General features: G+C 69.5%; 50 protein-coding genes (2 of these 50 running past the window's edge). 26 read left to right on the forward strand and 24 right to left on the reverse strand.

The window, feature by feature from the left end; genetic code table 11:
• Window positions 1-588, forward strand: partial view of an SAM-dependent methyltransferase gene (locus JI739_RS00580; RefSeq protein ID WP_201681908.1) — the 3' portion only. It extends 156 nt beyond the left edge of the window; the window shows 588 of its 744 coding nt (coding positions 157-744); the start codon falls outside the window, past its left edge; it ends in the stop codon at window positions 586-588.
• Between the two features lie 21 nt (window positions 589-609).
• On the opposite strand, the gene purL is transcribed toward JI739_RS00580, so the two are convergent.
• Window positions 610-4614, reverse strand: coding sequence for a phosphoribosylformylglycinamidine synthase (gene purL, locus JI739_RS00585; RefSeq protein WP_201681909.1), 4005 nt, complete (start codon window positions 4612-4614; stop codon window positions 610-612).
• A 135-nt stretch (window positions 4615-4749) separates the two neighbouring features.
• Between purL and map the strand changes: the two genes are divergently transcribed.
• Window positions 4750-5556, forward strand: a complete 807-nt coding sequence (map, locus tag JI739_RS00590) for a type I methionyl aminopeptidase (RefSeq protein ID WP_201681910.1) — start codon at window positions 4750-4752, stop codon at window positions 5554-5556.
• Window positions 5557-5561: 5 nt separating this feature from the next.
• Window positions 5562-8189 carry a [protein-PII] uridylyltransferase gene (locus tag JI739_RS00595; RefSeq protein ID WP_201681911.1) on the forward strand — a complete coding sequence of 876 codons (2628 nt, stop codon included), beginning with the start codon at window positions 5562-5564 and terminating at the stop codon, window positions 8187-8189.
• Window positions 8190-8301: 112 nt separating this feature from the next.
• Here JI739_RS00595 and JI739_RS00600 read toward each other — a convergent pair whose 3' ends face one another.
• From JI739_RS00600 to hrpA, 3 genes are all read right to left on the reverse strand, one after another.
• On the reverse strand, window positions 8302-8556 hold the full coding sequence (locus JI739_RS00600) for a hypothetical protein (protein ID WP_201681912.1): 255 nt from the start codon (window positions 8554-8556) through the stop codon (window positions 8302-8304).
• Window positions 8557-8632: 76 nt separating this feature from the next.
• Entirely contained in the window at window positions 8633-9169 is a 537-nt protein-coding gene (gene def, locus JI739_RS00605) for a peptide deformylase (RefSeq protein ID WP_201681913.1), read from the reverse strand.
• A gap of 230 nt (window positions 9170-9399) precedes the next feature.
• Window positions 9400-13359, reverse strand: coding sequence for an ATP-dependent RNA helicase HrpA (gene hrpA / locus JI739_RS00610; protein WP_201683251.1), 3960 nt, complete (start codon window positions 13357-13359; stop codon window positions 9400-9402).
• Between the two features lie 61 nt (window positions 13360-13420).
• Here hrpA and argA point away from each other — a divergent pair, with 61 nt between their 5' ends.
• On the forward strand, window positions 13421-14770 hold the full coding sequence (gene argA, locus JI739_RS00615; RefSeq protein ID WP_201681914.1) for an amino-acid N-acetyltransferase: 1350 nt from the start codon (window positions 13421-13423) through the stop codon (window positions 14768-14770).
• A 12-nt stretch (window positions 14771-14782) separates the two neighbouring features.
• On the opposite strand, the gene JI739_RS00620 is transcribed toward argA, so the two are convergent.
• Window positions 14783-15001 carry a hypothetical protein gene (locus JI739_RS00620; protein WP_201681915.1) on the reverse strand — a complete coding sequence of 73 codons (219 nt, stop codon included), beginning with the start codon at window positions 14999-15001 and terminating at the stop codon, window positions 14783-14785.
• Between the two features lie 190 nt (window positions 15002-15191).
• On the opposite strand from JI739_RS00620, the gene JI739_RS00625 reads away from it, so the two are divergent.
• The 4 genes from JI739_RS00625 (at window position 15192) to JI739_RS00640 (ending at window position 19091) form a co-directional block, all read left to right on the forward strand.
• Entirely contained in the window at window positions 15192-15872 is a 681-nt protein-coding gene (locus tag JI739_RS00625; protein WP_201681916.1) for a dienelactone hydrolase family protein, read from the forward strand.
• A complete protein-coding gene (locus JI739_RS00630) occupies window positions 15869-16534 on the forward strand; it encodes a phosphoribosyltransferase (RefSeq protein WP_201681917.1) in 666 nt (221 codons plus the stop codon). The genes JI739_RS00625 and JI739_RS00630 overlap by 4 nt, the downstream gene beginning before the upstream one ends.
• 11 nt (window positions 16535-16545) lie before the next feature.
• Window positions 16546-17892, forward strand: a complete 1347-nt coding sequence (locus tag JI739_RS00635) for an erythromycin esterase family protein (RefSeq protein ID WP_201681918.1) — start codon at window positions 16546-16548, stop codon at window positions 17890-17892.
• A gap of 383 nt (window positions 17893-18275) precedes the next feature.
• Window positions 18276-19091 carry a hypothetical protein gene (locus JI739_RS00640; RefSeq protein WP_201681919.1) on the forward strand — a complete coding sequence of 272 codons (816 nt, stop codon included), beginning with the start codon at window positions 18276-18278 and terminating at the stop codon, window positions 19089-19091.
• A gap of 3 nt (window positions 19092-19094) precedes the next feature.
• Here the strand turns inward: JI739_RS00640 and JI739_RS00645 are convergent, their stop codons facing one another.
• From JI739_RS00645 to JI739_RS00665, 5 genes are all read right to left on the reverse strand, one after another.
• Complete coding sequence (locus tag JI739_RS00645; protein WP_435531583.1) at window positions 19095-19592, reverse strand: disulfide bond formation protein B; 498 nt, start codon at window positions 19590-19592, stop codon at window positions 19095-19097.
• 183 nt (window positions 19593-19775) lie between these two features.
• Window positions 19776-20861, reverse strand: coding sequence for a sulfate/molybdate ABC transporter ATP-binding protein (locus JI739_RS00650; protein ID WP_201681921.1), 1086 nt, complete (start codon window positions 20859-20861; stop codon window positions 19776-19778).
• A gap of 3 nt (window positions 20862-20864) precedes the next feature.
• Window positions 20865-21758, reverse strand: coding sequence for a sulfate ABC transporter permease subunit CysW (gene cysW / locus JI739_RS00655; protein WP_201681922.1), 894 nt, complete (start codon window positions 21756-21758; stop codon window positions 20865-20867).
• Window positions 21755-22621 (reverse strand): sulfate ABC transporter permease subunit CysT, encoded by an 867-nt coding sequence (cysT, locus tag JI739_RS00660; protein ID WP_435531593.1) that lies wholly within the window; start codon window positions 22619-22621, stop codon window positions 21755-21757. Before cysT ends, cysW begins: the two co-directional genes overlap by 4 nt.
• A gap of 22 nt (window positions 22622-22643) precedes the next feature.
• Complete coding sequence (locus tag JI739_RS00665) at window positions 22644-23636, reverse strand: sulfate ABC transporter substrate-binding protein (protein ID WP_201681924.1); 993 nt, start codon at window positions 23634-23636, stop codon at window positions 22644-22646.
• A gap of 142 nt (window positions 23637-23778) precedes the next feature.
• Here JI739_RS00665 and JI739_RS00670 point away from each other — a divergent pair, with 142 nt between their 5' ends.
• Window positions 23779-24528, forward strand: coding sequence for a TraX family protein (locus JI739_RS00670; protein ID WP_201681925.1), 750 nt, complete (start codon window positions 23779-23781; stop codon window positions 24526-24528).
• Here the strand turns inward: JI739_RS00670 and JI739_RS00675 are convergent.
• On the reverse strand, window positions 24525-25280 hold the full coding sequence (locus JI739_RS00675; RefSeq protein ID WP_201681926.1) for an IclR family transcriptional regulator domain-containing protein: 756 nt from the start codon (window positions 25278-25280) through the stop codon (window positions 24525-24527). The genes JI739_RS00670 and JI739_RS00675 overlap by 4 nt on opposite strands.
• 152 nt (window positions 25281-25432) lie before the next feature.
• Here JI739_RS00675 and pobA point away from each other — a divergent pair, with 152 nt between their 5' ends.
• Window positions 25433-26605, forward strand: coding sequence for a 4-hydroxybenzoate 3-monooxygenase (pobA, locus tag JI739_RS00680; RefSeq protein ID WP_201681927.1), 1173 nt, complete (start codon window positions 25433-25435; stop codon window positions 26603-26605).
• 68 nt (window positions 26606-26673) lie between these two features.
• Window positions 26674-26859: a hypothetical protein gene (locus tag JI739_RS00685; RefSeq protein ID WP_201681928.1), complete on the forward strand. Its 186-nt coding sequence runs from the start codon at window positions 26674-26676 to the stop codon at window positions 26857-26859.
• Between the two features lies 1 nt (window position 26860).
• Here JI739_RS00685 and JI739_RS00690 read toward each other — a convergent pair whose 3' ends face one another.
• From JI739_RS00690 to JI739_RS00710, 5 genes are all read right to left on the reverse strand, one after another.
• Window positions 26861-29125 (reverse strand): YgiQ family radical SAM protein, encoded by a 2265-nt coding sequence (locus JI739_RS00690; RefSeq protein WP_201681929.1) that lies wholly within the window; start codon window positions 29123-29125, stop codon window positions 26861-26863.
• 85 nt (window positions 29126-29210) lie between these two features.
• Window positions 29211-29420: a hypothetical protein gene (locus JI739_RS00695; protein ID WP_201681930.1), complete on the reverse strand. Its 210-nt coding sequence runs from the start codon at window positions 29418-29420 to the stop codon at window positions 29211-29213.
• An 82-nt stretch (window positions 29421-29502) separates the two neighbouring features.
• Window positions 29503-30537, reverse strand: a complete 1035-nt coding sequence (locus JI739_RS00700; protein WP_201681931.1) for a response regulator — start codon at window positions 30535-30537, stop codon at window positions 29503-29505.
• Between the two features lie 64 nt (window positions 30538-30601).
• Entirely contained in the window at window positions 30602-31402 is an 801-nt protein-coding gene (locus JI739_RS00705; protein WP_201681932.1) for a hypothetical protein, read from the reverse strand.
• Between the two features lie 31 nt (window positions 31403-31433).
• Window positions 31434-31652: a hypothetical protein gene (locus JI739_RS00710; RefSeq protein WP_201681933.1), complete on the reverse strand. Its 219-nt coding sequence runs from the start codon at window positions 31650-31652 to the stop codon at window positions 31434-31436.
• 165 nt (window positions 31653-31817) lie between these two features.
• On the opposite strand from JI739_RS00710, the gene JI739_RS00715 reads away from it, so the two are divergent.
• The 3 genes from JI739_RS00715 (at window position 31818) to JI739_RS00725 (ending at window position 34853) form a co-directional block, all read left to right on the forward strand.
• Window positions 31818-31991 carry a hypothetical protein gene (locus JI739_RS00715; RefSeq protein WP_201681934.1) on the forward strand — a complete coding sequence of 58 codons (174 nt, stop codon included), beginning with the start codon at window positions 31818-31820 and terminating at the stop codon, window positions 31989-31991.
• 48 nt (window positions 31992-32039) lie between these two features.
• Complete coding sequence (locus JI739_RS00720) at window positions 32040-32282, forward strand: DUF6139 family protein (RefSeq protein WP_201681935.1); 243 nt, start codon at window positions 32040-32042, stop codon at window positions 32280-32282.
• Window positions 32283-32579: 297 nt separating this feature from the next.
• Window positions 32580-34853 (forward strand): ATP-dependent DNA helicase, encoded by a 2274-nt coding sequence (locus JI739_RS00725; RefSeq protein WP_201681936.1) that lies wholly within the window; start codon window positions 32580-32582, stop codon window positions 34851-34853.
• 85 nt (window positions 34854-34938) lie between these two features.
• Here JI739_RS00725 and JI739_RS24795 read toward each other — a convergent pair whose 3' ends face one another.
• The 4 genes from JI739_RS24795 to smc all read right to left on the reverse strand — a co-directional run bounded on the left by JI739_RS24795 (window position 34939) and on the right by smc (window position 42072).
• Window positions 34939-35217 carry a KGG domain-containing protein gene (locus tag JI739_RS24795; protein ID WP_236589011.1) on the reverse strand — a complete coding sequence of 93 codons (279 nt, stop codon included), beginning with the start codon at window positions 35215-35217 and terminating at the stop codon, window positions 34939-34941.
• 146 nt (window positions 35218-35363) lie between these two features.
• The gene (gene ligA / locus JI739_RS00735; RefSeq protein ID WP_201681937.1) at window positions 35364-37424 is read right to left on the reverse strand and encodes an NAD-dependent DNA ligase LigA; all 2061 of its coding nucleotides are present in this window, start codon (window positions 37422-37424) and stop codon (window positions 35364-35366) included.
• Window positions 37425-37480: 56 nt separating this feature from the next.
• The gene (locus tag JI739_RS00740) at window positions 37481-38542 is read right to left on the reverse strand and encodes a cell division protein ZipA C-terminal FtsZ-binding domain-containing protein (RefSeq protein ID WP_201681938.1); all 1062 of its coding nucleotides are present in this window, start codon (window positions 38540-38542) and stop codon (window positions 37481-37483) included.
• Window positions 38543-38559: 17 nt separating this feature from the next.
• Window positions 38560-42072 carry a chromosome segregation protein SMC gene (smc, locus tag JI739_RS00745; protein WP_201681939.1) on the reverse strand — a complete coding sequence of 1171 codons (3513 nt, stop codon included), beginning with the start codon at window positions 42070-42072 and terminating at the stop codon, window positions 38560-38562.
• 143 nt (window positions 42073-42215) lie between these two features.
• Between smc and JI739_RS00750 the strand changes: the two genes are divergently transcribed.
• The 8 genes from JI739_RS00750 (at window position 42216) to JI739_RS00785 (ending at window position 51554) form a co-directional block, all read left to right on the forward strand.
• A complete protein-coding gene (locus JI739_RS00750) occupies window positions 42216-43085 on the forward strand; it encodes a hypothetical protein (RefSeq protein ID WP_201681940.1) in 870 nt (289 codons plus the stop codon).
• A 20-nt stretch (window positions 43086-43105) separates the two neighbouring features.
• Window positions 43106-44038: a DUF72 domain-containing protein gene (locus tag JI739_RS00755; protein WP_201681941.1), complete on the forward strand. Its 933-nt coding sequence runs from the start codon at window positions 43106-43108 to the stop codon at window positions 44036-44038.
• An 8-nt stretch (window positions 44039-44046) separates the two neighbouring features.
• Entirely contained in the window at window positions 44047-45243 is a 1197-nt protein-coding gene (gene dapC / locus JI739_RS00760) for a succinyldiaminopimelate transaminase (RefSeq protein ID WP_201681942.1), read from the forward strand.
• A complete protein-coding gene (dapD, locus tag JI739_RS00765; RefSeq protein ID WP_201681943.1) occupies window positions 45240-46064 on the forward strand; it encodes a 2,3,4,5-tetrahydropyridine-2,6-dicarboxylate N-succinyltransferase in 825 nt (274 codons plus the stop codon). The genes dapC and dapD overlap by 4 nt, the downstream gene beginning before the upstream one ends.
• Window positions 46065-46233: 169 nt before the next feature.
• Window positions 46234-47376 (forward strand): PilT/PilU family type 4a pilus ATPase, encoded by a 1143-nt coding sequence (locus tag JI739_RS00770; RefSeq protein ID WP_201681944.1) that lies wholly within the window; start codon window positions 46234-46236, stop codon window positions 47374-47376.
• A 232-nt stretch (window positions 47377-47608) separates the two neighbouring features.
• On the forward strand, window positions 47609-48763 hold the full coding sequence (dapE, locus tag JI739_RS00775; RefSeq protein WP_201681945.1) for a succinyl-diaminopimelate desuccinylase: 1155 nt from the start codon (window positions 47609-47611) through the stop codon (window positions 48761-48763).
• The gene (prmB, locus tag JI739_RS00780) at window positions 48760-49623 is read left to right on the forward strand and encodes a 50S ribosomal protein L3 N(5)-glutamine methyltransferase (protein ID WP_201681946.1); all 864 of its coding nucleotides are present in this window, start codon (window positions 48760-48762) and stop codon (window positions 49621-49623) included. The genes dapE and prmB overlap by 4 nt, the downstream gene beginning before the upstream one ends.
• Window positions 49620-51554, forward strand: coding sequence for an ABC-F family ATP-binding cassette domain-containing protein (locus tag JI739_RS00785; RefSeq protein ID WP_201681947.1), 1935 nt, complete (start codon window positions 49620-49622; stop codon window positions 51552-51554). The genes prmB and JI739_RS00785 overlap by 4 nt, the downstream gene beginning before the upstream one ends.
• Before the next feature lie 22 nt (window positions 51555-51576).
• Here JI739_RS00785 and JI739_RS00790 read toward each other — a convergent pair whose 3' ends face one another.
• On the reverse strand, window positions 51577-52392 hold the full coding sequence (locus JI739_RS00790) for an alpha/beta hydrolase family protein (protein WP_201681948.1): 816 nt from the start codon (window positions 52390-52392) through the stop codon (window positions 51577-51579).
• The gene (locus JI739_RS00795; protein ID WP_201681949.1) at window positions 52389-53498 is read right to left on the reverse strand and encodes a DUF3182 family protein; all 1110 of its coding nucleotides are present in this window, start codon (window positions 53496-53498) and stop codon (window positions 52389-52391) included. The genes JI739_RS00790 and JI739_RS00795 overlap by 4 nt, the downstream gene beginning before the upstream one ends.
• 210 nt (window positions 53499-53708) lie before the next feature.
• On the opposite strand from JI739_RS00795, the gene JI739_RS00800 reads away from it, so the two are divergent.
• From JI739_RS00800 to JI739_RS00815, 4 genes are all read left to right on the forward strand, one after another.
• Window positions 53709-54215 (forward strand): YbhB/YbcL family Raf kinase inhibitor-like protein, encoded by a 507-nt coding sequence (locus tag JI739_RS00800; RefSeq protein ID WP_201681950.1) that lies wholly within the window; start codon window positions 53709-53711, stop codon window positions 54213-54215.
• 72 nt (window positions 54216-54287) lie between these two features.
• Window positions 54288-54608, forward strand: coding sequence for a hypothetical protein (locus tag JI739_RS00805; protein ID WP_201681951.1), 321 nt, complete (start codon window positions 54288-54290; stop codon window positions 54606-54608).
• A gap of 108 nt (window positions 54609-54716) precedes the next feature.
• The gene (locus tag JI739_RS00810; protein ID WP_201681952.1) at window positions 54717-55100 is read left to right on the forward strand and encodes a hypothetical protein; all 384 of its coding nucleotides are present in this window, start codon (window positions 54717-54719) and stop codon (window positions 55098-55100) included.
• A 112-nt stretch (window positions 55101-55212) separates the two neighbouring features.
• A complete protein-coding gene (locus JI739_RS00815; RefSeq protein WP_201681953.1) occupies window positions 55213-55806 on the forward strand; it encodes a hypothetical protein in 594 nt (197 codons plus the stop codon).
• On the opposite strand, the gene JI739_RS00820 is transcribed toward JI739_RS00815, so the two are convergent.
• Window positions 55794-56555: a metal ABC transporter permease gene (locus tag JI739_RS00820; RefSeq protein WP_201681954.1), complete on the reverse strand. Its 762-nt coding sequence runs from the start codon at window positions 56553-56555 to the stop codon at window positions 55794-55796. The two genes, JI739_RS00815 and JI739_RS00820, sit on opposite strands and share 13 nt — an antisense overlap.
• Window positions 56552-56753 carry the 3' end of a metal ABC transporter substrate-binding protein gene (locus JI739_RS00825; protein ID WP_201681955.1) on the reverse strand. The gene runs 725 nt beyond the window's last position, so the window shows 202 of its 927 coding nt (coding positions 726-927); its start codon lies off the right edge, out of view; it ends in the stop codon at window positions 56552-56554. The genes JI739_RS00820 and JI739_RS00825 overlap by 4 nt, the downstream gene beginning before the upstream one ends.

Genomic DNA, 56753 nt, shown 5'->3' on the forward strand with positions numbered 1-56753 from the left:
CTGGGCGTGGAGATCGTTCCCGACCTCGTGGAGCGCAGCCTCGACTCGGCCAGGAAGGCCGGCGTCGCCGACAAGGTGTCGTTCAAGGTGCAGGACCTGTTCGAGACCGACCTGTCCCCGGCCAGCGTCGTCACCATGTACCTGCTGCCCGACGTCAACCTCAAGCTGCGCCCTGCGCTGCTCGCGCTCAAGCCGGGCACCCGCATCGTCTCGCACGACTGGGACATGGGCGACTGGAAGCCCGACCAGACCACGGTGGTCGACGTGCCGGACAAGAAGGTCGGCCGTGAAAAGAGCAGCCGCATCCACCTGTGGGTGGTGCCCGCCCGGGTGCAGGGCCTGTGGTGCGGCACCGGCGCCGCGGCGAAGTGGCAAGTGCAGCTGGCGCAGAACTTCCAGCAGGTGCAGGGCACGCTGTCGCAGGGGCAGCGCAGCCAGCCCATCACGGGCCGGCTGCACGGCACCGAGCTGCAGACCCAGGGCGCGGGGGCGTGGATGGCCGCCGGCGAGGTGTTGCGGGCCGGCGGCGGAAACGGCCTGCCTGCCGGCGCCACGTTCAAGCGCGCGAACGGAACCCGCTGCGCTTGACCGCCGGCGACGCCGAGCGGGTCAACCCACCCACTTGCGCGCGTTGCGCCAGATCCGCATCCACGGGCTGAACGCGCTCGGGTCACCGCCCGTCCAGCTCAATTGGATGTTGCGGAAGCCTCGCTCGGGATGCGGCATCAAGGCGGTGAAGCGACCATCCGCCGTCGTCACCGCCGTGAGGCCGCCGGGGCTGCCGTTGGGGTTGTACGGATAGGCCTCGGTGGGTCGGCCCTGGGCATCGGTGTAGCGCATGGCCGCGATCACGCGGGCAGGGTCGCCGCGCCGCGCGAAGTTGGCATGGCCCTCGCCGTGGGCCACCACGATGGGCAGGCGGCTGCCGGCCATGCCGGCGAAGAACAGGCTGGGCGACTCCAGCACCTCGACCTGCGCCAGCCGCGCCTCGTAGCGCTCGCTGCGGTTGGTGGTGAAACGCGGCCAGTCCTGCGCACCCGGAATGATGTCGGCCAGCTCGGCCATCATCTGGCAACCGTTGCACACGCCCAGCGCGAAGGTGTCGGCGCGGCCGAAGAACTGCTGGAACTGTTGTGACAAGGCCGGGTTGAAGGTGATGCTGCGGGCCCAGCCGATGCCCGCCCCCAGCGTGTCACCGTAGCTGAAGCCACCACAGGCGACCACGCCCTTGAAGTCGTCGAGCCGCACGCGTGCGGCCTGCAGGTCGCTCATGTGCACGTCGACGGCTTCGAAGCCGGCACTGTCGAAGCAGTAGGCCATTTCCACGTGCGAGTTGACGCCCTGCTCACGCAGGATGGCCACGCGCGGGCGCGCCAGGTTGAGGAAGGGCGCGGCGGGGTCCTCCTGCGGGTCGAAGCTGGGCGACCACTGCAGGCCCGGATCGGCGGGATGGCCGGCGGCGGCATGCTCGGCATCGGCCCCGGCCGGGTTGTCGCGCTGCTGGCAGATCTTCCAGCTGACGCTGTCCCAGACCTGGTGCAGGTCCTGCAGCGGGGCGCTGAACACCGCCTTGGTGTCGCGCCAGACCTGCAGCTGGCCCTTGCCGACGTCCAGCGTCGAAGACTCGGGCCGCGTGGTGCCCACGAAATGGCTGTGCCGGGACAAGCCGTGCTCGCGCAGCACCTGCATGACCTCGTTGCGCACGGCGGTGGGCACCTGCAGCAGCACGCCCAGCTCCTCGTTGAACAAGGCCTTGAGCGTGAGCTCCTCGCGCCGCGCGCTCACCTGGGAGGCCCAGTTCTTGGCGTCGCCGTACTCGGCCCGGCTGTCGCCGATGCCGTCGCCTTCGGTGACCAGCAGGTCCACGTTGAGCGCGACGCCCACCCGGCCGGCGAAGGCCATCTCGCAGGCGGCGGCCAGCAGGCCGCCGTCGCTGCGGTCGTGGTAGGCCAGGATGCGGCCCTGGGCGCGCAGGGCATTCACGGCATCGACCAGGCGCACCAGGTCCTGCGCGTCGTCCAGGTCGGGCACCTCGCCGCCGGGCTGCTCCAGCACCTGGGCCAGGATGCTGCCGCCCATGCGCATGCGACCCTTGCCCAGGTCGACCAGCACCAGCGTGGTGTCCTGCTCGCGATCGAGTTGCGGCGTGAGCGTGCCGCGCACGTCGGCCAGGGTGGCGAAGGCCGAGATCACCAGGCTGACCGGCGAGGTCACCTTCTTCGTGGCGTCGCCCTCGCGCCACTGCGTGCGCATGGACAGGCTGTCCTTGCCCACCGGAATGGAGATGCCCAGCTGCGGGCACAGCTCCAGGCCGACGGCGCGCACGGTTTCGTAAAGCGCGGCGTCCTCGCCGGATTCGCCGCAGGCGGCCATCCAGTTGGCCGACAGCTTGACGCGCGGCAGATCGACGGGCGCGGCCAGCAGGTTGGTGATGGCCTCGGCCACGGCCATTCGGCCGGACGCCGGGGCGTCCAGGGCCGCCAGGGGGGTGCGCTCGCCCATGCTCATGGCCTCGCCGGCGAAGCCGCGGTAATCGGCCAGGGTCACCGCGCAATCGGCCACCGGCACCTGCCACGGGCCGACCATCTGGTCGCGGTGCGTCAGGCCGCCGACGGTGCGGTCGCCGATGGTGACCAGGAAGCGCTTGGAGGCCACCGTGGGGTGCGACAGCACCCGGATCACCGCGTCCTGCAGCGTGAGCGCGGACAGCTCGACCGGCGGAGACCGGCGTTCGATCGAACGCACGTCGCGGTGCATCTTGGGCGGCTTGCCGAGCAGCACGTCCATCGGCATGTGCACGGCCAGCTCGCCGTCGGGCGGGTCGGACACTTGATTGCTCTCGGGCAGGACACCCGCGCCCACCACCAGCTCGCGCGGCTCGGTGGCCACGCCCACGACCGCGAACGGGCAGCGCTCACGCTCGCAGAAGGCGCGGAATCGCTCGAGCGATTCGGGCGCGATGGCCAGCACGTAGCGCTCCTGGCTCTCGTTGCACCAGATCTCCTTGGGCGCCAGGCCCGACTCTTCCAGCGGCACGCGCGAAAGGTCGAAGCGGGCGCCGCGGCCGGCGTCGTGGGTCAGCTCGGGAAAGGCGTTGGACAGCCCGCCGGCGCCGACGTCGTGAATGGCCAGGATGGGGTTGCCTTTGCCCAGCGTCCAGCAGTGGTTGATGACTTCCTGGGCCCGGCGCTCGATCTCGGGGTTGCCGCGCTGCACCGAATCGAAGTCGAGCTGCGCGGCATTGGTGCCGGTGGCCATGGAGCTGGCGGCGCCGCCGCCCATGCCGATGCGCATGCCGGGGCCGCCCAGCTGGACCAGCAGCGTGCCGGCGGGGAACGCGATCTTGTGGGTCAGCGCCGCGTCGATGCTGCCCAGGCCGCCGGCGATCATGATGGGCTTGTGGTAGCCGCGCACGACCCCGTCGATGGTCTGCTCGTACTCGCGGAAGTAGCCGGTCAGGTTGGGCCGACCGAACTCGTTGTTGAAGGCAGCGCCGCCCAGCGGCCCCTCGGTCATGATCTGCAGCGCGCTGGCGATGTGCGCCGGCCGCCCGTTGGGGCTGTCCCACAGGCGCGAGACCGAGAAGCCGGTCATGCCCGCCTTGGGACGGGCGCCGCGGCCGGTGGCGCCCTCGTCGCGGATCTCGCCGCCGGCACCGGTGGACGCGCCCGGAAAAGGCGAGATGGCGGTGGGATGGTTGTGCGTCTCCACCTTCATCAGCACGTGCTGCAGCGAGGCGCGGCGCTCGTAGGCCGAGGGCCCCGCCGAGCCGGGCACGAACAGCTCGACGGCCGAGCCTTCCATGACCGCTGCGTTGTCCGAGTAGGCGACCACGGTGTGCTGCGGTGCCTGCTGGTGGGTGTGGCGGATCATGCCGAACAGGCTGTGCGGCTGCTCCTGGCCGTCGATGGTGAAACGGGCGTTGAAGATCTTGTGGCGGCAGTGCTCGCTGTTGGCCTGCGCGAACATCATCAGCTCGACGTCGGTCGGGTTGCGTCCCAGGCCCTTGAACGCATCGACGAGGTAGTCGATCTCGTCGTCGGCCAGTGCCAGTCCGAAGCGGGTGTTGGCCAGCTCCAGGGCGGCCCGGCCACCGCCCAGCAGGTCGACCTGTTCCATGGGCTGGGGCGGCAGCTCGCCGAACAGGGCATGGGCAGCGCCACGCTCGAACACCGCCGACTCGGTCATGCGGTCGTGCAGCAGCTCGGCGACGGCGGCGCGCTGGCCGGCGTCGAGCGCCGCGCCGCGCGAGAGCAGCCCCGCCTTGAGCTGCACGCGGTACTCGACGATTCGCTCGACGCGCCGCAGCGCCAGGCCGCAGTTGTGCGCGATGTCGGTGGCCTTGGAGGCCCAGGGCGAGACGGTGCCCAGGCGCGGCGTGACGACGATGAGTTCGCCCTCGGCGGGCTGGGCCGGGTCCCCGTAGGTCAAGAGCGCTGCGAGCCGCTCCCGGTCAGCCGCGGATGGCGCGTGGTCCCAGGCGGCCAGGTGGACGAAGCGCGCGGACAGAGACTGGATCTTCTCGTGGACGGCCTGCAGGCGGGGCAGCAGTTGCTGGACGCGGAAGTCGCTGAGGGCGCTGCCGCCCTCGAACTCGGTGATGTGCAGGGTCACGTGAAAGGCCTGTATGGGAAGTGGCACGCGGGGCGGCATCGCTGACCTGGAGCCGCTGCGGGAAGCCGGCGATTTTACCGGCCACGCTGCCCCCGCTCGCCGTGCGGGCGAGGGCCTCTGGGATAATCCGCGCCCATGAGCATCACGTACAAGGACGCCGACGGCATCCAGGGCATGCGCACCGCGGGGCGGCTGGCCGCCGAGGTGCTCGACTTCCTCACGCCCCACATCAAGCCCGGCGTCACCACCCGCGAGATCGACCGGCTGGCGGCCGAGCACATGAAAAAGCAGGGGTCCACCTCGGCCACGCTGGGCTACCAGCCGCCCGGGTATCCGCCCTACCCCGCTTCGCTGTGCACCTCGGTCAACAACGTGGTGTGCCATGGCATCCCCAACGACAAGCCGCTCAAGAAGGGCGACATCGTCAACGTCGACGTCACCGTCATCAAGGACGGCTGGTACGGCGACACCAGCCGCATGTTCATCGTGGGCGAAGCCTCCATCGCCGCGCGCCGGCTGGTCAACCTCACCTACGAAGCCATGTGGCACGGCATCGTGCGGGTCAAGCCGGGCACGCGCCTGGGCGACATCGGCCATGCCATCCAGCAGTTCGCCGAAGGCCACGGCTTTTCGGTGGTGCGCGAGTTCTGCGGCCATGGCATCGGCCGGCGCTTCCACGAGGAACCGCAGGTGCTGCACTACGGCAAGCCGGGCACGCTGGACGAACTGCAGCCCGGCATGACCTTCACCATCGAGCCCATGATCAACCTGGGCCGGCGCGAGGTGAAGGAATTCGGCAATGACGGCTGGACCATCGTGACCAAGGACCATTCGCTGTCCGCCCAGTGGGAGCACACGGTGCTGGTCACCGAAACCGGCTACGAGGTCCTCACCCTTTCGGCCGGCAGCCCGCCGCCGCCGGCCTTCGTCACGACGGGCTGAACAGCATGGGCGAGGCGATCGCGGTCGAACTGGCGGCCGTCCGCGACGACTGGCGCACCCGCAAGGCGGCCCTGCTGGAGCCGCTGCGCGCACCCGGCGGATCGAGCCGCGGCATCCATGCCTTGCTGCGCCGCCTGGCCCACGAGGCCGACACCCTGCTGTGTTCGTTATGGACCGCCGCCGGCCTGCCGCCCGACCTGGCACTGGTGGCCGTCGGCGGGTTCGGCCGGGCCGAGTTGTTCCCCTACAGCGACGTCGATGTGCTGGTGCTGATGCCGGACGGCACCTCCATCGAGGGTGACGCCCAGCTCAAGTCGAGCGTCGAACGCTTCATCAGCCAGTGCTGGGACGTGGGCCTGGAGATCGGCTCCAGCGTGCGCACCGTGGACGAATGCGTCGCCCAGGCCCAGGCCGACGTGACGGTGCAGACCTCGCTGCTCGAATCGCGCCTGCTCACCGGCGACCTCGCGCTGTACCGCGGCTTCTGCCGGCGCGTGCGCGGCCTGGTCGACCCGCAGGCCTTCTTCGTGGCCAAGACGCTGGAGCTGAACCAGCGGCACAACAAGTACGAGAACACGCCCTATTCGCTCGAGCCCAACGTCAAGGAGTCACCCGGCGGGCTGCGGGACCTGCAGGTGATCCTGTGGGTCGCCAAGGCCGCGGGATTGGGCAACAGCTGGGACGAACTGGCCCGCAAGGGCCTCGCCACGCCCTTCGAGGCGCAGCAGATCAAGCGCAACGAGGCGGTGCTCAGCCTGATCCGCGCCCGCCTGCACCTGCTGGCCGGCCGCCGCGAAGACCGGCTGGTCTTCGACCTGCAGACGCCGTTGGCCGAGCTGTTCGGCGACCGTCATCGCGTCGCCGAGAACGGCCGGCTCGTCGAACGCGCCAGCGAAGCGCTGATGCGGCGCTTCTACTGGGCGGCCAAGGCGGTCGACCAGCTCAACCAGATCCTGCTGCTGAACATCGAGGAACGGCTGCGGCCCAGCCAGCCCGAGCCGGTGCCGATCAATGAACGCTTCAGCATGCGATCGGGGTTGATCGATCCGGCCTCGGACGACCTGTACCGCGCGCAGCCCGAGGCCATTCTCGAGACCTTCCTGCTGTACCAGACGACGCCAGGCGCCAAGGGACTGTCGGCGCGCACCCTGCGCGCCCTGTACAACGCGCGCGACGTCATGGATGCGAGCTTCCGGCGCAGCCCGGTCAACCGGGCCACCTTCCGCGCCATCCTGATGCAGCCGCAAGGCATCACGCATGCCATGCGGCTGATGAACCAGACGTCGGTGCTGGGGCGGTACCTCTGGGTGTTCCGCCGCATCGTCGGGCAGATGCAGCACGACCTGTTCCACGTCTATACCGTGGACCAGCACATCCTGATGGTCCTGCGCAACGTGCGCCGCTTCTTCATGCCCGAGCATGCGCACGAGTACCCGTTCTGCTCGCAACTGGCGGGTGGCTGGGACAAGCCCTGGATCCTGTACATCGCGGCCCTGTTCCACGACATCGCCAAGGGCCGTGGCGGCGACCACTCGGAACTGGGCTGTCGCGAAGTGCGGGTGTTCTGCCGCCAGCACGGGATCGGCACCGACGATGCGCTGCTGATCGAGTTCCTGGTGCGCGAGCACCTGACGATGAGCCGTGTCGCGCAGAAAGAAGACCTCGGCGACCTGGAGGTGATCCAGGCCTTCGCCCGCCGAGTGGGCAATGAACGCAAGCTCACCGCCCTGTACTTGCTCACCGTGGCCGACATCCGGGGCACCAGCCCCAAGGTCTGGAACGCCTGGAAGGCCAAGCTGCTGGAAGACTTGTACCGAGCCACGGTCCGCGTGCTGGGCGGCCGCGCGCCAGACCCCCAGGCCGAGAGCGAAGCGCGCAAACGAGAGGCCCTGGTACAGCTGGGCCTGCACGCCCTGCCGCACGACGCGCACCGCCGCCTGTGGGACACGCTGGACGTGGGCTATTTCATGCGGCACGACGCCGGCGAGATCGCCTGGCACACGCGGCATGTGTCGCGCCACCTGGCCAAGGCAGCCGCAGGCGGACGGCGTCCCCTGGTGCGCGCCCGCCTCTCGCCCGTGGGCGAGGGCCTGCAGGTGCTGGTCTACACACCCGACCAGCCCGACCTGTTCGCCCGCATCTGCGGCTACTTCGACCAGGCCGGCTTCAGCATCCTGGAAGCCCGCATCCACACCACGAGCGACCAGCACGCACTGGATACCTTCCAGGTCGTGAGTTCCATCATGGCGGACCACAACCGCGAACTGATCCACCTGGTCGAATCCGGCCTGGAGCGGGCCCTGGAGCAGGCGGGCCCGCTGCCCGCCCCGAGTCGCGGGCGGGTGTCGCGACGGGTGCGCAGCTTCCCGGTCACACCGCGCGTGAGCCTCGCGCCGGATGAAAAAGCTCAACGCTGGCTGCTCAGCGTGTCGGCCAGCGACCGCGTGGGCTTGCTGTACTCGATCGCGCGCGTGCTGGCGCGGCACCACCTCAACCTGCAGCTGGCCAAGGTCTCCACCCTGGGCGAGCGGGTGGAAGACACCTTCCTGATCGACGGCGCCGAACTGCAGCAGAACAAGCGGCAGATCGAGATCGAGACGGAGCTGCTGGAAGCCTTGGCCCAACCGGCCTGAACCGCGTCACGCGCGGCACGCACGCCCGTCCGGGAACAGACAGGGTGGACCCGACGCGCCTTCTAGGCTTCGGGCCCTCCATTCACTCAAGCTGCTCGATGACTTTTTCCATTCAGCGCAACGCCTGGTCTGCCACGCCGTCAAGCAGCAGCGCTGCTGCGGCAGCGGCGGGTCCGACCAGCTCGGCGAGTCCGGGTGCACCAGGCTTCGCCGGCACGGCCTCGATCCCGCGCACATCGCTGCCACCACCCGCGGCCACTGCGCTGCGGACCGAGGCCGGCGCCGTCGCCGCAACACCTCTCGGCGAGCGTTGGCCGCGCATCGTCCGGTCATCGGCGACCCATGACTTCAGGGACTTGATGAACAACAACACGCCGCCGGGGGAGGCTCCGGTTCGTCGGCACAGCGTGCCCTAGGAACGTGGGCGGCAGAGGGACGGCGGGTCAGTCGTCGCCACCATCCAGGCCGGGGAACAGCACCGACGTGTAGCCGAACCGGCTGAAGTCCCTGACGCGCATCGGGTACAGCACGCCGTGAAGGTGGTCACACTCGTGCTGCACCACCCGCGCGTGGAAGCCCTCGGCCTCGCGCTCGATGCGCTGCCCTTCCGGGTCGAAACCGCTGTAGCGAATCCGCCGCCAGCGTGGCACCACGCCGCGCAGGCCGGGCACCGACAGGCACCCCTCCCAGCCCTCTTCCTCTTCGTCGCCCTGGGGCGTGATGACCGGATTCACCAACACCGTTTGCGGCACCACGGGCGCATCGGGGTAACGCGGGTTCGGCTCGTCCGAGCCGAAGATCACCACCTGCAAGCCCACGCCGATCTGCGGAGCCGCGAGCCCGGCCCCATTGGCCGCGGCCATGGTGTCGAACAGGTCGCGCACCAGCGCGTGCAGTTCAGGGGTTCCGAAGGCGTCGACCGGGCGAGCAGGCTGCAGCAGCCGCGGGTCGCCCATTTTGAGGATGTCGTGGACGGGCATGGAGCGAAATGATAGGCCGCGCCCAGTCCGCGAAATGGAAGCCGGAACCGCGAAGGCCGCGAGATGGACGCGGCCGACACCGCGCCGGCATTCGCCTTCAGCGAACCTGCCCCGCGGGCGCGACACAGCGGATTCGGCAACCCTTCCACGGGTCTGGACCCCTCGCAGCGATAAGGCCATCTGCCCCCGGCAAGCGGCGACCCGGCTGGCCGCTCGCTGGCGCACCCTGATCAGTGCGTCAGCTGCCCCCACGCCTTGTCCAGCCGCTTGGCGCTGACGGGCTGCGGCGTGCGCAGCTCCTGCGCGAACAGGCTCACCCGCAGCTCCTCCAGCAGCCATCGGAACTCCTGCATGCGGGCATCCGACACGCCCTTGCGTTCGGCGACCAGCCGCCAGTAGCGCTGCTCCTGCGCCCGCACGTCGGCAAGCCGTGCCGAGTCTCGCGCCGGGTCCGCCCTCAGCTTGTCCAGCCGCAGCACGATGGCCTTGAGGTAGCGCGGGATGTGCTGCAACGCCGGCCAGGGCGTGTCCAGCAGGAAGCGCATGGGCACCAGGCGCTGCAGTTGCTGCGACGCGTCCTGGGTGGCCTCTGGCGCAGCTTTGGTGTCCTTGATCTTGCGCAGCGCCGTCGCGTAGTCGGCCAGGATCACGGCGGCCAGGCGGGCCACCTCCTGGGCGATCAGGGTCAGGCGCCCCCTGCCCTCCTCCAGTCGCTGCCTGAAGGCCGACTCATCGGCCGGCAACGGGTCCATGAGAAAGGCGCGGTCCAGCGCCACGTCGATGACCTGCCCTCGGAGTTCCTCCAGGGTGCCCAGGGGCATGTAGGCCACGGCCATTTTCTGCAGGTCCGGTATGTTCTTTTCCAGGTACTTGAGCGCATCACGAATCTGCAGCGCGAACAGTCGCCGCAGGCCTGCGCGGTTTTTCGCCGCGGCGACGGCGGGCTCGTCGAAGACCTCGATGGCCACGGCGTCGCCCTGATCCACCAAAGCCGGAAACCCGATGATGCTGGTCGATCCTTTGCGGATCTCCATCAGCTCGGGCAGCTCGCCAAAGGTCCAGGCGGTGTAGCGCTGCGCCCCGTCGTGCGTTCGGGCCGGGTTTGCGCGGGCGGTGGTCGCCGGCCCGGTGGGTGACGCCGTTGGCTGCACGGGCGCGCTCACGGGTGTCGCCGCAGCCGGCGCAGCCGGCATCAGCGATGCCAAAGCCTGGAAGGCCCCCCTGGCCTTGGCGCCCCACTGCGCCTTCAGCGCACCGAGATTGCGGCCCATGCCGAGCTGGCGGCCGTGCTCGTCCACCACGAGGTAGTTCATGAACAGGTGGGCCGGCACCATGTCCAGCTTGAAGTCGGCTCGCTTGACGTCCAGGCTGGTTTCGTCGCGCACCCGCTTGAGCAACGCGTCCACCAGCGAACCTTGGCCGAAGACCTCGGGCGCCGACATCTCGCCAGCCAGTCGCGCAGCGGATTCCGGCAGCGGCACGAATCGCGAGCGCGGCTTTTGCGGCAGGCTCTTGAGCAAGGCCTGGATCTTGTCCTTGAGCATGCCGGGCACCAGCCACTCGCCGCGTTCTTCGCTGACCTGATTCAGCACGAACAGCGGCACGGACACCGTGAGACCGTCACGGGCATCGCCAGGCTCGTGGAGAAAGGCCGTGGTGCAGTCCACGCCGCCCAGGCGGATGGTGCGTGGAAAGGCCTCGGTGGTGATGCCCGCGGCTTCGTGCCGCATCAGCTCGTCACGCGTGAGCTTGAGCAATTGCGGGTTCTTCCGGCTCTCGGCGCGATACCAGGCCTCGAAGCTGTGGCCGTTGTACACGTCGGGCGGCAGCTGCTGGTCGTAGAACGCGAAGATGAGTTCCTCGTCGACCAGCACGTCCTGCCTGCGCGACTTGTGCTCCAGGTCCTGCACCTGCCGCACCAGCTTGCGGTTGGCCGCCAGGAAGGGAAGCGAGGTCTCCCACTGCCCTTCCACCAACGCCTCGCGGATGAAGATCTCCCGCGCGCCCTGCTGGTCGGCGCGAGCGTAGGGCACGCGCCGGCCGCTGTAGATCACCAGGCCATAGAGGGTGGCGCGCTCCAGGGCCATCACCTCGGCGTGCTTCTTCTCCCAGTGGGGGTCGAGCAGCTGCCTGCGCAGCAGGTGACCCGCCACCTCCTCGACCCATACGGGTTCGATGTTCGCGATGCCCCGGCCGTACAAGCGCGTGGTTTCGACCAGTTCGGCGCAGACGATCCAGCGGCCGGGTCGCTTCCTCAGGTGGGCCCCGGGGTGGCGGTGGAACTTGATGCCGCGCGCACCCAGGTATTCGGACGAGCCCGATCCCGCCGCGGCCGCTTCCTCGGTCTTCCAGCCGATGTTGCCCAGCAGGCCGGCCAGCATGGACTTGTGCAGGGCTTCATAGGAAGCAGGCTGCCGGTTCAGCGGCCACTTGTGCTCGGTCACCACGGTGAGCAACTGGCTGTGGATGTCTCGCCACTCGCGCACCCGGCGCACATTGATGTAGTTCTGGCGCAGCAGCTGCTCGTACTGGCGGTTGGACAGCTTGTGCGTGGGCGCGGCCGCAGCGCCCTTGGCGCCCACGGCCGCGGCCGCGGCCGCCGCCGGGGGCGTGCCTCCCCGCGACTCGTGGATCCAGCGCCACAGGTTCAGGTAACCCGAGAACTCGCTCTTGTCATCGTCGAACTTGGCATGCTGCTGGTCGGCCTGGGCCTGCTTGTCCATGGGCCGGTCGCGCACGTCTTGCACCGACAGCGCGGATGCCACGACCAGGACCTCGTCCAGCGCGCCGCGCTGGCGGCCCTCGATGATCATGCGGCCCACCCGCGGATCGAGCGGGAGCTTGGCCAGCTCCAGGCCCACCGGCGTGAGTTCGTTGGCCTCGTCCATGGCGCCCAGCTCACCCAGCAGTTGATAGCCGTCGGTGATGGCGCGGCGCTGCGGCACCTCGAGGAAGGGGAAGTCCTCCACCGCGCCCAGGTGCAGCGACTTCATGCGCAAGATCACGCCGGCCAGCGAGGACCGCAGGATCTCTGGATCGGTGAAGGGCGGGCGGCCCGCGAAATCCTTCTCGTCATAGAGCCGGATGCAGATGCCGTTGGCCACGCGGCCGCAGCGGCCGGCGCGCTGGTTGGCCGCTGCCTGGCTCACCGGCTCCACCAGCAGCTGCTCGACCTTGCTGCGGTAGCTGTATCGCTTGACGCGGGCCGTCCCGGCATCGATCACATAGCGGATGCCCGGCACGGTGAGCGAGGTTTCGGCCACGTTGGTGGCCAGCACGATCCGGCGACCGGCGTGCGACTCGAAGATGCGGTCCTGTTCGGCCTGCGACAGCCGCGAGAACAGCGGCAGCACCTCGGCCGATCGTGTGAGCGCGCTGTGCGACAGGTGCCCCCGCAGGTGGTCCGCGGCCTCCCGGATCTCGCGCTCGCCCGGCAGGAAGACCAGGATGTCACCGCCCACACCGCCCTGCCAGAGCTCGTCCACGCCTTGGGCAATGGCCTCGTTCAGGCCGAAGTCGCGCGACTCTTCGAATGGCCGCCAGCGCACCTCCACCGGGTAGGTGCGACCCGACACGTAGATGACGGGCGCGGGACCTTGGGCGGAGGCGAAGTGCTCGGCGAAGCGCTGGGCATCGATGGTGGCCGAGGTGACCACGATCTTCAGGTCCGGCCGGCGCGGCAGGATCTGCCGCAGGTATCCCAGCAGGAAGTCGATGTTGAGGCTGCGTTCGTGAGCCTCGTCGATGATCAGCGTGTCGTACGCCTGCAGCAGCGGGTCGGTCTGCGTCTCGGCCAACAGGATGCCGTCGGTCATGAGCTTGACCGAAGCCTCGCGCGAAAGCCGGTCCTGGAAGCGCACCTTGTAGCCCACCACCTCCCCCAGGGGCGTCTGCAGTTCCTCGGCGATGCGCCGGGCCACGCTGGAGGCGGCGATCCGGCGAGGCTGGGTGTGCCCGATCAAGCGGCCGCGCTGGCCGGGCTTGGCATTGAGGCGGCCGCGGCCCATGGCCAACGCGATCTTGGGCAGCTGGGTGGTCTTGCCCGAGCCGGTCTCGCCGCAGACGATGACCACCTGGTGGGCCGCCATCGCGGCCGTGATGTCCTCGCGCCGGGCTGAGACCGGCAGCGTCTCGGGGAAGGTGATGCGTACGTCGGACAAAGGGGGCGCGCGAGTGAAAAAACCCGCCATTATCGGGCGCAGCCCCGGGACCCCGGCCCGTACACTTTGCGGCTCCTCCTGTCGCGCCACGATGTCCACCGTCTTCAATTTCACCTTCGTGCCCTGGTTCCGCTCGGTGGCACCGTACATCCACATGCACCGGGGCAAGACCTTCGTGGTGGGACTGGCCGGCGAGGCCATCGCGGCCGGCAAGCTGCCCCACATCGCGCAGGACCTGGCGCTGATCCAGAGCATGGGCGTGAAGATCGTGCTGGTGCACGGCTTCCGCCCGCAGGTCAACGAACAGTTGCGCCTGAAGAACCATCCCGCGCGCTACTCGCACGGTGTGCGCATCACCGACGAGGTGGCGCTCGACTGCGCGCAGGAAGCCGCCGGCCAGCTGCGCTACGAGATCGAGGCCGCCTTCAGCCAAGGCCTGCCCAACACGCCCATGGCCGGCTCCACGGTGCGGGTGATCTCGGGCAACTTCATCACGGCCCGTCCCGTCGGCATCGTCGACGGCGTGGACTTCCAGCACTCGGGCGTGGTGCGCAAGGTGGACGTGGCGGGCATCCAGCGCACGCTCGACTTCGGCTCCATGGTGCTCATTTCCCCCTTCGGCTTCTCTCCCACGGGTGAAGCCTTCAATCTCACGATGGAGGAAGTCGCCACCAGCGTCGCCGGTGCACTGCAGGCCGACAAGCTGATTTTCCTGAGCGAGGTGCCCGGCATCCGCATGCGGCCCGGCGAGCCCGAGGCGGAGGACAACCCCATCGACACCGAACTGCCGCTGGCCACCGCCGAACAGATCCTGGCGCAATCACCGCCCCCTCAACGCCCCACCGACATCGGCTTCTACCTGCAACACTGCGTGAAGGCCTGCAAGGCCGGCGTGGAGCGCAGCCACATCATCCCGTTCGCGGTGGATGGCTCGCTGCTGCTGGAGATCTACGTGCACGATGGGATCGGCACCATGGTCATCGACGAGAAACTCGAAGAGCTTCGGGAGGCCACGCCTGACGACGTGGGCGGCATCCTGCAGCTGATCGAACCCTTCGAACGCGACGGCACGCTCGTCAAGCGCAGCCGAACCGAGATTGAGCGCGATGTCGCCAACTACACGATCGTCGAACACGACGGCGTCATCTTCGCCTGCGCCGCGCTCTACCCCTACCCCGAGGCGCGCACCGGCGAAATGGCGGCGCTCACGGTATCGCCGCAGAGCCAGGGCCAGGGCGACGGCGAGAAGATCCTCAAGCGCGTGGAGCAGCGCGCGCGAGCCATGGGACTGGACAGCATCTTCGTGCTGACCACCCGAACCAAGCATTGGTTCGTGAAGCGCGGCTTTGTTCAGGTCGATGCGGATTGGCTGCCCGAAGCCCGCAAGCGCAAGTACAACTGGGATCGGCGCAGCCTGGTGCTGGTCAAGCGCCTGGGCTGAAAGGCCAGGCTCCTACAGGGCGTCTCCACGCGTGTGGCGAAAAGCCGGGACGATGCTCCCCGGCTCCACCGGAGCGACTTGCCGGGCGTCCAGGCCCGTGGCCGCCAGGCCCTGCGGTTCGGGTCGCGGCCTGTGCGTCTGCACCAGGGCAGGCGCCACCTGGCCGGGCTCGGGCTGGGGCCGGATCGATGCGATCGCGGCGTACGGGATGCTGCCGTGGATGGTGGACATGGCGATAGCTGCTCGAAGTGAGGGAAGTCGCACGATCCTAGCCACGCTCCGCAGCGGAGCCTGACGCGCGGGTGATGCCGGCACGCCGGGTCGATCCGCGCGGCCGTTGGGCCGTCCTACAGCACAAGAGGCTCGCGCCGACAGCGGGCGTCGCGCCCCTTGCCCAAGATGCTTCGCGAGAGAGGTGACCATGGACTCGACGTCAGTGCAAACGCGGGAAGTGCGCATTCCGATCGAATCGGGCGTGCTTCAAGGTGACTTGTTCCTGCCTTCCGGCTTCGGTGCGGTGGTGGCTTTCGTCAATGGCCGCGGCCAGGGCCGCCATTGCCTGGACGACCGCACGGTCGCGCGGCAACTGCATCGGGCGGGCATGGCCTCGCTCGCCATCGACCTGCTGACCCCCGAGGAACAGCAGGCGCAGGCCCGCTCCGGCAAACACGGCGTGGACACGCCGCTCCTGACGCAGCGCGTGCTGGATGTCGTGAATTGGATCGGCCAGGAACCGCGGCTGAAGGCGTCGGCGCTCGGACTGTGCGGTGTGTCCGCGGGCGGCGTGGTCTGCATGATCGCGGCGGCGCGGCTGGGGAGATTGGTGCAGGCGCTGGTCTCTGTGGGCGGCCGGCCGGACCTGGCGGGCCCGGCGGTGCTCTCCACCGTCAAGGCGCCGACCTTGCTGCTGGTCGGCAGCCGTGACTCGGTCAACCTGGCGCGCCACGACGCGGCCTACCAGCACCTGCGTGGCGAGCGAAGCCTCGCCGTGGTGCCGGGTGGTGGGCCGCTGCTGGAAGAGCCGGGCGTGCTGCAGCACGCCGGCGAGATGGCCGCGGACTGGTTCGAATTCCACCTGGCCGCCGCCGAGGAACACGCATGAGCCTGGCCGGCCGCCTGCCGCTGCGTGACCGGCAGGAAGCCGGCGAACTGCTTGCGCAGGAGCTGGACGAGCTTCGCGGAGAGACCGACCTGCTGGTCCTGGGCCTGCCGCGCGGCGGGGTGCCCGTGGCCGCGGAAATCGCCCGGGTGTTGCACGCACCGCTGGACGTGTTCGTCGTGCGCAAGATCGGACTACCGAGCCACCCCGAATATGCGATCGGTGCGATCGCTTCCGGCGGGATCGAGGTGATGGACGCGGAGGCGAGCGCCCTGGCCCGACCCGACCAGGTGTCGCAGGTCGTGGCTCGTGAGACAGCGGAGCTTCGGCGGCGCGAGCTCGCGTACCGCCCGGGCCTGCCACCGCTGGATCTCCACGGCCGCCGCGTGCTGCTGGTCGACGATGGCCTGGCGACCGGCGCCACCATGGAAGCCGCCGTGCGGGCGGTGCGCCAGGGAGGCGCCCGCTGGATCGGCGTGGCGGCGCCCGTGGCATCCGAAGCCGCTGCCCACCGCCTGCGGCCCCTGGCCGATCGCTTGTTCATGGGTGCACTGCCCGAGCCGTTCACCGCCGTGGGGATGTGGTATCGAGACTTCCCGCAGTGCAGCGACGAGGAGGTTCAGCAGCAGCTCGCGCAGGCGCGGCAATCTGCCCTGCCCCATTGAGGATCAAAGCCATGCCCTTTCGAGCGATCGATCACGGCGACTCGGTGTCCCCGCGCGAGCTGGGGCCGCACCTGCGGCGCCTGGCCGGCACCCGGGCGGACGACGACCTGCTGGATTTCGTCTCGCACGGTCGCATCGTGCTGCTTGGCGAGGCGAGCCACGGCACCCACGAGTTCTACGAACTGCGCGCCAACCTCACCCGTCGCCTCATCGCCGAGCACGGCTTCACCGCCGTGGTGGCAGAAGCCGACTGGCCCGATGCCTGGCGCGTCAACGCCTACGTGCGCGGCCGCGGCGATGACCCGGACGGTGAGCGGGCGCTGGCGGGCTTCCAGCGCTTTCCCACCTGGATGTGGCGCAACACCGCGGTGCTGGATTTCATCGAGTGGCTGCGGGCCCACAACGCCGGCAAGCCGCGCCGCGAGCAAGCGGGCTTTTACGGCATGGACATGTACAGCCTGTACAGCTCGATCCGGGCGGTGCTGGACTACCTCGACAAGACCGACCCGGACGCCGCGCGCCGGGCGCGGGCCCGCTACGCGTGCTTCGACCATGCGGGGGAGGACAGCCAGGCCTACGGCTATGCCGCCAGTTTTGGCCTGCAACCCCACTGCGAAGACGAGGTGGTCGCCCAGCTGCGCGACATGAACCGGCGCGCCGCGAGCTTCGGCACGCACCCCGGAGCCGACCGCGACGAGGCTTTTTACGCCCAGCAGAACGCGCGCCTGGTGCGCAACGCCGAGGAGTACTACCGCAGCATGTTCCACCGGCGCGTGTCGTCCTGGAACCTTCGCGACCAGCACATGACCGACACGCTGCGCGCGCTGGACGAACACCTGAAGGACGATGGACCGCCCCCGAAGATGGTGGTCTGGGCCCACAACTCGCACCTGGGCGATGCCAGCGCCACCGAAATGGGCGAACGCGGCGAGTTGAACGTCGGCCAGCTCGTCCGCCAGCGTTGGGGCGAGCAGGCGCTGCTGGTCGGTTTCTCCACCTATGCCGGCACCGTGGCGGCCGCGTCTGCCTGGGACGCGCCCGTGGAGATCAAACGCGTGCGCGAAGGGCTGCCCGGCAGCTTCGAGCAGTTGTTCCACGAGACCGGCGAGCCGGCTTTCTGGCTGCCGCTGCGCGGCAGCGCCACGCTCTCCGACCTGCTGCGCGCGCCGCGACTGCAGCGGGCCATCGGGGTCATCTACATGCCTCAGAGCGAGCGCGCGAGCCACTATTTCGAGGCCCGCCTGCCGGCCCAGTTCGACGCCATGGTGCACCTGGACCGCACGCGCGCGGTCCAACCCCTGGACCAGGAGGCGCAACCCAGCATCGAGCCGCCGGAAACGTATCCCTCGGGCCTGTGAAGTGCCGACGACGCCGGTGCGGCGGTCTGTGAACATTGACGGATCAGCAGGAGCGACAGGATGAGTTGCGGGCACACTGCGCCCGAATGATTTGGAACTACATGAAGAGCAGGCCTGCCGAGACCAAGACCGCGATGCCAGCGACTCCTCTCGTTCCCCGCCCCCCCGCCACTGTCCGTCCACGTGCCGAGCCGATCAGTGGCCGCCTGGGCTACACCAGCCTTCGAGACCCCCGGCGACGCATCGCTGCCCTCGTGCTGGGCGCCCCGGTGGGAGCGGCAGCCGGCGCCCACGCCCTGCTGTTGCTCGGAGTGCCGGCGACCAGCGCCTACCTGATCGGTGCCTTGGGCGGCTCGGCCGTCGGAGCGCTGGCGGGGCGAACGGTGGACCGCCTGCTGTGGTACCTGCGCGGGCCCTTGCGCATCGAGGCGGCGCAGACCCGCGACCTGACCGGTCAACAGCAGCTCGACCGCATCGTGCAGTTGGCCGCCAGCGAGGAGCTGAGCGCCCATGGCATCTCCGATGCCTACCGCATGGCGACCGATCTCGCGTCCCGCCAGGCGGATGCCGGCACCCCGCTGGCGGGCCAGTCCTTGCAGGATGCGCTGGTGGGGATCGCACGGCCGCTGGCCCGGCGTTGCATCTATGAAGCGGCCGCCGTCATGACGACGGTGTTGCGCCCGTTGGTCACGCAGGGCTTGCTGTCCCACGCCGATGCGCTGGCCGTGTTCGCGCAACTGCTGCCGCCACTGGGTGAGCGAACCGCTCCTGACTGGATCCAGCGGGTCTCGGATTCGGCGGATCGATGCCACCGCCACCGGCCCGGATCGGCGCAGCTCCTTCTCGAAGGCTACAAAACCTTCCGCGCCACCGGCGACGCGGCAGCGGAGTCAAGATTCGACGAATTGACCCTCGCGTGGCTCAGGAGTGTCGATCTCCCGCCCGCCGTGGCCGTTCATGCCGTCCTGCAGGCCCGAAGCACCTATTCGATCGACGACCTGATCCAGTGCATCCGGGCCTTGCCGGAACTGGACGATGCAGCCGCCACGCATATCGTGGAGTTCGTCCGCTCCCGACGCTTGTCGGCGCCGGAGCTGGCCCAGACCCTGGGAGCGCTCGCCGGGGCGCGCGAGAGCGCCTCCAGCGAGATTTTCGTCGGTGCCCTTCTGCCCTCGACTCCGACGGAAGTCCCTGGATAGGGTTCAGCGACGGGTCACCAGCAGCCCCAGGAACACCAGCGCGAATACCAGGAACCAGATGAACGACCAGTTGGCGATGGTGGCGCCCAGGAAGGTCCAGTCCACCGCGGAACAATCGCCGCTGCCGCGGAAGATCATCGGAATGGCGCGCCGCAGCGGGAACGTCTCGATCATTCCGTAGAAGTCACGCCCGCAAGAGGCAACCTCGGGCGGGTACCACTGAAGCCAGCTCTGGCGCGCTGCCACGAAGCCGCCGAAGCCGGCGACCAACAGCCCCAGCAGCCCACCGACGACATGGGCCATCCGGCTGCGCGCCAGCGCCGTCACGCCGGCCACCAGCGCCACCAGCACCAGCGCATAGCGCTGCACGATGCACATGGGGCACGGCTCCAGCCCCTGGACGTGTTGCAGGTACAGCCCGAACGCCAGCAAGGCCACGGCGACGGCGCAGACCGTGGCCAGCACCCGGCGGGGCGCGGCAAGGACATGCTTCAGATTCAAGTTCAATCTCCACGATGCTGCGCATCACCCGCGCCGCGCCGAAGCAGGCCGCACAAGCGTGGGCCGCACCAAGGCCGCGCGCAGCGACAGGCCCATCCAGCGGCTACCGCGGCACCGGCTTTGCCCGGCCGCTGGTTGCGCCCCCCCTGGGGGGAAGCGGCCGAACGCCGCTCGGGGGGGACTCTAACTCACGAACACCCGCGCCCGCCGGGGCGTCACGACCAGCGTCTCCCCCTCCTGGAAGCCGGCGTCCCTGAACTGCTGCGCGGGAATCTGCGCCTCGATCAGCGGATCCTGCCCGTCCTGCGGCTGGCCCTCGTTCCGCGGGAGCAGTTCGAGGCGGGCGATGGGCCCCACGACGATGGCGCGTTCGAGTTGCACCACGATGCCGTCGCGGGCCGCGTCCGCCGAATAGCGCTGCACGTCCAGGTCGTGCGGACGCACGTAGGCCAGGGCCTTGGCGTGCTCGGCGTCGGCGTGCTCCGGCGATTCGATCCGCATGCCATCCAGGTGCACCTGCCCCTGGTGCGCGCGTCCGTGGAACATGTTCACGTCGCCCAGGAAGCCGTACACGAAGGGGCTGGCGGGGTGGTCCCACACGTCCTGCGGCGAGCCCACCTGCTCGATGACGCCGCTGTTCATCAGCACCACCCGGTCGGCCACCTCCAGGGCCTCTTCCTGGTCGTGCGTGACGAAGATGCTGGTGACGTGAAGCTCGTCGTGCAGGCGCCGCAGCCATCGGCGCAGCTCCTTGCGCACCTTGGCGTCCAGCGCGCCGAAGGGCTCGTCCAGCAGCAGCACCTTGGGCTCGACGGCCAGTGCGCGGGCCAGCGCGATGCGCTGGCGCTGGCCGCCCGAAAGCTGCGAGGGAAAGCGGTCGGCCAGCCAGTCGAGCTGCACCAGCCCCAGCAACTCGTGCACCTTGGCCTTGATCTGCGCCTCGCTGGGCCGCTGGCGGCGGGGGCGCACGCGCAGGCCGAAGGCGACGTTCTCGAACACCGTCATGTGCCGGAACAGCGCGTAGTGCTGGAACACGAAGCCCACGTTGCGTTCGCGCACATGCACGTCGGTGGTGTCCTCGCCGCTGAAGAAGATGTTGCCCGCGTCGGCCGTCTCCAGGCCGGCGATGATGCGCAGCAGCGTGGTCTTGCCGCAGCCGGAGGGGCCGAGCAGCGCGACCAGTTCGCCCGAATCGACGTGCAGCGACACGTCACGCAGCGCGTGGAAGTCGCCGAAGCGCTTGCTGATGTTGCGGATCTCGATGCTCATGGCTTAGACACTCGGGGATGCGAAGACGGGCTGCTCTGGCGGCAGGTTGGCGGCGGCCTTCATGTCGCGCTCGTGGCGCCACTCGGCCACCGTCTTGACGACCAGCGTCACCAGCGCCAGCAGCGCCAGCAGCGAGGCCACCGCGAAGGCAGCGACCGACTGATACTCGTTGTAGAGGATTTCCACGTGCAACGGCATGGTGTTGGTCTGGCCGCGGATGTGGCCCGACACCACCGACACCGCGCCGAATTCGCCCATGGCTCGCGCATTGCACAGGATCACGCCGTAGATCAGGCCCCACTTGATGTTGGGCAGCGTGACGTACCAGAAGGTCTGCCAGCCGTTCGCGCCCAGCACGATGGCGGCCTGTTCCTCATCGTTGCCCTGCGCCTGCATCAGCGGGATCAGCTCGCGCGCGATGAACGGAAAGGTGACGAAGATGGTGGCCAGCACGATGCCCGGTACGGCGAACACGATCTTGATGTCGTGGCTCTCCAGCCAGGGGCCCAGCCAGCCCTGCGCCCCGAACACGAGCACGTACATCAGGCCGGCCACCACCGGGGACACCGAGAAAGGCAGGTCCACCAGCGTCGTGAGGAAGGCCTTGCCGCGAAACTCGTACTTGGCGATGCACCAGGCCGCGGCCACGCCGAACAGCAGGTTCAGCGGCACGGCGATGGCCGCGGTGATCAGCGTCAGCCGGATCGCCGCCCACGCATCCGGCTCGGCCAGGCCTGCCAGGTAGGGGCCGAGGCCCATGCGCAGCGCCTCGACGAACACGGCCAGCAGCGGCAGCACCAGGAACAGCAGCAGGAACACGCCGGCAATGCCGATCAGGGTCCAGCGCACCCACGGCGCTTCGGTGGTGCTCACCTGTCGATGGACAAGGGTACTCATAGCCCCCCCGATCGCTTGCGCTGCCAGACCTGCAGCGAGTTGATGACCAGCAGCATCGCGAAGGATGCCAGCAGCATCACCACGGCCACGGCGGTGGCGCCTGCCACGTCGTACTGCTCGAGCTTGCCGATGATGATGAGCGGCACGATCTCCGAGACCATCGGCACGTTGCCCGCGATGAAGATCACCGAGCCGTATTCGCCGATGGCGCGCGCGAACGCCATCGCGAAGCCGGTCATCAGCGCCGGAGCGATGCTCGGGAAGATCACGCGGGCAAAGGTTTGCCGCCGGGTCGCGCCCAGCGACATCGCCGCCTCCTCGAGTTCGCGCTCGGTGTCTTCCAGCACCGGCTGCACGGTGCGCACCACGAAGGGCAGGCCGATGAAGATGAGCGCGATCACCACGCCTTTGGGGTTGAACGCCAGCTCGATGCCGAGTGGCTCGAGCAGCTGGCCGATCCAGCCATTGCCGGCCAGCAGCGCCGTCAACGAGATGCCGGCAACTGCCGTGGGCAAGGCGAAGGGCAGGTCCACCAGCGCATCGACCACGCGCTTGCCCGGGAAGCTGTAGCGAACCAGCACCCAGGCCACCAGCAGGCCGAAGACGACGTTGACCACGGCCGCGAACAAGGACGCGCCGAAGGTGAGCCGGTAGGCGGCCATCACGCGTGGCGAACTCACGGCGGCGACGAACTGGTCCCAGCTGAGCGTGAAGCTCTTGAGCACCAAGGCCGACAGCGGGATCAACACGATCAGCGCCAGGTACAGCAGCGTGTACCCCAGCGTGAGGTTGAAGCCCGGCAGCACCTTGCGGCTGCGGCGGCTGGACGTGGAAAGCGCCCCCGCCGCGGGCAGGGGCGCCATGACGGCGCTATCGCTCATGGGCTCAACGGACCGTATAGATCTTGTCGAACTGGCCGCCGTCGTTGAAGTGCACCTTCTGCGCTTCGCTCAGCGAACCGAACATTTCCTGCACGGTGAAGAGCTGGATGGGCTTGAAGGTGTCGGCGTGCTTTTTCAGCACGGCGGCATTGCGCGGCCGCATGTTGTGCTTGGCGGCGATCTCCTGGCCCTGCTCGGAGTAGAGGAAGTCGAGATAGGCCTTGGCCAGCTCGCGGGTGCCCTTCTTGTTGACCGTGCGCTCGACGATCGCCACCGGGTTCTCGGCCAGGATGCTCGTCGACGGATAGACCACGTCCACGCGCTTCTCGCCGAACTCCCGGTTGACCGACTCGACCTCGGACTCGAAGGTGACCAGCACGTCGCCGATGTTGCGCTGCAGGAAAGCGGTGGTGGCATCGCGGCCGCCACGCGCCAGCACCGGCACGTTCTTGTACAGCTTGGAGACGAACTCGGCCGCCTGCGCGTCGCTGGCGCCCTTCTTCTTGGCATAGCCCCAGGCCGCCAGGTAGGTGTAGCGGCCGTTGCCGCCGGTCTTGGGGTTCACCACGACCACCTGCACGCCCGGCTTGGTGAGGTCGTCCCAGTCCTTGATGCCCTTGGGGTTGCCCTGGCGCGTGAGGAACAGCATGGTGGACGTCGTGGGCGCGGCGTTGTTCGGGAACTGCTTGGCCCAGTCCTTGGCGACGACGCCACGGTCGGCCAGGAACTCGATGTCGGTGGTGGTGTTCATGGTCACCACATCCGCGTCCAGGCCGTCCGCCACGGCGCGCGCCTGGGCCGAGGAGCCGCCGTGCGCCTGGTCGATCTTGACGTCCTTGCCCGTCGTCTTCTTGTAGTGCGGGACGAAGGCGGCGTTGATGTCTTTGTAGAACTCGCGGGCCACGTCGTAGGACGCGTTGAGCAGGGTCTGCGCGGAAGCCAGGCCGCTGGTGGCCAGGGCCGCGATGGCGATCAGGGTCTTGATGCGGTGATTCATGGGTCTTCGCCGTGTTCTGGGAATAAGAGCAGGTGCAATTGTCTCCATTTGGTTATAAAAACCAACGAAGATCTGGTTGTTTGCATATCCGGGACCCCGCATAAGCACGCCCACCGCATGGGCCGACTATGCTGGCCGGGCCGTGCCCCACCCGCCTTCGCCCTCCCCCGCTCCCTGGGGATTCACCGACGGACAGCTCGAGACGCTCAAGTGGGTGGCGATGGGCTTCATGTTCGTCGACCACTTCGGCCGGCTGTTGCTCGGCTATGGCCTGGACAGCTGGGTGTTCGCCAGCAGCCGCCTGGCATTCCCGCTCTTCGCCATCGTCCTGGGGGTCAACCTCGCCCGCGCGGGCGACGCCGCACCCAGGGCCGCCCGCACCGCCCGCCGCCTCGCCTTGTGGTGCGTGATCGCCATCGCGCCCTCGATCTGGGCTCGCGGCGAGCCCTGGCTGCTGAATGTGCTGGGCACGCTGGCCCTGGGGGCGGTGCTGTGCTGGGCCCTGGCCTCGGGCGCGTCCCTCGCCTTGCGCGGAGCCGCGGCCCTGCTGGCCGTGATGGCGTCGGGCTGGGTCGAATTCAACGCACCGGGGGTGCTGTTGATCCCGGCCGTGTACCTGTTCGGCCGCACCTCGTGGCCGCAGGCGGGCGTGCTGGCCGCGGTGATGCTGGCGATCACCGGGTTCCTCAACGCCGAGTTCGGTGGCTGGCCCGCCCTGCTCTGGACGCTGGCCGCCGTGCCGTTGGCGGCGCTGCTGCGGCTGATGCCTTTGCAGCTGCCGCGGCTGCAAGTGGCGTTCTATCTCGTCTATCCGTTGCACCTGGCGCTGATCGGCGCACTGAAGACCTGGCCCTGGCTTTGGTCCGGTCTGGGTTGGCTGGAGAAGGTCTAAAGCATCGGGCGCAGCTCGCGGGCCGCGTCTTGCAGCACCGGGAGCATGTCCCGCGCCAGGGACCCCTTGTCGCTGCGGTGGCTGCCGGCCACCACGTTCATGGCCGCGACCGTGCGGCCCCGCATGTCACGCAAGGGCACGGCCAAGGCATGCACGCCGAGCTCATGTTCCTCGCTGGCGGCACAGAAGTCCTGCTGCCGCACTTGTTCCACGAGGCTGCGGAACGCCTTGGGTTCGACCACCGTGTGCACGGTCAGCCGGGGCAGCTCGCGCCCACGCAGCCACCCGTTGAAGGCCGCCTTGCCCAATGCGGCCAGCAACACACGGCCGGTGGACGTGGCGTGCGCCGGCAGCCGGGCGCCGAGGTGCACGCCATAGGCCATGACGCGCGAGGGGCCGCTGCGCGCGACGATCACCACCTCATCGCCATCGAGCACGGCGGCCGAGAACGAGTCGGCCGTGAACGATGCCAGCCGGTTGAGCGTGGGCTGCAGGAGGCGCGGCAGCCGCGCCGAGGCGAAGTAGCTGCCGGAAAAACGCAGCACCTTGGCCGAGAGCCAGAAGTGGCTGCCATCGGATTCGAGATAGCCCAGGTGCGCCAGGGTCAGCAGGTGCCGGCGCGCCGCAGCCCGCGTGATCCCGGCGCGCTGCGCGGCGATGGTGGCGTTGAGCCGCTGGCGCTCGGTGTCGAAGCTCTCCAGCACGGCCAGGCCGCGAGCCATGCCTTCGATGTAGTCGACCTTGGCGATCATGGGCGTCCGTGGAGCGTTGGTGGAGCGTTGTGGAGAGGGTGACGACATTGCGCGATCACCGCGCAGGTTGCACGATGATCGCACAGCGACCGGCCGCCGCGCTCGACGCGCGGGGCGGCACTTCCTAAGCTCGATGGCTCAAGGAGTACCCCATGCGAACCCAGGTTGCCATCATCGGCGCCGGCCCTTCGGGCCTGCTGCTCGGCCAGCTGCTGCACAAGGCCGGCATCGACAACATCATCCTCGAGCGCCAGACCGGCGACTACGTGCTCGGCCGCATCCGCGCCGGCATCCTCGAGCAGGTCACGGTGGACCTGATGCGCGAAGCCGGTGTCGCCGAGCGGCTCGACCACGAGGGCATCCCGCACCACAGCATCGAGCTGGTGTTCTCGGGCAAGCGCCACCCGATCGACATTTCGGGGCTGACCGGCGGCAAGGTCGTCACCGCCTACGGCCAGACGGAGCTGACCCGCGACCTGATGGACGCCCGCGCGGCCGCCGGGCTGACCACGGTCTACGAAGCCGGCAACGTGCAGCCGCTCGACTTCGACAGCGACAAGCCCCGGGTGACGTATGAGAAGGACGGCCGCACCCACACCCTGGAGTGCGACTTCATCGCAGGCTGCGACGGCTTCCACGGGGTCAGCCGCGCCAGCGTGAAGGACCGGGTGACCGAGTACGAGAAGGTCTACCCCTTCGGCTGGATCGGCGTTCTGTCGGACACGCCGCCGGTCTCGCCGCACGCGATCGTCTACGGCAACAGCGAGCGCGGCTTCTCCCTGTGCTCGATGCGCAGCATGAGCCGCTCGCGCTATTACGTGCAGGTGCCGCTGAGCGACAAGGTGGAGGACTGGAGCGACGAGCGCTTCTGGGACGAGCTGCGGCGCCGGCTCGACCCCGACCTGGCATCGCGCATCGTGACCGGCCCCAGCATCGAGAAGAGCATCGCGCCCCTGCGCAGCTTCGTGGCCGAGCCGCTGCGCTTCGGCCGGCTCTTCCTGGCGGGTGACGCCGGCCACATCGTGCCGCCGACCGGCGCCAAGGGCCTGAACCTGGCGGCCACCGACGTGAAGTACCTCTCGGGCGCGCTCATCGAGTATTTCAAGGAGCGCAGCAGCCAGGGCATCGACACCTACTCCGAGCGCTGCCTCAAGCGCATCTGGAAGGCCGAGCGCTTCTCCTGGTGGATCACCAGCCTGATGCACCGCTTCCCCGACACCGAGGGCTTCGGGCAGAAGGTGCAGGAAGCCGAGCTGGATTACCTGGTGCACTCGAAGGCGCTGTCGACCTCGCTGGCCGAAAACTACGTGGGCCTGCCGCTGTAGCCTGGGGGCATGCAGCGCTTCATCGGAAACCGCCACCGCAGCGAAATCGAACTCGACCCCATCGCCGCATGGCGCCGACCTGCTCGACCTGCGAGGACCTGCAGCCCCACGTGCGGACCTTGATGGTGGAAGGCGTCGAGGTCCGCACGCTCGATATCGAAGGCTTGTCGGAAACCAGGACGGACTATCGAGCCAAGGACTGGATCGATCGGGAGGCCCTGCAGCAGATCCTGCTCAGGCTCCGCCAGCGCTGACTCACCCGCGCTTGCGCGCCGGCTTTGCCGCCCCCGTCACCCGGGGCGGCAAACCGGTGTGCTGGGTCAGCAGCTTCCCCCGCCCCGGCTTGGCCCCGTTCCCCGAAGGCGTCGAGTTCGTCCGCCGCGCGCTCTGGTAGCTGCCATCCGTCACCGGCTGGAAAGCCGGGATGAGATGGTGCTTGCCATTGCCGATCAGGTCGGCCCGCCCCAGGGCCTTGAGCGCCTCGCGCAGCAGCGGCCAGTTGTTGGGGTCGTGGTAGCGCAGGAAAGCCTTGTGCAGGCGCCGGCGCCGCTCGCCGCGCACGATGTCCACGCGGTCTTCCTCGCTGCCCTCGCGCCGCACCTTGCGCAAGGTGTTGCGGCCCGAGTGGTACATGGCCGTGGCCGTGGCCATGGGGCTGGGATAGAAGGTCTGCACCTGGTCGGCCCGGAAGCCGTTGCGCTTGAGCCAGACGGCGAGGTTCATCATGTCCTCGTCGCTGGTGCCCGGGTGCGCGGCGATGAAGTACGGGATGAGGTATTGCTTCTTGCCCGCCTCGGCGGAGTACTTCTCGAACATCTGCTTGAAACGCTCGTAGCTGCCGATCCCCGGCTTCATCATCTTGGACAGCGGCCCGGCCTCGGTGTGCTCCGGCGCGATCTTCAGGTAGCCGCCCACGTGGTGCTGCACCAGCTCCTTCACGTATTCGGGCGACTGCACGGCCAGGTCGTAGCGCAGGCCCGAGCCGATCAGGATCTTCTTGATGCCCTTGAGCGAGCGCGCCCGCCGGTACATCTTCACCAGCGGGCCATGGTCGGTGTTCAGGTTGGAGCAGATGCCGGGATACACGCAGCTGGGCTTGCGGCACGCGGCCTCGATCTCGGGGCTCTTGCAGCCGATGCGGTACATGTTGGCCGTGGGCCCGCCGAGGTCGGAGATGACGCCGGTGAAGCCGGTCACCTTGTCGCGGATCTCCTCGATCTCGCGGATCACCGATTCTTCGCTGCGGCTCTGGATGATGCGACCTTCGTGCTCGGTGATCGAGCAGAAGGTGCAGCCACCGAAGCAGCCGCGCATGATGTTCACGCTGAAGCGGATCATCTCCCACGCCGGGATGCGGGTGGCGCCGTCGTGGCTGCCGTTCTCGTCGGCATACGTGGGGTGCGGGCTGCGCGCATACGGCAGCCCGAAGACATGGTCCATCTCCGCGGTGGTCAGCGGGATGGGGGGCGGGTTGATCCACACGTCACGGTCGCCATGGGCCTGCACCAGCGCACGAGCGTTGCCGGGGTTGGTCTCCAGGTGCAGCACGCGATTGGCATGGGCGTACAGCACCGGGTCCGACTTGACCTGGTCGTACGACGGCAGCCGGATGACGGTGTGCTCGCGCGGTGGCGGCCGGCGCGAGGCGCCGCGCACGAAGACCAGCGGCTGCTGCGCGCCATCCGCGGCTTGGTCCTTGCTGCAGGTGCCGCCCTGCGCCTGCGCCTGCTCGGACACGGTGAGGTAGGGGTTGATGTGCTCATCGACACGGCCGGGCCGGTCCACCTCGGTGGAATCGATCTCGAACCACCCCTCGGGCGAGCTGCGCTGGATGAACGCCGTGCCACGCACGTCGGTGATCTGCTGCACCGGCTCGCGTGCCGCCAGCCGGTGGGCGATCTCGACGATCGCGCGTTCGGCGTTGCCGTACAGCAGCAGGTCGCACTTGGCGTCCACCAGGATGGAGCGGCGCACCTTGTCCTGCCAGTAGTCGTAGTGGGCGATCCGGCGCAGGCTGCCCTCGATGCCGCCCATCACGATGGGCACCTCGGGGTAGGCCTCGCGGCAGCGCTGCGAGTAGACCAGCGAGGCCCGGTCGGGCCGCTTGCCGCCCACGTCGCCGGGTGTGTAGGCGTCGTCGCTGCGGATCTTCCGGTCGGCGGTGTACCGGTTGATCATCGAATCCATGTTGCCCGCCGTCACCCCGAAGAAGAGGTTGGGCTTGCCCAGGGCCTTGAAGGGGTCGGCGCTTTGCCAGTCGGGCTGCGCGATGATGCCCACGCGGAAGCCCTGCGCCTCCAGCGCGCGGCCGATGACCGCCATGCCGAAGCTCGGGTGGTCCACGTACGCGTCGCCCGTGACGATGATCACGTCGCAACTGTCCCAGCCCAGGCGGTCCATCTCGGCCCGGCTCATCGGCAGGAACGGCGCGGTGCCGAAGCGCGCGGCCCAGTACTTGCGGTAGCTGGTGATCGGCTTGGCGGCGCGGGCGAAGAGGGAGACGTCGAGGGGGGCGTTCATGGGCTGTGGCTTGGGGCCTGGCAGACCCGGGCGGGCATTCTAAAGTTCCGCCCTTGTCCCCGCCCGGGCAAGGCGACTCCCCGCCTCACTCCCGGCGGGGCTGCCGGGTCTGCCCCTCGCGCGTCGACTGCTCGTCCTTCTCGTCCGTCTCGTCCGTCTGGGGCTGCGTACCCGGGGCGCCCGCGGGCGGCTCGGCCTGGGGCGCGCCCTCGCCCAGGGTCTTGCGGCGTGGGTCGTCCGCGGGGTTCTCGTTGCCGCCTCGGTTCGGTCCGGGGCCGACGCTGGTCTGGCTCATGGATGCTGCCTCCTTGGCGACCAGGGTACCGGGGCCGTCGCGCCGCCACCGCCAGCCCACCGGCCGTGGCGCTGTAGGGCGGCTACGAAGCTGGCAGCGGCGCCCGGTCGGAGCCCGCCCACCGGGCCTGCTCCAGCTCCAGCGGCAGCAACTGGGCGATGCGCAGCGCATTGCCTTCATATCGCGCGGTGAACAGGACGCGTGAGCGGCAGCTGTGCAGCTCCTCGCGCAGCGCGGCGCAAGCGGCCGGCGACAGGGTGATGCCCGACCCCGAATGGGCGGTGGCGCGCCGCGCGGCGCTCACCTCGGAGCCGACCAGCGTGCGCTCGGCCGTTTGCCCGCAGCTGAAGCGGGCGATCTCGGCCGGCATGTCGTGCAGGCCCAGGCGCAGGTTGGGTGCGCCATAGCGCTGTTGCAGGGCCATGGCCGTGCGCAGGGCGGCGGCGGGCTGCTCGAACAGCAGGACTGTGGCTTCGCGTTCGTATCGGTCGACCGTGCCGCCCTGGCTCCCCGCGAGCTCCGCCACTTGGGCCAGGAATTCGGAACGGTCGCCCACGCTGCCGCTCATGTAGGCCGCCTGCACCAGCAGCAGGCTGACCGGCAGCAGCTCGAAGGCGATGCCGCTGCGTCCCTCGCCCCGGAACAGCGCCTCCCACTGCTCCTTGGGCAACTGCCGGGCCAGGCGCTCGCCCAGCGCTTCCATCCGACGCGCCTGGCGCCGCTCGAGCAGCTGGGTCTCGACCCGGCTCATCACGGCGCGCACGTCGACCGGCTTGGTGAGGTAGTCCACCGCCCCGAGGTCGCGCCCCTGCCGCTGCTGCTCGTCGCGGCTGAGTGCGCTCATGAAGGCCACCGGGATATCGGCCGTGCGGGGCTCCTGGCGCAGGCGCCGCAGGACCTCGTAGCCGTCCATGTCGGGCATCAGGATGTCCAGCAGGAGAAGGTCGGGGCGGGGCTCGCTGCGCGCCAGGGCCAGGGCTTCCTCGCCTCCGGCTGCCTGCAGGACCTCGTACCGGTCCTTGAGCAGCTCGTTGATCAGCCAGAGGCTGTCGGGCGCGTCGTCGACCACCAGGATGCGTGGCAGCGGCGGCAGGTCTTCGGGCGTTGGGTCGGGCATGGGCGGTGGGCACGGATGAGCGCGCCCCGGAGATTACCAGCCGACGGCCCCCGCGGGCGCTGCTTCAGCGATTGGCGCCCGGCTCGCGGCCCCGGTTGAGCGAATCCGTGACGTCCGCGCCACCTTTTTCGGAAGCGGCCACCGCGCGCTCGCGCAGACGTGCCGTTTCGCCCGGCGTGGGCGTGGTGTGGGAGCCGGGCAGCGTCGGGTCGCCGCCGGTGTCGGCGATATCGGTCCCGTCGGGTCGAGAGCCCGCACCGCCGACCTGTGTCCCGGCGGTCGAAGGCATGCCGACGGCAGCGCCACCGCCCGCGAAGCTGTGCGTGCCCACGGGGCCGCCCCGCATCGTTGCGCCGGCCTGCGGGCCGCCGGCACGGGACGGCGAGGCTGCGGCGGCGGTGCCCGTGGGCGATGCCGCATGCACGCCGCCCGACGATGGCGCCGCCGTTCCCGCACCGGGTGCGGCGGGCTCCCAGCCCTCGGTGCGCCACTGGCCCACGCGGTCTTCGAGGCTGATGGCCCCGCAGTCCTGCAGCACGCGGATCACCTTCTGGGCCTGGTCGCGCTCGACTTCGATCAGCAACAGGCTGGTGCCCCGGCGCAGGGCCTCGGAGTAGATGCCCGACTCATCGGTGTGGCTCTCCAACAGGTTGGCGAAAAAGCCGCCGATGGACTCGAGCACACTCTGCCGGCGGTAGCCGGGCTGCCCGGGCCGCGGCTGCGACGGGCCAGCGTGCTTGATGAAGTCGGCGTCCGCGCTCGGGCTGAAGTGGATGCGCTCGCGCGGAATGCCCGCGCTTTCCACGCGGCTCATCGCCAGGCGCGCGGAGTTGGGGTCGTCGAAAGTGGCGGCAATGTTCTGCATGGCGTCTCCGGGCGAAATCGTGATGGGTCGGTCAGGGCTTCGAACGCTTGCGGCTGAACCGCTCGGCACCGCCACTGCCCCCGCCGTCGGGGAAATCATGCGCATCCAGCGGATTGCGCCGCTTCGTAGGCGCTTCGATGATCGTGCTGGCGCTGCTTTCTCCAGGGGCGGGGCGCGCCGGGGGCGGAGTGGTCTGGCTGGCGGCCCGTTCGGGCGTTTTCTGGCGGCGGGTGGCAGCTTTCGTGTCCAAGGGTGGTCGACTCCGTTTGAGGTCCAGACTAGCCCCGGCGCGACGGTGGCGCCTGTCGGACACGGCCGCGTTCAAAGTCGCTTGCCGCCCCACACAGGCTGAAGCACCCAGGCGGCCCGGCTTGTGGCTGAATAAAGGGTCCATCAACACACCCCAAGGAGCTCCATGGGAAACAAGATCGTGACCGAAGCGGACCGGCGGGCCACCCCGCCCCCCAAGGTGGCCGAAGGCCGGATCGTGCGGCGTAGCGGCGGTGGCCAGACCATCAGTCAAGAACGCGGCACCTCCACGCGCAACAAGAAGAACCCTGGCAAGCGCCCACGCCAGGGCGGCAGTTGATCCCCGCCATGCCTCCCCTCCCCTCGTCTCGTCATCAAGGAGTCGCCCATGCAACTCGACGTCTATCGCCGCCATGAGCCCGCCCACAAAATGTCCTTCCTGGTGGTTCCTGCCGGACAGGAGATTCCACAGGAGGTGACCAGCACCGAATGGGTGGCGCACGCGCGCGGCGTGGAGCTCGACGAAAGCGCCCCCGCTTTCACCGAGTACGGCATCGACGATCCCGCGCGCCAGCTGCGGGAGAAGCGCTATGCCATCACGAGCTTGAGCCACCAACTCCAGGAGGGTTGATCCCCCCCGAAGCGGCCTCGTGGCCGCCTCCCCCCGAGGGGGCGCCAACAGCGGCCCGGCAAAGCCGGTTCCGCGTTGGCACTGGAGGGGCCTACCGCTGCGCGGTGGCGCGTATTCCGTTCAGCCTGAGCCCGTCGAAGGCTGCGCCCACGACAACCGTTCGGCCTGAGCCCTTCGAAGGCTGCGCCCACGACAACCGTTCGGCCTGAGCCTGTCGAAGGCTGCGCGTGCCTGCCCTGTGTTAGAAAGCCGCTCGCCCAGCCGTTCGGGAACGCACTCCCCTCGGCCCGCCCCCGCATGTCCCCCCCTCCCCTCTACACCGTTGCCGTTCGCACCTTGTGCGAGTTCACGGCCCGGGCCGGTGACCTGGATCTGCGCTTCACGCCTTCGCCAACGGCCCAGCAAGGCATCGCCGGACATGCGCTGGTGCAGGGACGACGTGCCGCCGGGTACGAGAGTGAGATCGCGCTGCAGGCCGAGTTCGAGGGGCTGCTGGTCCGGGGCCGGGCCGACGGCTTCGACCCGGCGCTGGGGCGGCTGGAAGAGATCAAGACGCACCGCGGAGACCTGGAGCGCCAGCCGGCCCATCACCGCCACCTGCACTGGGCCCAGCTGAAGGTGTATGGATGGCTGCTGTGCCAGGCCCGTGGCTACGCGTCGCTGCGCCTGGCTCTGGTCTATCTCGACCTGGGCACGGACCGCGAGACCCTCATCGAGGAAACCTTCGAGGCCGAGGTGCTGCGCGCGTTCTTCGAGACCCAGTGCCGGCTGTTCCTGGACTGGGCCGCCTGCGAACGCGCTCACCGCGACGCGCGCGACGCGGCACTCGCGTCGCTCGTCTTCCCGCACCCGCAGTTCCGCGCGGGCCAGCGCGAACTGGCCGAGGCCGTCTGGCGCGCGGTCAAGCACGGCCGCTGCCTGATGGCGCAGGCGCCGACCGGGATCGGCAAGACGGTGGGGACGCTATTCCCTGCCCTGCGCGCCTGGCCCGCACAGCAGCTGGACAAGATCTTCTTCCTGGCGGCCAAGACACCCGGGCGGCAGCTGGCGCTCGATGCCCTGGATCGGCTGGACGCGGGCGGCGCGCGGCCCCTGCGCGTGCTGGAGCTGTGCGCCCGTGACAAGACCTGCGAGCACCCGGACAAGGCCTGCCACGGCGAATCGTGCCCGCTCGCCAAGGGCTTCTACGACCGGCTGCCGGCAGCGCGGGCGGCGGCGGTCGCCCATGGGAACATGGCTCGCGCCAAGGTGCGCGACGTGGCGCTGGCTCACGCCGTCTGCCCCTATTGGCTCTCACACGACCTGGTGCGCTGGGCCGACGTGGTGGTGGGCGACTACAACTACTTCTTCGATACAAGCGCGCTGCTGCATGCGCTGGCACGTGAACAGGAATGGCGATGCGCGGTCCTGGTGGACGAGGCGCACAACCTGATCGACCGCGGGCGCCAGATGTACAGCGCGGAACTTCACGAGGAGCAGCTCTCGGAGTTGCGCCGCGATGCGCCCGTCGAACTGGCCACGCCCCTGCGCCGACTGGCCCGCGCCTGGCGCGAGACCGTGCGCGAGCAGGAGGCCGACTATGCATCGCACGACGACCTGCCGGGTCGCTTCACCGGCGCCTTGCAACAGGCGGTCGCTGCCATCGCGGACCACCTGGCCGACGCGCCGCAGGAGGCGCCGTCGGCGCAGCTGCAGCAGGCCTACTTCGACATGCTCGCCTTCAGCCGCCTGGCCGAGACCTTCGGCGCGCATTCCGTGTTCGATGTGACGCTGCGCCGCCGCGGCCGGCACCCCTGCACCGTGCTGTGCATCCGCAACCTGCTGCCGGCGCCGCACCTGGCGCCGCGCTTCGAGGCGGCCCATGCGGTGGTGCTGTTCTCGGCGACCCTGAACCCGGTGGACTTCTACAAGGACACGCTGGGAGTGCCGGCCGATGCGGCGGATGTCGAAGTGGCTTCGCCGTTCGATCCGGCGCAGCTGGCCGTGAAGGTGGCCCCGCGCATCTCGACCCGTTGGGCAGACCGCGATCGGGCCATCGAGCCGATCGCGCGCCTGATCATTCGGCAGTGGCAGGGGCAGCCCGGCAACTACCTGGCCTTCTTCAGCAGTTATGAGTTCCAGCACCGGGTCGCCGCCGCAGTCGCCAGCGTCGATCCGCAACTGCCGATCTGGGAGCAGACGGCCGGCATGAGCGAGGCCGACCGGCAGGCGTTCATCGCCCGCTTCGAGCCGGGCGGACGCGGCATCGGATTCGCGGTCCTGGGAGGCAGCTTCGGCGAGGGCATCGACCTGCCCGGCGACCGCCTGGTGGGCGCCTTCGTGGCCACCTTGGGGCTGCCGCAAGTGAACCCGGTCAACGAGCTGATGCGAGAACGCCTGCAGCAGGCCTTTGGAGCGGGCTTCGACTACGCCTACCTGTACCCGGGAATCCGGCGCGTGGTGCAGGCCGCTGGCCGCGTGATCCGCACCCGGGAGGACCGGGGCGTGGTCTGGCTGATCGACGACCGCTACGGCCGCGGCCAGGTGCGGTCATTGCTGCCGCGTTGGTGGCGCATCGAGCACGGAACCTGAGTCGGTCCTTGCCCGATCGGCGCGCCGGCCGATCGATGCCCGCCAGATGCGACAACGGCGGCTCGTGCCGCCGTTGAACATCCGATCAGGAGGAGTGTTCCGACTTCGTGGCAGCGGCGGCCACACGCATCTGGTGGCGCTTCTTGCCGGCCGCGCGGGCTTCCTCGCTGGTGAAGCGATGGGCGCGACCGTGCTCGTGTGCCGCCTTGCCGCCCATGCTGGCGATCTCGCGCTTCTTCTCGGGGCTCAGGACCGCGAAGCCTCGCTTGGCCCGGGCCGGTGCAGCCATGAGCTGCTCGGCGGCGGTGGCCGTCTCCGACACGCTCTTGTTGTCATTGGTGTTGGTCGCGCTGGTGTTGTCCATAGCTTCTCCCGTTGGTTGGACATGGATGAGGCTCGGATTCTGCGGAGTCATGGCCGCGTTTGGCTGGGCCGGCGGCAAAATTGGATGTTGTCCTACAGGTGAGCAAACGGCCCCGGAGTGCCCCCGACGCGGCGCACCGAATGACCTCATCCGTTCGCAGGCGGCGCCAGCAGCGAGCGCAGGCCTTCCTCATCCAGGATCGCAACGCCCAGCTCCCGGGCCTTGTCCAGTTTGCTGCCTGCTTCGGCACCGGCCACCACGTAAGCCGTCTTTTTGCTCACCGAACCAGCCACCTTCGCACCGGCTGCCTCCAGCAAGGCCTTGGCCTCGTCGCGGCTGAGCGACGGCAGGGTGCCGGTGAGCACCACCGTCACGCCAGCCAGCGGCTGCGGCACTCGCGCGGCCGGCTCGCCTTCGGGCCACTGGACGCCGAGGGCACGCAGCTGCTCCACCACTTCGCGGTTGTGCGGCTGCTGGAAAAACGTGTGGATGCTCTGGGCCACCACGGGGCCCACGTCGGGCACCTGCAGCAGCTCGTCCACGCTGGCTTGCATCACCGCGTCCAGGGAGCCGAAGTGGCGCGCCAGGTCGCGCGCCGTGGCCTCGCCCACGTGGCGGATGCCCAGCGCGAACAGAAAGCGCGGCAGCGTGGTCTGCTTCGAGTTCTCCAGGGCGCCCAGCAGGTTGGCCGCGCTCTTGCCGCCCATGCGGTCCAGCGCCACCAGGTTGGCCAGCCCCAGGCGATACAGGTCGGGCAACACGCGAATCACGTTCGCGTCCACCAGCTGGTCCACCAGGCGTTCACCCAGGCCTTCGATGTCCAGGGCGCGCCGCTGCGCGAAATGCAGCAGCGCCTGCTTGCGCTGGGCGCCGCAGAACAGCCCCCCGGTGCAGCGCCAGTCGGCCTCGCCCTCCTCCCGCACGGCGGCGCTGCCGCACACGGGGCAGCGGTGCGGCATGCTGAAGGGCGGCTCCTCATGCCGGCGCTCGTGCGCGAGCACCGAGACCACTTCGGGGATCACGTCGCCGGCGCGGCGCACGATCACCGCGTCACCGACCCGCACGTCCTTGCGCCGCGCTTCGTCTTCGTTGTGCAGGGTGGCGTTGGTCACCGTGACCCCGCCCACGAACACGGGCTTCAGGCGCGCCACCGGCGTGAGCTTGCCGGTGCGGCCCACGAAGATGTCGATGGACTCGACCGTGGTCACCTGCTCCTGCGCCGGAAACTTGTGCGCCACCGCCCAGCGTGGCTCGCGGGTGACGAAGCCCAGCTGCCGCTGCAGCGCCAGGCTGTCCACCTTGTAGACCACGCCGTCGATGTCGAAGGGCAGCTGGTCACGCTCGCGGCCCACCGCCTCGTGGTAGGCGACCAGCTCGTCCGCGCCGCGGGCGCGTCGGATCCGGTCCGACACCGGCAAGCCCCACCCCTTGAACGCCTCCAGCACGTCCGAGTGGCGGGTGAATGCAGGACCGCCTGCGATCTCGCCCCAGCCATAGGCGAAGAACGACAGCGGCCGCTGTCGCGCGATCTGCGGATCGAGCTGGCGCACCGCGCCGGCGGCTGCGTTGCGCGGGTTGACGAAGGTCTTCTCGTTGCGCAGGCCGCGGGCGATCTTCTCGCGCTGCAGCTCGTTCAGCCGCTCGAAATCGTCGCGCCGCATGTACACCTCGCCGCGCACCTCCAGCACCGGCGGCGCACCCTCGGGCAGCCTCAAGGGAACCTGTCCGATGGTGCGGATGTTCTGGGTCACGTCCTCGCCCACCTCGCCGTCGCCGCGCGTGGCGGCCTGCACCAGCACGCCGTCCTCATAGCGAAGGTTCACGGCCAGGCCGTCGAACTTCAGCTCGGCGACGTACTCGATGGGCGGGTCCGACTCACCCAGCCCCAGCTCACGCCGCACCCGCGCGTCGAAGTTGCGCGCGCCGCTGGCCTCGATGTCGGTCTCGGTGCGGATCGACAGCATGGGCACCCGGTGCCGCACCTTGGCGAAGCCCTCCAGCGGCTTGCCGCCCACTCGCAACGTGGGCGAATCCGGCGTGCGCAACTCGGGGTGCTGCGCCTCGATCTGCTGCAGTTCCTGGAACAGATGGTCGTACTCGGCGTCCGGGATCTCCGGCTCGTCGAGCACGTAGTAGCGATGGGCGTGGTGGTGCAGCAGCCGGTGCAGTTCGGCGACGCGTTCGTGCAGTGCGGGAGGGGCTGGCATGGATGGCTCTTGGAGGCGAGCCGGATTGTCTCGCAGCCGCTGCAGCGGCCTGGGCTTCAGCTGAACAACCTTCGCGCCTGCGCCGACCCGGCCGCCAAGTCCCTCGCATCCAGCGTGTCGTACAGCGTTTCCAGGTCGGCGCCGATGGCGTCCAGCGTCTCGTCGCGGATCACCTGGCCGCGGTCGTCGGTGAGGATGCCGTCCATCGACTGGCCGAGCGCGGTGGCGGCGTCGCGCATGCGCGCGAAGGGCTGGTCGGTCCGGGCGACCTGCGGCACGTCCACGGTGAGGGTCAGGTCGCGCAGCGCCGCCTGCGTGGGGTCCTCGGCCAGCGCGGCCTGCGTGTCGAAGGTCAGCACCAGCACCGGCGGCGAGCCGGGATGCTCCGCGGGCAGGACCAGGCGACCCGGCACGACGCCGGCGACGAAGCCCAGCCGCGAGGCGTGCTGCTGCACGTAGCCCGGGCTCCAGGCGGTCTGCCGCGCGCGCAGCGTGAGGCTCAGCTGCGCATCATGGCCGCTGGCGAATTGGTCCAGTTCCCGCGCGCGGGCCACCTCGTGCCGCATCTCCGGGAAGTCGGGCATGCCGCCGACGGAATCGGCGAAGGCCTGCGCCTTCATCACGAACTCGGAGTACTCGATTTCGTTGAGCGGGCCGCTGCGGTTGGCCAGTTGCACGCCCGCCTGGAACGCCGTGTAGCGCTGGCCCGCCTGCGGCATTTCCCAGTGGCCGCTGCGCTCGTTCAGGGCCTCGATGGCGAAGGGCTTGCTGCCCGTGCGGCGGGTGCTGGGCATGGCCGCCAGCGCGGCGTCGCCGCTGACGGGGCCCTCCAGCGAGATGGGCGCGATCACGTCGATGAGGGCGTCGAGCCCCGGCCGCCGCTCCGGCGTGGCGACGGCGTGCACCAGGGCCGAGTCGGAGAACACGGGGTCGACCCGGCCATCCTCGTTGGCAAGTTGCTCCACCGGCACCGTGGACACCGAGTCGCCCAGCGGCACCGTGTCGTGCTCGGGCTGCCGCGGCGTGTTGCGGCGCGTGGTCCAGGCGTTCCAGGCGATCAGGGCGGCCAGGGTGCCTCCACCCAACATGGCCAAACCCATGGTGAGACTGCTGCTCATACGCGATTCCTATGTGTTCACATCTCCGCCATCGATACGGCCGACTCCATGTCGACCGCCACGATGCGCGAGACCCCCTGCTCCTGCATGGTGACGCCGATCAGCTGCTGCGCCATCTCCATCGCGATCTTGTTGTGGCTGATGAAGAGGAACTGCGTGCCGCGGCTCATGCTGGCCACGAGCTTGGCGTAGCGCTCGGTGTTGGCGTCGTCCAGCGGCGCATCCACCTCGTCGAGCAGGCAGAACGGCGCCGGGTTGAGCTGGAAGATGGCGAAGACGAGCGCGATCGCCGTCAGCGCCTTCTCACCGCCCGACAGCAGGTGGATGGTCTGGTTCTTCTTGCCCGGCGGCTGCGCCATCACCTGCACGCCCGCGTCGAGGATTTCCTCGCCGGTCATCACGAGCTTGGCATTGCCGCCACCGAACAGCTCGGGGAACATGCGGCTGAAGTGCTCGTTGACGACGTTGAAGGTGCCGCTGAGCAGCTCGCGCGTCTCGCCGTCGATCTTGCGGATGGCATCTTCCAGCGTGGTCATGGCCTCGACCAGGTCGGCCGACTGCGCGTCCAGGAACTGCTTGCGCTCGCGGGCCGCGCTCAGCTCGTCCAGCGCCGCGAGGTTGACCGCGCCCAGCGCCGCGATCTCGCGGTGCAGCCGGTCGATCTCGCCTTGCAGTCCGGTCAGGCGAACCTTGCCGTCGGCCACCGACAGGCGCAGCGCCTCGAGGTCGGCCTGCGCGTCGGCCAGCAGTTGCGTGTACTGCTCCAGGCCCAGGCGGGCGGCCTGTTCCTTGAGCTGGAATTCGGTGATGCGCTGGCGCAGCGGGTCGAGCTCGCGCTCGAGCTTGAGCCGTCGCTCGTCGCTGGCCCGTAGTTTGTGGGTGAGGTCGTCGTACTCGCTGCGCTTGGCGCCCAGCGCCTGCTCGCGCTCGAGCTTGAGGGCCAGCGCGTCCTGCAGCCCGCCCTGTGCCGCCGCGTCCGTGAGCCGCGACAGCTCATCGTGGGCGCGCAGCTCCTCGGCCGCGATGGAGGTCGACTGCTGGCTCGCCGTCTCGATGGTGCGCTGCAGTTCACCGCGGCGCGCCTCCAGCGACCGCTGGGAAAACTTCGCCTCCTGGGCCTGACGCTCCAGCCCGCGCTGCTGCTCGCGCGACTCGGAGAGCTTGCGCTCGGCCTCGATCACCCGCTCGTCCAGCTGCGCGTGCCGCTCCTGCGAGTCGGCCAGCTGCATGTCCAGCTCCTCGAAGCGGGCCTCGGCCGTCACCCGGCGCTCCTGCAGGTCGTCCAGCAGCGCGTCGACCTCGGCCAGGTCGCCGGCGATCTGCTCGCCACGCGCCCGCGTCTGCTCGGCCAGCTGCGACAGGCGCAAGTGCTCCACCTGCAGCTCGTGGGCGCGGGCGCGAACCTCGCTGGCCTCGCGGCGCACCGCCACCAGGCGCTGCGAGGCATCGGCATAGGCGGCCTCGGCACGCACCAGCGCGGCGCGCGATTCGTCCACGATCAGCGCCTGCGCCTTCGATTCCTTCTCGAGGTTTTCGATCTCCTGCTGGCGGGCCAGCAGGCCGGCGCGCTCGGAGTCCTGGGCGTAGAAGCTCACCGAGTGCGCGCTGACGGCATGGCCGCTGCGCACGTAGATCACTTCGCCGGCGCGCAACTGGGCGCGTGCGCCCAGCGCTTCCTCGAAGCTCTCCGCCGTGAGGCAGCCGTGCAGCCAGTCGGCCAGCAAGGCCTTCTGGCCGGCATCGTGCAGGCGCAACTTGTCGGCCAGCCGAGGCAGCGCGCCCGAAGCCTCCGGCGCGGACGCGCCGGGCGGGCTGTAGAAGGCGAGCTTGGCCGGCGGCGCGTCGTTGGCGAAGGCTTTCACCAGTTCCAGGCGCGAGACCTCCAGGGCCGACAGGCGCTCGCGCAGCACCGCCTCGAGCGCGTTTTCCCAGCCCTGCTCCACATGGATGCGGCTCCACAGCCCCTGCAGGCCATCCAGCCCGTGCTTGGCGAGCCATGGGCGCAGCTTATCGTCGGTGCGCACCTTTTCCTGGAGCGCCTTCAAAGCTTCGAGACGCGCGGAGAGGTCGGCCTGGCGCGCGGCCTGCCGGTTCGCCTCGGCCTGGCGGTTGCGGCGGTCTTCGTCGAGGGCCGGCACCTGTTCCTGCAGCTCGTGCAGCCGGGCCTCGGAGGCCTCGGCCGATTCCTGCGCCGCGGCCAGCTGCTGCTCCGATTGCGCCAGGCGCTGCTCGTCGGGCGCGGCCAGGGCCTGCTTGTCCGCCACCAGCCGCTCGCGGCGCACGTTCAGCTGGCGCGACTGCTCCTCGATGTTGCGCTGGTCGGCCGCCAGCACCTGGATTTGCTGCTGCACCTGGGCCACGCTGGCCCGCTGCTCGTTGGCACGGGACTGGGCCTGCCGGACCGCGTCTTCCAGCTCGGGCAGGCGCGCGGCCTGTTCCTCGACCTGGGCCTCGAGCAGGGCGGCCCGCTCCTCGGCCAGGGCGCCGTCCGCGGCCAGGTTCTCCAATTCCCCGGCGGCCTGGTCACGGCGGGCCACCCACTGGGCGGCCTGCTCCTTCAGTTGCGCCAGCCGCTGCTCGGCGCGCTGGCGGCCTTCGACCACGAAGCGGATCTCGGCCTCCAGGCGGCCGACCTCGGCGCTGGCCTCGTACAGCTTGCCCTGGGCCTGGTTCACCTGGTCGCCGGCGGCGTAGTGCGCCTGGCGGATGGTCTCGATTTCGTTCTCGACGTGGCGCAGGTCGGCCACCCGGGATTCGAGCTCGTTCACGGCCTTGTCGGCATCGGCCTTGATGCGCACCTGGTCGGCTTCGCTCTCGGCGCGCTTGAGGAACCACAGCTGCTGCTGCTTGAGCGTGGCATCCGCCTGCAGCGCGTTGTACCTTTGCGCCACCTCCGCCTGCTTTTCCAGCTTTTCGAGGTTGGCGTTGAGCTCGCGCAGGATGTCTTCGACCCGGGTCAGGTTCTCGCGCGTGTCGGACAGGCGGTTCTCGGTCTCGCGCCGGCGTTCCTTGTACTTGGACACACCCGCCGCTTCCTCCAGGAACAGGCGCAGCTCCTCGGGCTTGCTCTCGATGATCCGGCTGATGGTGCCCTGGCCGATGATGGCGTACGCCCGCGGCCCCAGGCCCGTGCCGAGGAACACGTCCTGCACGTCGCGGCGGCGCACCGGCTGGTTGTTGATGTAGTAGCTGCTGGTGCCGTCGCGCGTGAGCACGCGCTTGACGGCGATCTCGGCGAACTGCGACCACTGGCCGCCTGCCCGGTGGTCGGCGTTGTCGAACACCAGTTCGACCGAGGCGCGCGAGGCCGGCTTGCGGTGCGTGGTGCCGTTGAAGATCACGTCCTGCATGGACTCGCCGCGCAGCTCGCTGGCCTTGGACTCGCCCAGCACCCAGCGCACCGCGTCCATGATGTTGGACTTGCCGCAGCCGTTGGGGCCCACCACGCCCACCAGTTGGCCGGGCAGCATGAAATTGGTCGGCTCGGCGAAGGACTTGAAGCCGGAAAGCTTGATCGAAGTAAGGCGCACGATCCCTGCCCGTGAGGCTGACGCTGAGAGAGGCGGCGATGATACCGTGCGACCCGCTGGCGCCAGCCCGCACGGAACCCCGCCGGGGCAGCGGCGACTACCCGCTGCGCCCCGCTTCCGGGGCGGCTACTGGCGGAGAACCCATGCACTTGACCCGAACCGGCTCCTGGGCCGGCCATCATCTCGGCCACCGCGCCGCCCCCTTGCGCAACCCGCGCCGCGGCTACGTGGGCGAACCCGTCCTGCGGGCCCTCGAGGGCACGCCCATCGGGCTGGCCAGCCGCAAGGCCTTCCGCATCCAGCGGTTCGCCGACTGCGTGCACAACACCACCCGCATGACGGGGCAGATGGTCGAGAGCCTGGCGACCATGAAGCAGCTGGGTTGCGTGCGGACCGCGTGGCTGCGTCCCCACCCGCATTTCCTGACCGAATTGGGCGAGGCGCCCACCGCCGAGCGGCTGGAGCAGCTGGGCACCTTGCGTGGCCCGCTCCAGCTGGTGTCCTTCCACGGCCTGCAGCCGGGCCAGGGCGAGCAGGACTACCGGCACATCCATGCGGTGGTGCAGGTCGCCACCCTCCGGCATGGCGGGCGCACCCTGGGCGTGCTGCTCGACGGCAACAACTACCAGAGCAATCCCGCGATACAGGCGCTCGCGGACTTGCGGAAGGCCGAGGCCGGCTGGCGCCGCCTGCCCGACCTCGACGAGGCCGACCTGCTGGCCGCCGACCGAGCCATCCAGGCGCGCAGGCCGGGCGCACCGCGGGTCCACCAGCTCGCCTACCGCCTGGTCGACCTGGCGCAGATGCTGGCCGCCAGCACCTCCACCGCGCCCGCCCTGGTGCGGTTCAATCCGGGATGGGAAATGGTCCGGCCAGCGCTGTCGCCGCACGCCGCCGACCAGCTGCGCGCCGCCGTCGACGCGGATCCCTCCCAGGTCGAGTCGTTCGCCCCGCCGGCCAATGGCGGGACAAGCCGCCCCCTGTCCTGGCAGCCCTTGATCGACGGCCTGTGAGGCGCCACCCACAATAGGCCATGCCCCCCACTGCCAGCCCGCCAGCCGCCGTCCGCATCGGCGTGTCGGGCTGGCGCTATCCGGGCTGGCGCGGCAACTTCTACCCGGCCGGGGTGGCCCAGGCGCGCGAACTCCACTACGCCTCCAGGCAGTTCAGCAGCATCGAGCTCAACGGATCGTTCTATTCCCTGCAGCGGCCGTCCAGTTATGCGCGATGGGCGGCTGAAACCCCGCCTGGTTTTGTCTTCACCGTGAAGGGCGCCCGTTACCTCACGCACATGCTGCGGCTGCGCAACGCGGCGCAGGCGCTGGGCAACTTCTTCGCCTCGGGCCTGTTCGCGCTGGGCGACAAGCTGGGCCCGATCCTGTGGCAGTTCCCGGCCAACTTCGCCTTCGACCAGGCGCTGTTCGAGGCCTTCTTCTCCGCACTGCCGCGCGACACCGTGGCCGCCGCGCGCGTGGCCCGCCAGCGCGACGAGCGCATGCAGGGTCGCGAGCTGCTCGAGCCGCCGGTGCGCAGGGCACTGCGCCACGCGGTGGAGGTCCGGCACGCCAGCTTCGCCACCCCTGGGTTCATGGCGCTGCTGCGACGGCACGGCATCGCCTGGGTGGTGGCCGACACGCCCCTGCCCTGGCCCAGCCACGAGGACGTCACGGCCGATTTCGTCTACCTGCGCCTGCATGGGTCGACCGAGCTTTACAACAGCCACTACAGCGCCGCCGAGATCGCGCGCTGGGCGGCCTGCATCCAGGCCTGGCGCCGGGGCCGGCAGCCCGCCGATGCCCGGCTGGTCGACCCGGCCGCGCCCGGCCCTCGAGCGCCACTCGAGGTGTTCTGCTACTTCGACAACACCGACAAGCTGCACGCCCCGGTGAATGCGCGCGAGCTGATGCAGGCGCTGGATGTTCACTGGCCGCCATCCGGGGAGGCGGCCACACCGCGCCGCCGATAATCCGCGGCATGAATCCCCTTCTGCAGAAATTGCAGCCCTACCCCTTCGAGCGGCTGCGGCAGCTGTTCGCGGGCGTGGCCCCGAACCCCGCCTTGCGCCCCATCAGCCTGGGCATCGGCGAGCCGCGCCACCCGGCTCCGCCGCTGGTCGAGCAGGCCATCGGGCAGGCCATGCAGGGCCTGTCGGTCTACCCGCCCACGGCCGGCGACCCGCAGCTGCGGAAAGCCTGCGCAGGCTGGCTGCAGCGGCGCTACGGGCTCGAGATCGATGCCTTGCGGGAAGTCCTTCCGGTGAACGGTTCGCGCGAGGCGCTCTTCGCCTTTGCCCAGACCGTCATCGACCCCACCCGCGACGCGGTGGTGGTCTGCCCCAATCCCTTCTATCAAATCTACGAAGGCGCGGCCCTGCTGGCAGGCGCCACGCCCTGGTACGCGCCCAGTGACCCGGCGCGCAACTTCGCGGTCGACTGGGACAGCGTGCCGGCCGACGTGTGGGCGCGCACCCAGCTGGTCTTCGTCTGCTCGCCGGGCAACCCCACCGGCGCGGTGATGCCGCTGCAGGAGTGGCGCAAGCTGTTCGAGCTGTCGGACCGCCACGGGTTCGTCATCGCCTCGGACGAGTGCTACAGCGAGATCTACTTCCAGGGCGAGCCGCCCCTGGGCGGCCTGGAGGCCGCGCACAAGCTCGGCCGCGGCTTCGAGCGGCTGGTGGCCTTCACCAGCCTGTCCAAGCGCAGCAACGTGCCCGGCCTGCGCTCGGGCTTCGTGGCGGGCGACGCCGACATCCTGAAGTCGTTCCTGCTCTATCGCACCTATCACGGCAGCGCCATGAGCCCCATCGTGCAGGCGGCCAGCATCGCCGCCTGGAACGACGAGGCCCACGTGATCGACAACCGCGCGCAGTACCGGCGCAAGTTCGCCGAGGTCACGCCCATGCTGTCGGCCGTGCTCGACGTGGGCCTGCCCGATGCCGGCTTCTACCTGTGGGCGGGGGTCGAAGGCAGCGACGAGGCCTTCGCCCGCGACCTGCTCGCTCAATACAATGTGACGGTTTTGCCGGGCAGCTACCTCGCCCGCGAAACCGGCGGTTTCAACCCGGGCCGCGGCCGCATCCGGATGGCCCTCGTGGCCGACACCGCCGAATGCCTCGAAGCCGCGGGCCGCATCGTCCAGTTCGTGCAATCCAGAACCAAGTCAAGCCAGTGACCCAGCAACTCCAGAGCCTCATCGACAACGCGTGGGAAAACCGCGCCAGCCTGTCGCCCAAGTCCGCCTCGCCCGAAATCTCGGACGCCGTCGATCACGTCATCGCCGAACTGAACAACGGCCACCTGCGCGTGGCCACCCGCGAAGGCGTGGGGCGCTGGACGGTGCACCAGTGGATCAAGAAAGCCGTGCTGCTGTCCTTCCGCCTCAAGGACAACGAAATCATGAAAGCCGGCGACCTGGCCTTCTTCGACAAGGTGCCCACCAAGTTCGCGCACCTCACACCCGAAGAGATGGCCGCGACCGGCGTGCGCGTGGTGCCGCCGGCGGTGGCCCGTCGCGGCAGCTTCATCGCCCGCGGCGCGATCCTGATGCCCAGTTACGTGAACATCGGCGCCTACGTCGACGAAGGCACCATGGTCGACACCTGGGCCACCGTGGGATCGTGCGCGCAGGTCGGCAAGAACGTGCACCTGTCCGGCGGCGTCGGCCTGGGCGGCGTGCTCGAGCCGCTGCAGGCCAACCCGACCATCATCGAAGACAACTGCTTCATCGGCGCACGCTCCGAAATCGTCGAGGGCGTCATCGTCGAGGAGAACTCGGTCATCTCCATGGGCGTGTACATCGGCCAGAGCACCCCCATCTACGACCGAGCCACCGGCAACGTGAGCTATGGCCGGGTGCCGGCCGGCTCGGTGGTCATCTCCGGCAGCCTGCCCAAGGACGGTGGCAAGTACTGCCTGTACGCGGCCATCATCGTCAAGCGCGTGGACGCCCAGACGCGGGCCAAGACCAGCCTGAACGACCTGCTGCGGGATTGACATGCCCCCCCCGAAGCGGCTTCGCCGCCTCCCCCCAAGGGGGCGCAACCAGCGGCCCGGCCAAGCCGGTTCCGCGGTAGCCGCTGGAGCGGCCTGCCGCTGCGCGGCGGCCTGGCAAGTCCACGCTTGTTCATTGGCTGCGCTTCTTGCCACCCCTTGAGGAGCCGTCATGAATACGATGGAACGCATCCTGCGGCTGATGGCCGACAAGAAGGCCTCGGACGTGTACCTCTCGGCGCATGCGCCGGCGCAGCTTCGCATCAACGGCCAGTGCGTGCCGCTCAACCCGCAGGCGCTGCCGGCCGACGCGCCGCGCGCGTTGCTGGCCGAGATCGTGCCAGCCGAGCGCCTGGCCGAACTCGAGCGCACGGGCGAGCTGAACATGGGCCGCACGCTGGAAGGCGTCGGCAGCTTCCGCATCTCGGCCATGCGCCAGCGCGGCTCGGTCGCCGCCGTCATCCGGCACATCCCCAACGAGATTCCGCCGCTGGACACGCTGTCGCTGCCCATGGTGCTGGGCGACCTGGTGATGGAAAAACGCGGCCTGATCCTCATGGTGGGCGCCACCGGCGCCGGCAAGAGCACCACGCTCGCCTCCATGATCGACTGGCGCAACGAACGCAGCTCGGGCCACATCCTCACGATCGAGGACCCGATCGAATACATCTTCCGCAACAAGCGCAGCGTGGTGAACCAGCGCGAGATCGGCACCGACACGCAGTCGCTGCAACTGGCCCTCAAGAATGCGCTGCGCCAGGCCCCCGACGTCATCCTGATCGGAGAGATCCGCGACCGCGACACCATGTCGGCCGCCATCGCGTACGCCCAGTCGGGCCACCTGTGCCTGGCGACGCTGCACGCCAGCAACAGCTACCAGGCCCTGAACCGCATCCTGTCGTTCTATCCGGTGGAGGTGCGCCCGACCATGCTGGGCGACCTGGCCGCCGCCTTGCGCGCCGTGGTGTCGCAGCGCCTGCTGCGCACCGTCCACGGCGGCCGCACCCCCGCGGTGGAGGTGATGCTCAATGCCCAGCTGGTGACGGAGCTGATCGAGAAGGGCGATTTCGCCGCACTTCGCGAAGCCATGGAGAAGTCACTGGCCGAAGGATCGCAGACCTTCGAGCAGGACATCGCCCGCCTGGTCACCGACGGCTTGGTCGACCGAAAGGAAGGGCTGGCCCACGCCGATTCGCCCAACAACCTGTTGTGGCGTTTGCAGAACGACTTCCAGAGCCGCGCCGTGGAGGCCGCACCGAACGATGAAGACGACCAACCCTCCTTCACCGAGATCACATTCGACGTGAAGCATTGAGAACATGCCCCCCGAAGCGGCCTAGCGGCCGCCACCCCCAGGGGGCGCCAGTAGCGGCCCGGCAAAGCCGGTTCCGCGTTGGCACTGGAGGGGCCTACCGCTGCGCGGTGGCTGCGATTCAGTCCGAACGGCACGGGTCTTTTCCCGTTCGCCCTGAGCCCGTCGAAGGGCCCGCACGAACCAAGCGACATCAAGCGAAACGGCGCCATGTGGCGCTGCTAGAGAATTCAACATGAACTCCACCCTCCACCTCGTCGAGCAGCTGATCTCGCGCCGCTCGGTCACCCCCGATGACGCCGGGTGCCAACCCATCCTGGTTGCGCGGCTGGGGCCGCTGGGCTTTGCGTGCGAGACCATCGAGGGCGGGCCGGACGACTTTCGCGTCACCAACCTGTGGGCGCGCCGGCCGGGGCGCTCGGCGCGCACGCTGGTGTTCGCGGGGCACACCGATGTGGTGCCTACCGGGCCGCTGGAGCAGTGGCACAGCAATCCCTTCGTGCCCACGCATCGCGACGGGCTGCTGTTCGGGCGGGGCGCCGCCGATATGAAGACATCCATCGCCGCGTTCACGGTGGCGGTGGAGGAGTTCCTGGCGGCGCATCCCGACCCCGCCTTGTCGCTCGCCTTGCTGATCACCAGCGACGAGGAAGGCCCGAGCGTGGATGGCACGGTGGTGGTGTGCGAGCGCCTGGCCGCGCGCGGTGAACGGCTCGACTGGTGCATCGTGGGAGAGCCGACCTCGGTCGAGCGCCTGGGCGACATGATCAAGAACGGCCGCCGCGGCAGCCTGACCGGCAAGCTCGCGGTGAAGGGCGTGCAGGGCCACATCGCCTATCCGCAGCTCGCGCGCAACCCCATCCACCAGGCACTGCCGGCGTTGGCGGAACTCACCGCGACTGAATGGGACCGGGGCAACGCCTTCTTCCAGCCCACCAGCTTCCAGATCAGCAACATCCATGCCGGCACCGGCGCCGGCAACGTGATCCCGGGCGAGGTGGTCATCGACTTCAACTTCCGCTTTTCCACCGAGAGCACCGCCGCGGGCCTGCAGCAGCGCGTGGAGGCGGTGCTGGCGCGGCACGGGATCGAGTACACCCTCGGCTGGACCGTGGGCGGGCAGCCCTTCCTGACCGATGCGGGCGAATTGGTGGGCGCCATCCAGCAGGCCATCCAGGCCGAGACCGGCATCGCCACCGAGCTGTCCACCACCGGCGGCACCAGCGATGGGCGCTTCATCTCGCGCATCTGCCCCCAGGTGATCGAGTTCGGCCCGATCAACGCCAGCATCCACAAGATCGACGAGCACGTGCGCGTGGCCGACATCGAGCCGCTCAAGAACATCTACCGCCGCACCCTCGAGCAGCTCGAATCGCTGGAGCGCGCATGACCGTCATCGAATGCATCGAAGCCTCGGCCCGTCGGCTCGAAGAGGCCGGTGTCGCCTTCGGCCACGGCACCGCCAACGCGTTCGACGAGGCGGCGTGGCTGGTGCTGTGGCGCCTGGGCCTGCCGCTGGACGATCTCGACTCGGTCGCCGAGCGCGACGTACCGCCCGAGCTGGCCGGGCCGGTGGCCGAGCTGATCGGGCAGCGCATCGCCACCCGCCAGCCCGCCGCCTACCTCACGCGCGAGGCCTGGCTGCAGGGCGTGCCCTTCTACGTGGACGAGCGCGCCATCGTGCCGCGCTCCTTCATCGCCGAGCTCATCGCTGACGGCGGCTTCGACGCCTGGCTGGGCCCGCACACCCGGCGCGTGCTCGACCTGTGCACCGGCAACGGCAGCCTGGCGGTGCTGGCCGCGATGGCATGGCCCGAGGTGGACGTCGATGCCGCCGACATCTCCCCCGATGCGCTGGCCGTGGCCCGCATCAATGTCGAACGGCATCAACTGGCCGATCGAATCCGCCTCATCGAGTCGGACGGTCTGGCCCGACTGCCCGGCCCCTACGACCTGATCATCTGCAACCCGCCCTACGTCAACGCACGGAGCATGAGCGCCCTGCCCGCCGAGTACCTGGCCGAGCCCTCGCTGGCCTTGGCCGGCGGCGAAGACGGCATGGACTTCATCCGCCGCCTGCTGCACGAGGCGCCTTCCCACCTCACCGCGAACGGTGTGCTGGTGCTGGAGATCGGCAACGAACGCGAGCATTTCGAGGCCGCGTTCCCGCGCCTTGGGGCCGTGTGGCTGGAGACCAGCGCGGGCATCGACCAGGTCTTGCTTCTGACCCGCGAAAGCTTCGTTTCATGATCACCCTTCGCGACGTCACCCTGCGCCGCGGCGCCAAGGTGCTGCTGGACCGCGTCTCCCTCACCATCAACCCCGGCGAGAAGGTCGGCCTGGTGGGACGCAACGGCGCCGGCAAGTCCACCCTGTTCGGCCTCTTCAACGGCAGCGTGCACGAAGACGGCGGCGACTTCTCCCGCCCGGCGCATTGGCAGCTGGCCCAGGTGGCTCAGAACATGCCCGAGACCGACCAGCCGGCCACCGAGTTCGTGCTGGCCGGCGACGAGCGGCTGATGGCCACGCGCGAGCGCCTGGCCGACGCCGAGGCCGCCCTGCACGCCGACCCCGACGACGCCGATGCCGGCATGGCCATCGCGCAGGCCCATGCCGACCTGCACGACGCCGGCGAGCACGATGCGGTTCCGCGAGCGCAGGCGCTGATCCTGGGGCTGGGCTTCAAGACCGACGAGGTGCAGCGGCCCGTCAACAGCTTCTCGGGTGGCTGGCGCATGCGGCTGCAGTTGGCCCGCGCGCTCATGAGCCCGTCGGACCTGCTGCTGCTGGACGAGCCCACCAACCACCTGGACCTGGACGCGCTGGTCTGGCTCGAGTCGTGGCTGCAGCGCTACCCGGGCACGCTCATCGTCATCAGCCACGACCGCGAGTTCCTCGACGCGGTGACGCAGGTCACGGTGCATATCGACCAGCAGAAACTCACGCGCTACGGCGGCAACTACAGCGCCTTCGAGCTGCTGCGCGCCGAGCAGCTGGAGCTGCAGCAGTCCGCCTTCTCGCGCCAGCAGGACAAGATCGCCCACCTGCAGAAGTTCATCGACCGCTTCAAGGCCAAGGCCACCAAGGCCCGCCAGGCACAGAGCCGCGTCAAGGCGCTGGAGCGCATGGAGCGCATCGCACCGGTGCTGGCCGAGGCCGACTTCAGCTTCGAGTTCAAGGAGCCGCCCAACCTGCCCAACCCCATGCTGGCGATCAGCGACGCGAGCTTCGGCTATGCGGCGTCGCCCGAGCCCAAGGTCATCCTGCGGCAGGTCAGCCGATCGGTGCTGGCCGGGCAGCGCATCGGCATCCTGGGCGCCAATGGCCAGGGCAAGTCCACGCTGGTCAAGACCATCGCGCATGACATCCCGCTGCTGTCCGGCACCGTCACCGAGGGCAAGGGACTGGCCATCGGCTACTTCGCCCAGCAGGAACTGGACGTGCTGCACGTGGACAGCAATCCGCTCGAACACATGATCCGGCTGGCACGGGACAGCGGCCCGCCGGCGCGCGAGCAGGAACTGCGCAACTTCCTGGGCAGCTTCAACTTCTCCGGCGACATGGTGGCCCAGCCCGTGGGCACCATGAGCGGCGGCGAGAAGGCGCGGCTGGTGCTGGCCATGATGGTCTGGCAACGCCCCAACCTGCTGCTGCTGGACGAGCCCACCAACCACCTCGACCTGGCCACCCGCGAGGCGCTCTCGGTGGCGCTGAACGAGTTCGAAGGCACGGTGATGCTGGTCAGCCACGACCGGGCGCTGCTGCGCGCCGTGTGCGACGAGTTCTGGCTGGTCGGCCGCGGCGAGGTGCGGCCCTTCGACGGCGACCTGGACGACTACCAGGCCTATTTGCTGGACGAGTCGCGCCGGCTGCGCGACGAGGCCCGCGCCGCCACGGCCGCGGCCGCCCCACCCCCACCGCCGCAGCCCGAGCCGGCCCGACAGCGCCAGCAGGCCGCCGCCCAGCTGCGGCCGCTGCGCAAGGAGCTGGAGAAGACCGAGTCACGCATGGTGGTGCTGGAAGGGGAGAAGCAGGCGCTGGAGAAGCGACTGTCGCAGTCCTTGCCTCCGGCTGAACTGGCCGAGTCGGGCCGGCGGTTGAAGGCGCTGGGCGAGGAGCTGCATTCGCTGGAGGAACGCTGGCTGGCCTTGTCGGGGGAGATCGAGCAGGCGGGAGGGTGACCGCGCTCGAACGGAGATCCGGCTAATCCGTCTCCCCCAGCCTTTCCCCCTCCTGCGCCTCCTCGACGGCGTCCTTCGCCGGCTGCTTCCCCTGCGCCTGCGGCGCACGGGCGTTCATCACCATCTCCCCCATCCAGGTGACCAGCAGGTCGGTGTACGCCTTCTGGCAGTTCGGATCGGACAGCCCATGATCCGCTCCCTGCATGAGCCGGTAGGTGAGCGAACGGGCCTGGCTGCAGGCATCGCGGTAGTTGCGCACGGTCTGCCGTGGCACCACCGGATCGTCCTCGGACTCGACGATCAGCACGTCACCGCGGAAGGCCGCGCAGGCGGCCAGGGCCCGGTTCTCCTCGGGCGAGACCACGCGGCGCCGCAAGGCCATCAGTTCGTCGCGCGAAAGGCTGCGCTTGGGCACATGCCAGTCCTCGTCCTTGTAAAGCGCCGGCACCCGCAGGCTCAGCCAGCGCACCGGTCGCAGCGAAGTGGCCACGGCCGCCAGGTAGGCTCCGTAGCTGCTGCCCACCAGGGCCACCGCCGCCGGATCGACCGCGGGGTGATTCACCAGTGCGTCGTAGGCGGCCAGCAAGTCGCGCAGGTTGTCCTCCCGGCTGACCAACTCGCGGTCGGCCTTGTGCCGCACGTGCCCCCGCAGGTCGAAGGTCAGGCAGATGCAGCCGTGCCGGGCGATCTCGTGGGCGCGCTCCAGGTACTGCGCCTGCGAGCCGTCCCAGCCGTGCACCAGCAGCACGCCCGGGACCATGGTTTCGGGGCCGACCAGCGTGCCGGCGATGCGGGTGCCGTCCACGTGGATGTCGATGCCGAGCGCGCGCGTCGTCATAGGGGAACCACACAGCTGTACTTGACCAGTCGGCCGACCTCGGGGTCGGTGCCGTCGAAGTGGACATGGGCCCCCGGGGGGACCACGGCGGCGGGGCCGAAACGCTCGGCGCCCGCCACGCGCACGACCCGGCAGTCGCGGCGCTCGCGGAATTGCTCCAGGGCCACCAGCTCGGGACCGGTGGCGCCGCCCGCGCGCCAGGACTGCTCCAGCACGCCGGAGCAGGCCCGACCGGCGGCGGCGCGTCCGACCGCCACGTCGTAATTGCTGCGCGAGGCATAGAAGGCCGGGAAACAGGTCCGCACGGCCGCGTCGTACTGCCGGGCCTGGTCGATGGCGCGGCGCACCTCGGGCGGCAACTCCAGGGCCGTCAGCGCATCGAAGCCGCCCAGCACCACCACCAGGTCGGAGCCGCCGAACACCTCGCGGTCCTGGTTGTCACGCGTCAGTGCCTGGGTGCCGTGGTAGCTGGCCAGGAGGTCGCCCACCCGGACCTGCCCGACACTGAAGGTGCGCACCTCTTCCAGGTTTTGCTCGAGCACCAGGCCGTGGCCGATCTCCTCGGACCCGATCTGTTCGAGCTGGCCCTGCAGCTCCAGCGCGTCATGCGCCACCGACTGGCCGCGACCGCCAGTGGCGCGCACCGGCTTCAGCCGCACCGGCCCGTGCCGCAGCAACGCGTCACCGGCCAGCCGGGCATCGTCCAAGGAAAACGCGGCATAGCCGCCCAGCACGGCACCTCGCAAGCGATCGCTCATTTCGGGCCGCCAGCTCGGCGGCGCTGCCGGCCGGTCGCCGTACAGCGGATGGCTGATGGCCTTGCTGGCGACGAAGGCGTCCGGCACCACGCCACCGAACAGGTCGTCCGGCCCGGTGATCCCCAGGGCCTGCGCCTGCTGCAGCGTGAGCGTGCTGCTCGGCACGAAGTAAGGCGCGGCACGGTACCGCTGGCCCGGCCGGAACATGCCGCCGAACGATTCCCCGCGCAGCCGCGCCAGCCGCTTCGCGTAGTCGAGCAGCGTGTCCCGCTCGTGGGCGCTGGCGTGGTCGTGGGCGTCCGGCACGTGGGCCACGACGACGCGCGGGGAGCTTGGGGGCTTGTGCACCTGGGTTGGCCGATGGGTGGGTGGTCCAGCTGTTCATTGTTCGAGCATGCCCGGCCGCAACCCTGTCGGACAACACCCCGGCCTATCCCTCGCCCACTCGCACTTGGGCGCCGGCCGATCCGCCCTACGCTGTTCCCATCCGGCCCCGCGTGCCCGCCTGTACGGGCCCCGGTGCCCACTCCACCCACTTCAAGAAGGGAACACACCGCGATGGAAACCACGCACGCCCGGGGACCCGACATCCCCACCTCCCTGACCATCACCTCGTCCAGCATCGCCGACGGCCGCATCCAGCGCGTGCACGCCTGCCGCGAGCAGGGGGGCGAGGACCAGTCGTTGTCGCTGACCGTGCACGGCTTGCCGCCGGAGACCCGGTTCCTCTGCGTCATCGTGGACGACCCGGATGCGATGAAGCCCACCGGCAAGGTCTGGGTGCACTGGAACGTCTTCAACATCGAGACGCGCGGCGAGATGGTGGACTTCCGCGCCGGCCAGCCGCTCGGCGGCGAGGTCGGCCTCAACTCGTCGGGCCAGGCGGCCTACCAGGGCATGTGCCCACCGGACGGGCGGCACACCTATCGCCTGGCGGTGTTCGCCTCGCGCGAGCGCCTGCAGGTGGACACCAGCAAGCCCTGGACGCTCGACGACTTCCAGCGTGCCTACGGCAACCGCACCATCGGCTCGGCGCAGGTCAGCGCCCAGTTCGGCGGCGACTGAGGGTCGACCGGATCCCACGGACCCGGCCGGAGCGGGTAGGCTGGGCGGCTTCAACCATGGAAGGAGCTGAACGTGGCAGTGCCCTGGGGAGTGCTGGTATCGACGCTGCCGACGCTGATCGATTCGGCCGGCAAGCTGTTCAAGAAAGCCGACGCGACGGCCCGATTGCCCGAAGTGCGGGGCAGCGACGACGCCAGCGTGCGCGCCATCGCCGCCCGCCTGGAAGCCCTGGAAGACCTGCAGGCGGACCAGGCGCAGCTGCTCAAGCAGGCGATCGAACAGTTGCAGCAGATGGCGGTGAAGTCCGCGGCGGCCGAGCGGCGGGCCTGGGTGGCGATCGTGATTGCCGTCGTGTCGGCGGGCATCGCCGCGGCGGCGTGGCTGGTGGGGTGAAACGGTGAGGTGACACCCCGCGCCCGCGGACGCCAGCAAGGCATCAGCAATCGATGGGCATGGTTCGCAGAATCGGCGGCCCCACTGCTCACCGAAACGGACCTCGCCTTGATCCTCGAACCACCCGCGACCCACCAGCCGACTGATCGCAGGGGCTGGAACTCCCCGCTTGCTGCTGCCGGGGCGGTCCCCACGCCCTGCCTGCAAGACGTCGCCGAAGATGACCTGGAGATCCTCTATGCGCAGGCTTACGACCGCCTGGTGGCGCGCTGCCCGCAGGAGGCACTGGAAGACCTGCACCGTCTGGTGATCGCGCGACACCGCGACACCAGCTTCCGCTACGCATACGGGCTCGCACTGCAGCAGGTCGAAAGGCCCATCGAAGCCGCGGCCCAGTTCGCCTGCGTCCTGCTGATCGACGCGCATGACGCCGGCGCGGCCCTTCGCCTCGGGGAATGCCTGGAGGCCGCTGGCGACTTCGCCAAGGCGTGAGAGGCCTGGCGCCTGTCCATCGCACTAGCCAGGAAGACCGGGACCTGGCATCAAACCATGTCAAGGGCCGAAGCGCATCTGGATCGTGTGCAACTGGGATGGAGCTGATGCCATGCAGGGACTGAATCGCGTTACCTATTCTTTTTCGCAACCGGTGGCTGCGCTTGAACTGCAGGCAGCTCCCGCCGAATCGTCTTTACCCCCGGAAGGACCCTTGGAGATTGCCCCACCGCGCCCGCCTCGCGAGCGGGGTTCGACTAGCGCCTGCGAACGCGTGCGGCAACGGCTCGACGCCATCCGCACGCAGCTCGCCGGTCCCGCGGCAACCGTCGTTGCGTTGGGCCGATCTGCGCTGTGCGGCTTCCTGGCTTCAAGACACCAGGCAGACCCGGCGGTATCGGGCGTCTACGCTGCCGGTGCCGTTCTCAGTCTCATCAGCGAGGTGGCACTCCGTCGCTCCTTTCAAGATGATCGACATGAAGGAATTCTGCGGGGGGCGACGTTCAGCTCCGAAGGTGCCCTGCTGGCCAGCTTCCTCTACTTAGGACTCAACAGCGACGATCAGCTCTCTTGGGCCGGCGTGCTACTGACGGTGGTCTGGGCCTCGCTCATACCTCGCCGCGAATATTCCGGCAGCAGCGGACCCGAGATCGAAGTCATCGAGGAGCCCGCTGGTCAGGCGGGAGCAGGACCTCAGTACGTCTGACGCGGCGCCTGGCCCAGTTTCAAGGTCGTGGCCAGGCCCAGCAGGCACAGGGCCAGCGCCACGCAGGCGCCGCTGGGCCAGTCGAGGGCGGTCGAGAACGCGAGCCCGCCGGCACAAGCCAGCGCCCCCGCGCCAATCGACGCGGGCAGGCTGCCGCCGCGCCGCGCCCACAGGGCCGGCCCGATCAGCAGGCCGAATACCACGTACAAGCCCAGCACCGGCACCGCCACGCTCAGCGCGATGGCGAACACCGGGTAGAACAGCGCGTCCCGATCCAGCCAGCGACGAACCAGCGCCAGCCCCGGCACGACCACCGCCGCCACGGCCAGTCCGCCGAGCGCGCCCCAGTCGGCCCACAGCACATCGGCCGCCAGCAGCGCCGACAACCGCTCGCGCCCATGCGGGTCATGGCTGGCGGCCAGCAAGGCGGCACTGGCGGCGGCCACGTAGACCAGGCCGATCAGGGCCTCGCGCTGATGGGGCCAGCGCCTGGCGAGCCACCACACCCCGGCCGCGCCGGCCAGTGCAGCAGCCGCCGCCGAGCCGGCCTGCACCACCGCCGAGGGCTGCTCCACCAGCAGCCCGGCCGCCAGCGTGCCGCAGGCCGCCACCTGCGCCACCGCCAGGTCGATGAACACCACGCCGCGCCGCAGCACCTGCACCCCCAGCGGCACCAGCACCAGGCAGGCGGCCAGCAAGGCGGCCAGCGGCGCGGCCAGCCAGGCCAGTTCAGCCGCCCCGCCGCTCATCGGGTGGCCCGCAGGCGATCGATCAGGTGATCGAACAGGCCTGCCAGCGAGTCCGTTCCAGCTTCCTCGGTCACTGTCGAAGGCAGCTGCAGCACCGACTGCGGCCGCCCGAGCTGCTGGCCCAGCCACTGGGCCGGACGCGGGTCCTGGTACAGGGACACCACCACGGCGGCCGGGGGATTGGCGCGGGTGGCCTCC

The organism is Ramlibacter aurantiacus, from assembly GCF_016722895.1.
GTDB lineage: Bacteria > Pseudomonadota > Gammaproteobacteria > Burkholderiales > Burkholderiaceae_C > Ramlibacter > Ramlibacter aurantiacus.

Bases quoted from the DNA above. Each gene is read 5' to 3' on its own strand.
- JI739_RS00800 (WP_201681950.1), top strand. From the start codon at position 53,709: ATGGAAACCACGCACGCCCGGGGACCCGACATCCCCACCTCCCTGACC.
- JI739_RS00715 (WP_201681934.1), top strand. From the start codon at position 31,818: ATGGGAAACAAGATCGTGACCGAAGCGGACCGGCGGGCCACCCCGCCC.
- cysT (WP_435531593.1), bottom strand. From the start codon at position 22,621: ATGGCGCCCCTGCCCGCGGCGGGGGCGCTTTCCACGTCCAGCCGCCGC.
- JI739_RS00595 (WP_201681911.1), top strand. From the start codon at position 5,562: ATGGGCGAGGCGATCGCGGTCGAACTGGCGGCCGTCCGCGACGACTGG.
- JI739_RS00755 (WP_201681941.1), top strand. From the start codon at position 43,106: ATGCCCCCCACTGCCAGCCCGCCAGCCGCCGTCCGCATCGGCGTGTCG.
- cysW (WP_201681922.1), bottom strand. From the start codon at position 21,758: ATGAGTACCCTTGTCCATCGACAGGTGAGCACCACCGAAGCGCCGTGG.
- JI739_RS00750 (WP_201681940.1), top strand. From the start codon at position 42,216: ATGCACTTGACCCGAACCGGCTCCTGGGCCGGCCATCATCTCGGCCAC.
- JI739_RS00690 (WP_201681929.1), bottom strand. From the start codon at position 29,125: ATGAACGCCCCCCTCGACGTCTCCCTCTTCGCCCGCGCCGCCAAGCCG.
- JI739_RS00635 (WP_201681918.1), top strand. From the start codon at position 16,546: ATGCCCTTTCGAGCGATCGATCACGGCGACTCGGTGTCCCCGCGCGAG.
- JI739_RS00790 (WP_201681948.1), bottom strand. From the start codon at position 52,392: ATGACGACGCGCGCGCTCGGCATCGACATCCACGTGGACGGCACCCGC.
- JI739_RS00665 (WP_201681924.1), bottom strand. From the start codon at position 23,636: ATGAATCACCGCATCAAGACCCTGATCGCCATCGCGGCCCTGGCCACC.
- JI739_RS00695 (WP_201681930.1), bottom strand. From the start codon at position 29,420: ATGAGCCAGACCAGCGTCGGCCCCGGACCGAACCGAGGCGGCAACGAG.
- JI739_RS00705 (WP_201681932.1), bottom strand. From the start codon at position 31,402: ATGCAGAACATTGCCGCCACTTTCGACGACCCCAACTCCGCGCGCCTG.
- JI739_RS00625 (WP_201681916.1), top strand. From the start codon at position 15,192: ATGGACTCGACGTCAGTGCAAACGCGGGAAGTGCGCATTCCGATCGAA.
- JI739_RS00725 (WP_201681936.1), top strand. From the start codon at position 32,580: ATGTCCCCCCCTCCCCTCTACACCGTTGCCGTTCGCACCTTGTGCGAG.
- JI739_RS00675 (WP_201681926.1), bottom strand. From the start codon at position 25,280: ATGATCGCCAAGGTCGACTACATCGAAGGCATGGCTCGCGGCCTGGCC.
- hrpA (WP_201683251.1), bottom strand. From the start codon at position 13,359: ATGGCGGGTTTTTTCACTCGCGCGCCCCCTTTGTCCGACGTACGCATC.
- JI739_RS00740 (WP_201681938.1), bottom strand. From the start codon at position 38,542: ATGAGCAGCAGTCTCACCATGGGTTTGGCCATGTTGGGTGGAGGCACC.
- JI739_RS00700 (WP_201681931.1), bottom strand. From the start codon at position 30,537: ATGCCCGACCCAACGCCCGAAGACCTGCCGCCGCTGCCACGCATCCTG.
- map (WP_201681910.1), top strand. From the start codon at position 4,750: ATGAGCATCACGTACAAGGACGCCGACGGCATCCAGGGCATGCGCACC.
- JI739_RS00785 (WP_201681947.1), top strand. From the start codon at position 49,620: ATGATCACCCTTCGCGACGTCACCCTGCGCCGCGGCGCCAAGGTGCTG.
- JI739_RS00630 (WP_201681917.1), top strand. From the start codon at position 15,869: ATGAGCCTGGCCGGCCGCCTGCCGCTGCGTGACCGGCAGGAAGCCGGC.
- prmB (WP_201681946.1), top strand. From the start codon at position 48,760: ATGACCGTCATCGAATGCATCGAAGCCTCGGCCCGTCGGCTCGAAGAG.
- dapE (WP_201681945.1), top strand. From the start codon at position 47,609: ATGAACTCCACCCTCCACCTCGTCGAGCAGCTGATCTCGCGCCGCTCG.
- JI739_RS00770 (WP_201681944.1), top strand. From the start codon at position 46,234: ATGAATACGATGGAACGCATCCTGCGGCTGATGGCCGACAAGAAGGCC.
- dapC (WP_201681942.1), top strand. From the start codon at position 44,047: ATGAATCCCCTTCTGCAGAAATTGCAGCCCTACCCCTTCGAGCGGCTG.
- JI739_RS00820 (WP_201681954.1), bottom strand. From the start codon at position 56,555: ATGAGCGGCGGGGCGGCTGAACTGGCCTGGCTGGCCGCGCCGCTGGCC.
- JI739_RS00720 (WP_201681935.1), top strand. From the start codon at position 32,040: ATGCAACTCGACGTCTATCGCCGCCATGAGCCCGCCCACAAAATGTCC.
- ligA (WP_201681937.1), bottom strand. From the start codon at position 37,424: ATGCCAGCCCCTCCCGCACTGCACGAACGCGTCGCCGAACTGCACCGG.
- argA (WP_201681914.1), top strand. From the start codon at position 13,421: ATGTCCACCGTCTTCAATTTCACCTTCGTGCCCTGGTTCCGCTCGGTG.
- JI739_RS00815 (WP_201681953.1), top strand. From the start codon at position 55,213: ATGCAGGGACTGAATCGCGTTACCTATTCTTTTTCGCAACCGGTGGCT.
- JI739_RS00620 (WP_201681915.1), bottom strand. From the start codon at position 15,001: ATGTCCACCATCCACGGCAGCATCCCGTACGCCGCGATCGCATCGATC.
- JI739_RS24795 (WP_236589011.1), bottom strand. From the start codon at position 35,217: ATGGACAACACCAGCGCGACCAACACCAATGACAACAAGAGCGTGTCG.
- pobA (WP_201681927.1), top strand. From the start codon at position 25,433: ATGCGAACCCAGGTTGCCATCATCGGCGCCGGCCCTTCGGGCCTGCTG.
- def (WP_201681913.1), bottom strand. From the start codon at position 9,169: ATGCCCGTCCACGACATCCTCAAAATGGGCGACCCGCGGCTGCTGCAG.
- JI739_RS00685 (WP_201681928.1), top strand. From the start codon at position 26,674: ATGGCGCCGACCTGCTCGACCTGCGAGGACCTGCAGCCCCACGTGCGG.
- JI739_RS00650 (WP_201681921.1), bottom strand. From the start codon at position 20,861: ATGAGCATCGAGATCCGCAACATCAGCAAGCGCTTCGGCGACTTCCAC.